This is a genomic window from Anabaena sp. CCY 9613 (genome assembly GCF_963920895.1).
Classification (GTDB): Bacteria; Cyanobacteriota; Cyanobacteriia; order Cyanobacteriales; family Nostocaceae; genus Cyanocohniella.
Window position 1 is genome coordinate 57,672 of sequence record NZ_CAWUDE010000018.1, and the last position, 57,671, is coordinate 115,342.

General features: G+C 41.3%; 48 protein-coding genes and 1 tRNA gene (2 of these 49 cut by a window edge). 22 read left to right on the forward strand and 27 right to left on the reverse strand.

Annotated features, from left to right (window positions below; genetic code table 11):
• Together ACM0OT_RS19325 and ACM0OT_RS19330 are read right to left on the reverse strand one after the other, a co-directional pair.
• Positions 1 to 338: the 5' end (the start) of an alkaline phosphatase D family protein gene (locus ACM0OT_RS19325; protein ID WP_414566027.1), read on the reverse strand. The gene continues 1,234 nt to the left of window position 1, outside the view; the window shows 338 of its 1,572 coding nt (coding positions 1-338); its start codon is at positions 336 to 338; its stop codon lies beyond the left edge, outside the window.
• Positions 339 to 524: 186 nt separating this feature from the next.
• Positions 525 to 2,120: an alkaline phosphatase D family protein gene (locus tag ACM0OT_RS19330; protein WP_414566028.1), complete on the reverse strand. Its 1,596-nt coding sequence runs from the start codon at positions 2,118 to 2,120 to the stop codon at positions 525 to 527.
• Positions 2,121 to 2,562: 442 nt separating this feature from the next.
• On the opposite strand from ACM0OT_RS19330, the gene ACM0OT_RS19335 reads away from it, so the two are divergent.
• From ACM0OT_RS19335 to ACM0OT_RS19350, 4 genes are all read left to right on the forward strand, one after another.
• Positions 2,563 to 4,047, forward strand: coding sequence for an aminotransferase class I/II-fold pyridoxal phosphate-dependent enzyme (locus tag ACM0OT_RS19335; protein ID WP_414566029.1), 1,485 nt, complete (start codon positions 2,563 to 2,565; stop codon positions 4,045 to 4,047).
• Positions 4,048 to 4,176: 129 nt separating this feature from the next.
• Positions 4,177 to 5,181: a sodium:calcium antiporter gene (locus tag ACM0OT_RS19340; protein ID WP_414566030.1), complete on the forward strand. Its 1,005-nt coding sequence runs from the start codon at positions 4,177 to 4,179 to the stop codon at positions 5,179 to 5,181.
• A 478-nt stretch (positions 5,182 to 5,659) separates the two neighbouring features.
• Positions 5,660 to 7,918 (forward strand): GAF domain-containing protein, encoded by a 2,259-nt coding sequence (locus tag ACM0OT_RS19345; protein WP_414566031.1) that lies wholly within the window; start codon positions 5,660 to 5,662, stop codon positions 7,916 to 7,918.
• A gap of 87 nt (positions 7,919 to 8,005) precedes the next feature.
• Positions 8,006 to 8,077, forward strand: a tRNA-Lys gene (locus ACM0OT_RS19350).
• A gap of 194 nt (positions 8,078 to 8,271) precedes the next feature.
• On the opposite strand, the gene ACM0OT_RS19355 is transcribed toward ACM0OT_RS19350, so the two are convergent.
• Together ACM0OT_RS19355 and ACM0OT_RS19360 are read right to left on the reverse strand one after the other, a co-directional pair.
• A complete protein-coding gene (locus tag ACM0OT_RS19355; protein WP_414566032.1) occupies positions 8,272 to 9,852 on the reverse strand; it encodes an NAD(P)H-hydrate dehydratase in 1,581 nt (526 codons plus the stop codon).
• 236 nt (positions 9,853 to 10,088) lie between these two features.
• Entirely contained in the window at positions 10,089 to 10,808 is a 720-nt protein-coding gene (locus tag ACM0OT_RS19360) for a hypothetical protein (RefSeq protein WP_414566033.1), read from the reverse strand.
• A gap of 437 nt (positions 10,809 to 11,245) precedes the next feature.
• Here ACM0OT_RS19360 and mnmA point away from each other — a divergent pair, with 437 nt between their 5' ends.
• Positions 11,246 to 12,292, forward strand: a complete 1,047-nt coding sequence (mnmA, locus tag ACM0OT_RS19365; protein WP_414566034.1) for a tRNA 2-thiouridine(34) synthase MnmA — start codon at positions 11,246 to 11,248, stop codon at positions 12,290 to 12,292.
• Between the two features lie 93 nt (positions 12,293 to 12,385).
• On the forward strand, positions 12,386 to 13,618 hold the full coding sequence (locus ACM0OT_RS19370) for a DUF4336 domain-containing protein (RefSeq protein ID WP_414566035.1): 1,233 nt from the start codon (positions 12,386 to 12,388) through the stop codon (positions 13,616 to 13,618).
• Here the strand turns inward: ACM0OT_RS19370 and nagA are convergent.
• Complete coding sequence (nagA, locus tag ACM0OT_RS19375) at positions 13,615 to 14,775, reverse strand: N-acetylglucosamine-6-phosphate deacetylase (protein ID WP_414566071.1); 1,161 nt, start codon at positions 14,773 to 14,775, stop codon at positions 13,615 to 13,617. The genes ACM0OT_RS19370 and nagA overlap by 4 nt on opposite strands.
• 57 nt (positions 14,776 to 14,832) lie before the next feature.
• On the opposite strand from nagA, the gene purE reads away from it, so the two are divergent.
• From purE to ACM0OT_RS19395, 4 genes are all read left to right on the forward strand, one after another.
• The gene (purE, locus tag ACM0OT_RS19380; protein ID WP_414566036.1) at positions 14,833 to 15,351 is read left to right on the forward strand and encodes a 5-(carboxyamino)imidazole ribonucleotide mutase; all 519 of its coding nucleotides are present in this window, start codon (positions 14,833 to 14,835) and stop codon (positions 15,349 to 15,351) included.
• A 711-nt stretch (positions 15,352 to 16,062) separates the two neighbouring features.
• Positions 16,063 to 17,640 (forward strand): ammonium transporter, encoded by a 1,578-nt coding sequence (locus tag ACM0OT_RS19385; protein WP_414566037.1) that lies wholly within the window; start codon positions 16,063 to 16,065, stop codon positions 17,638 to 17,640.
• A gap of 253 nt (positions 17,641 to 17,893) precedes the next feature.
• Entirely contained in the window at positions 17,894 to 18,625 is a 732-nt protein-coding gene (locus ACM0OT_RS19390; protein ID WP_414566072.1) for an SGNH/GDSL hydrolase family protein, read from the forward strand.
• Between the two features lie 97 nt (positions 18,626 to 18,722).
• Positions 18,723 to 19,934 carry a 4-hydroxy-3-methylbut-2-enyl diphosphate reductase gene (locus tag ACM0OT_RS19395; protein ID WP_414566038.1) on the forward strand — a complete coding sequence of 404 codons (1,212 nt, stop codon included), beginning with the start codon at positions 18,723 to 18,725 and terminating at the stop codon, positions 19,932 to 19,934.
• Positions 19,935 to 20,040: 106 nt separating this feature from the next.
• Here the strand turns inward: ACM0OT_RS19395 and ACM0OT_RS19400 are convergent, their stop codons facing one another.
• The 6 genes from ACM0OT_RS19400 to ACM0OT_RS19425 form a co-directional block, all read right to left on the reverse strand.
• On the reverse strand, positions 20,041 to 20,784 hold the full coding sequence (locus ACM0OT_RS19400) for a hypothetical protein (RefSeq protein WP_414566039.1): 744 nt from the start codon (positions 20,782 to 20,784) through the stop codon (positions 20,041 to 20,043).
• A 383-nt stretch (positions 20,785 to 21,167) separates the two neighbouring features.
• Positions 21,168 to 21,653: an AAA family ATPase gene (locus tag ACM0OT_RS19405; protein ID WP_414566040.1), complete on the reverse strand. Its 486-nt coding sequence runs from the start codon at positions 21,651 to 21,653 to the stop codon at positions 21,168 to 21,170.
• Between the two features lie 2 nt (positions 21,654 to 21,655).
• Positions 21,656 to 22,414: an FHA domain-containing protein gene (locus ACM0OT_RS19410; protein ID WP_414566041.1), complete on the reverse strand. Its 759-nt coding sequence runs from the start codon at positions 22,412 to 22,414 to the stop codon at positions 21,656 to 21,658.
• 139 nt (positions 22,415 to 22,553) lie between these two features.
• Positions 22,554 to 25,283, reverse strand: coding sequence for a PAS domain S-box protein (locus ACM0OT_RS19415; protein ID WP_414566042.1), 2,730 nt, complete (start codon positions 25,281 to 25,283; stop codon positions 22,554 to 22,556).
• A gap of 400 nt (positions 25,284 to 25,683) precedes the next feature.
• Entirely contained in the window at positions 25,684 to 26,859 is a 1,176-nt protein-coding gene (locus tag ACM0OT_RS19420; protein ID WP_414566043.1) for a DNA double-strand break repair nuclease NurA, read from the reverse strand.
• A 136-nt stretch (positions 26,860 to 26,995) separates the two neighbouring features.
• The gene (locus ACM0OT_RS19425) at positions 26,996 to 27,781 is read right to left on the reverse strand and encodes an HAD family hydrolase (RefSeq protein WP_414566044.1); all 786 of its coding nucleotides are present in this window, start codon (positions 27,779 to 27,781) and stop codon (positions 26,996 to 26,998) included.
• A 438-nt stretch (positions 27,782 to 28,219) separates the two neighbouring features.
• Between ACM0OT_RS19425 and ACM0OT_RS19430 the strand changes: the two genes are divergently transcribed.
• Entirely contained in the window at positions 28,220 to 29,152 is a 933-nt protein-coding gene (locus tag ACM0OT_RS19430) for a hypothetical protein (RefSeq protein WP_414566045.1), read from the forward strand.
• A gap of 80 nt (positions 29,153 to 29,232) precedes the next feature.
• Here the strand turns inward: ACM0OT_RS19430 and ACM0OT_RS19435 are convergent, their stop codons facing one another.
• From ACM0OT_RS19435 to patD, 3 genes are all read right to left on the reverse strand, one after another.
• Positions 29,233 to 30,882, reverse strand: a complete 1,650-nt coding sequence (locus ACM0OT_RS19435) for a dipeptide ABC transporter ATP-binding protein (protein WP_414566046.1) — start codon at positions 30,880 to 30,882, stop codon at positions 29,233 to 29,235.
• 107 nt (positions 30,883 to 30,989) lie between these two features.
• Positions 30,990 to 31,763, reverse strand: a complete 774-nt coding sequence (locus tag ACM0OT_RS19440) for an Rpn family recombination-promoting nuclease/putative transposase (protein ID WP_414566047.1) — start codon at positions 31,761 to 31,763, stop codon at positions 30,990 to 30,992.
• A 234-nt stretch (positions 31,764 to 31,997) separates the two neighbouring features.
• Positions 31,998 to 32,345 (reverse strand): heterocyst frequency control protein PatD, encoded by a 348-nt coding sequence (gene patD, locus ACM0OT_RS19445; protein WP_414566048.1) that lies wholly within the window; start codon positions 32,343 to 32,345, stop codon positions 31,998 to 32,000.
• Between the two features lie 289 nt (positions 32,346 to 32,634).
• Here patD and ACM0OT_RS19450 point away from each other — a divergent pair, with 289 nt between their 5' ends.
• Positions 32,635 to 34,905 carry a RelA/SpoT family protein gene (locus tag ACM0OT_RS19450; RefSeq protein WP_414566049.1) on the forward strand — a complete coding sequence of 757 codons (2,271 nt, stop codon included), beginning with the start codon at positions 32,635 to 32,637 and terminating at the stop codon, positions 34,903 to 34,905.
• Positions 34,906 to 35,071: 166 nt separating this feature from the next.
• Here ACM0OT_RS19450 and ACM0OT_RS19455 read toward each other — a convergent pair whose 3' ends face one another.
• The 8 genes from ACM0OT_RS19455 to ACM0OT_RS19490 all read right to left on the reverse strand — a co-directional run bounded on the left by ACM0OT_RS19455 (position 35,072) and on the right by ACM0OT_RS19490 (position 42,409).
• Complete coding sequence (locus ACM0OT_RS19455; protein WP_414566050.1) at positions 35,072 to 36,673, reverse strand: mucoidy inhibitor MuiA family protein; 1,602 nt, start codon at positions 36,671 to 36,673, stop codon at positions 35,072 to 35,074.
• Positions 36,674 to 36,705: 32 nt separating this feature from the next.
• Positions 36,706 to 37,653, reverse strand: coding sequence for a LysR substrate-binding domain-containing protein (locus ACM0OT_RS19460; protein ID WP_414545285.1), 948 nt, complete (start codon positions 37,651 to 37,653; stop codon positions 36,706 to 36,708).
• A gap of 276 nt (positions 37,654 to 37,929) precedes the next feature.
• Entirely contained in the window at positions 37,930 to 38,724 is a 795-nt protein-coding gene (locus ACM0OT_RS19465; RefSeq protein WP_414566051.1) for a BMC domain-containing protein, read from the reverse strand.
• Positions 38,725 to 38,770: 46 nt separating this feature from the next.
• Positions 38,771 to 39,529 (reverse strand): transferase, encoded by a 759-nt coding sequence (locus ACM0OT_RS19470; RefSeq protein WP_414566052.1) that lies wholly within the window; start codon positions 39,527 to 39,529, stop codon positions 38,771 to 38,773.
• Positions 39,530 to 39,623: 94 nt separating this feature from the next.
• Positions 39,624 to 41,291 carry a ribulose bisphosphate carboxylase small subunit gene (locus ACM0OT_RS19475; protein ID WP_414566053.1) on the reverse strand — a complete coding sequence of 556 codons (1,668 nt, stop codon included), beginning with the start codon at positions 41,289 to 41,291 and terminating at the stop codon, positions 39,624 to 39,626.
• Between the two features lie 65 nt (positions 41,292 to 41,356).
• Complete coding sequence (locus tag ACM0OT_RS19480; protein WP_414566054.1) at positions 41,357 to 41,659, reverse strand: EutN/CcmL family microcompartment protein; 303 nt, start codon at positions 41,657 to 41,659, stop codon at positions 41,357 to 41,359.
• A gap of 6 nt (positions 41,660 to 41,665) precedes the next feature.
• Positions 41,666 to 42,010: a carbon dioxide-concentrating mechanism protein CcmK gene (locus tag ACM0OT_RS19485; RefSeq protein ID WP_039748664.1), complete on the reverse strand. Its 345-nt coding sequence runs from the start codon at positions 42,008 to 42,010 to the stop codon at positions 41,666 to 41,668.
• Between the two features lie 90 nt (positions 42,011 to 42,100).
• The gene (locus ACM0OT_RS19490; protein ID WP_006194885.1) at positions 42,101 to 42,409 is read right to left on the reverse strand and encodes a carbon dioxide-concentrating mechanism protein CcmK; all 309 of its coding nucleotides are present in this window, start codon (positions 42,407 to 42,409) and stop codon (positions 42,101 to 42,103) included.
• A 659-nt stretch (positions 42,410 to 43,068) separates the two neighbouring features.
• Between ACM0OT_RS19490 and ACM0OT_RS19495 the strand changes: the two genes are divergently transcribed.
• From ACM0OT_RS19495 to ACM0OT_RS19505, 3 genes are all read left to right on the forward strand, one after another.
• A complete protein-coding gene (locus ACM0OT_RS19495; protein ID WP_414566055.1) occupies positions 43,069 to 44,925 on the forward strand; it encodes an NAD(P)H-quinone oxidoreductase subunit F in 1,857 nt (618 codons plus the stop codon).
• 148 nt (positions 44,926 to 45,073) lie between these two features.
• Positions 45,074 to 46,585: an NADH-quinone oxidoreductase subunit M gene (locus tag ACM0OT_RS19500; protein WP_414566056.1), complete on the forward strand. Its 1,512-nt coding sequence runs from the start codon at positions 45,074 to 45,076 to the stop codon at positions 46,583 to 46,585.
• 82 nt (positions 46,586 to 46,667) lie between these two features.
• The gene (locus ACM0OT_RS19505) at positions 46,668 to 47,801 is read left to right on the forward strand and encodes a CO2 hydration protein (protein WP_414566057.1); all 1,134 of its coding nucleotides are present in this window, start codon (positions 46,668 to 46,670) and stop codon (positions 47,799 to 47,801) included.
• Here ACM0OT_RS19505 and ACM0OT_RS19510 read toward each other — a convergent pair.
• The 4 genes from ACM0OT_RS19510 to ACM0OT_RS19525 form a co-directional block, all read right to left on the reverse strand.
• Positions 47,775 to 47,909 (reverse strand): hypothetical protein, encoded by a 135-nt coding sequence (locus ACM0OT_RS19510; RefSeq protein ID WP_414566058.1) that lies wholly within the window; start codon positions 47,907 to 47,909, stop codon positions 47,775 to 47,777. The two genes, ACM0OT_RS19505 and ACM0OT_RS19510, sit on opposite strands and share 27 nt — an antisense overlap.
• Complete coding sequence (locus ACM0OT_RS19515) at positions 47,893 to 48,267, reverse strand: hypothetical protein (protein WP_414566059.1); 375 nt, start codon at positions 48,265 to 48,267, stop codon at positions 47,893 to 47,895. Before ACM0OT_RS19515 ends, ACM0OT_RS19510 begins: the two co-directional genes overlap by 17 nt.
• Positions 48,268 to 48,618: 351 nt before the next feature.
• A complete protein-coding gene (locus ACM0OT_RS19520) occupies positions 48,619 to 50,115 on the reverse strand; it encodes a pentapeptide repeat-containing protein (RefSeq protein WP_414566060.1) in 1,497 nt (498 codons plus the stop codon).
• 214 nt (positions 50,116 to 50,329) lie between these two features.
• Positions 50,330 to 51,097, reverse strand: coding sequence for a pentapeptide repeat-containing protein (locus ACM0OT_RS19525; protein WP_414566061.1), 768 nt, complete (start codon positions 51,095 to 51,097; stop codon positions 50,330 to 50,332).
• Positions 51,098 to 51,331: 234 nt separating this feature from the next.
• On the opposite strand from ACM0OT_RS19525, the gene ACM0OT_RS19530 reads away from it, so the two are divergent.
• From ACM0OT_RS19530 to ACM0OT_RS19555, 6 genes are all read left to right on the forward strand, one after another.
• Positions 51,332 to 52,546: an FAD-dependent oxidoreductase gene (locus tag ACM0OT_RS19530; protein WP_414566062.1), complete on the forward strand. Its 1,215-nt coding sequence runs from the start codon at positions 51,332 to 51,334 to the stop codon at positions 52,544 to 52,546.
• Positions 52,547 to 52,595: 49 nt separating this feature from the next.
• Positions 52,596 to 53,276, forward strand: a complete 681-nt coding sequence (locus tag ACM0OT_RS19535) for an SAM-dependent methyltransferase (protein ID WP_414566063.1) — start codon at positions 52,596 to 52,598, stop codon at positions 53,274 to 53,276.
• A 165-nt stretch (positions 53,277 to 53,441) separates the two neighbouring features.
• Positions 53,442 to 54,089: a histidine phosphatase family protein gene (locus ACM0OT_RS19540; RefSeq protein ID WP_414566064.1), complete on the forward strand. Its 648-nt coding sequence runs from the start codon at positions 53,442 to 53,444 to the stop codon at positions 54,087 to 54,089.
• Between the two features lie 85 nt (positions 54,090 to 54,174).
• Positions 54,175 to 55,197 (forward strand): glucokinase, encoded by a 1,023-nt coding sequence (locus tag ACM0OT_RS19545; protein WP_414566065.1) that lies wholly within the window; start codon positions 54,175 to 54,177, stop codon positions 55,195 to 55,197.
• 93 nt (positions 55,198 to 55,290) lie between these two features.
• Entirely contained in the window at positions 55,291 to 55,689 is a 399-nt protein-coding gene (locus ACM0OT_RS19550; RefSeq protein ID WP_414566066.1) for a tyrosine-type recombinase/integrase, read from the forward strand.
• Between the two features lie 85 nt (positions 55,690 to 55,774).
• A complete protein-coding gene (locus ACM0OT_RS19555) occupies positions 55,775 to 56,377 on the forward strand; it encodes a hypothetical protein (protein ID WP_414566067.1) in 603 nt (200 codons plus the stop codon).
• 320 nt (positions 56,378 to 56,697) lie between these two features.
• Here the strand turns inward: ACM0OT_RS19555 and ACM0OT_RS19560 are convergent, their stop codons facing one another.
• Positions 56,698 to 57,072 carry a BON domain-containing protein gene (locus tag ACM0OT_RS19560; RefSeq protein WP_414566068.1) on the reverse strand — a complete coding sequence of 125 codons (375 nt, stop codon included), beginning with the start codon at positions 57,070 to 57,072 and terminating at the stop codon, positions 56,698 to 56,700.
• 280 nt (positions 57,073 to 57,352) lie between these two features.
• Between ACM0OT_RS19560 and ilvN the strand changes: the two genes are divergently transcribed.
• Positions 57,353 to 57,671 carry the 5' portion of an acetolactate synthase small subunit gene (gene ilvN / locus ACM0OT_RS19565; protein WP_414546064.1) on the forward strand. It continues 200 nt past the right edge of the window, so the window shows 319 of its 519 coding nt (coding positions 1-319); its start codon is at positions 57,353 to 57,355; its stop codon lies beyond the right edge, outside the window.

Genomic DNA, 57,671 nt, shown 5'->3' on the forward strand with positions numbered 1-57,671 from the left:
TGTGCTAATTCTGGTGTTGCCAAGGTTGTGCCGCGACGCACAATTTTTCTCATGTTTTCGTCTGAGGCCACTCGCCACCGCACAGGAACATTTTGCAGTGCCATTCCCCCACCAAAAAGCGGGTTAGGAGCCAATCTAGTCCAGATGACAACACCATCGGGCAAAGGATCACCAGAGGCGACACCAAGACTAAACGGATAGTCAGAAAATCTGGGGTTAGCCCATACTGGATGCCATTGGCTGGTGATTGACAACCCCGTCAAGAATCCTGCACCCAGCAAAAAATTTCGTCGTCTACACCGATTTGCTAGCAGGCGATCGCAATCTAAAAGTTCCATATTCACCCCTACTGAGATGTTGATACAATTGGCAAACTTCAGAAGATTAAGTGATAAACAGCCTCAAAAAGCATCCTTGCATCTGCTCAGTGTCTTGATTTGACCAGTTTCACACTTGCTTAACCAAACAAAAGCAACCTACCAACCCAGCATCAAGTAGGGATTAAGATTGTGTTAAATTTAAAATTAATTGATAAGTGCGCCCGGTTGTCCATTTTCCACTATAAAAGAAGCCAATGTTTTGATAGAGGCATTCAAGTCAACAATGCTGGAAACAACTCGATAGTCACTTTGCCAACGTTCTCGATTCAGATTGCAGCGGACATATCCCCGAAAGGTAGCGTTAAAAAACTTAGTGTGGGGATTGTTGATCAAAGAAGATCGAACGACTGGAATTAATTGGGGAGGAAAGTCAGAGGAAATTGAGGTACCGACAAATTCAGTGCCTACTGTTGCTGAATTTGGGTTATCAAAATCCAGCTGCAAATCATGCACCCAACTAGAATGAATGTCTCCACTAATAATAACTGGGTTAGAAGGTTGACGCTGGTGAAGAAAATTAAGGAGTCGATGACGTGCAGCCACATAGCCGTCCCACTGATCCTGATTAAATACGTCTAGAAACAGTCCTAAGTCTGGGCTAATTTTAAAATTGTACTCGGCAAACATGGTCTGTTGAGCAATCACATTCCAGCGCGATCGCGATTGGTCTAATCCCTTTAATAACCACTTTTCTTGTTTTGCTCCAGTCATGGTAGCGGAAGAATCAAATGCTTGGGGACAACGGGGTTGAAATCCATCATTACAAGGTTGATTACTCCGATATTGCCTAGTATCTAACACATTAAACTCAGCTAAATCACCAAAGGTGAACCGCCGATATAACTGCATATTCACACCATGAGGTAGTGAAGACAAACGTAGTGGCATGTGTTCGTAGTAGGCTTGGTAAGCATTGGCTCGCCGTTGTGTAAAATCCTCTAGAGTTTGGTTGTTTTGGGACATTAAGTTGGCATAATTATTATTAACTTCGTGATCATCCCAAGTGACTATCCAAGGAAAGGCAGCATGAACAGCTTGGAGATTTGAGTCAGTTTTATACAAAGCGTGGCGGTTGCGGTAGTCTTCCAGGGTAAAAGCTTCTGGACTGTTATGTTGACGTACACCTCCAGATTTTTGCCCACATTCATAAATGTAGTCACCCAGATGCACCACAAAGTCGAGGTCTTCATCAGCCATATGCCTATAGGCTGTATAGTAGCCATTTTGCCAGTCTTGACAAGAGACAAAAGCAAAGTTGAGTTGGGGAATAGAACTATTAATTGCCGGTGCTGTACGAGTTCGTCCTATGGAACTAACTTCTGTGCCAACTTTAAATTGATACCAATACCAACGATCAGGATCTAGCCCCCGGACATCAACATGTACCGAATGCGCTAACTCTGATTTTGCCAGCGTTTTTCCTCGGCGCACAACTTGTCTCATGTTTTCATCTAGAGCAACTTGCCACTGCACAGGGATATCTCTGGATGGCATTCCACCTCCAGCAAGCGGCTGGGGCGCTAGTCTAGTCCATAACACCACACTATCCGGCAAAGGATCACCAGAGGCAACACCCAGACTGAACGGATAGCTAGAAAATCTCAGGTTTGCTAATACTGGTTGCCATTGGCTAGTAATTGTTAACCCTGTGAGGAATCCCGTACCCAGCAAAAAACTACGCCGTCTGCACCGATTTGCTAACAGGCTATACCTGCGGTCAGCTGCGCTAACGTCATTCAAAAATCCCACATTCTCCCCCACCGAGACATTGATACAGTTGGCAAACTTTCACGAGGAGTAGTTGCCAACAGCACCAAAAAACGTCCTTATGTTTGCTCATTCGCTAGATTTGACTTGTTTCCAACTTGCTCAAGCAAACAAAAGCAACTCATTTACCCCGGATTAAATAAATATGACAGTTGTATTAAATTTGACTACTTAATAATACCATTTTGCCGTAATTCATAATTAAAAAGCAATTAAGGAAAGATTAAAAGACGTTATTGTTGATCTACGTTTCCAGGTTTACATCGTTATATTCTGGAGAAATTTTGGAAACTTAGGTGAATATTTAAGGCGATCGCAAGAACTTAGGTAATTGCTTTCATTGAAAAATTTCATCGTCTATGAATATGCCCTAACAGACTTCAAGTTTTATCATTGGCGGTTCTGTGCTGACATAATGCTTAATCAAAACCAAACACCCTTATTAGATGCCTTAAAAGCTTGTATAACTCATGCTCACGCTCCTTTTTACACACCAGGACATAAGCGAGGACAGGGCATTTATCAACCCTTGGCTGACTTACTGGGGACAAAAGTCTTTCGTGCGGACTTAACAGAACTAGCAGATTTAGATAATTTGTTTGCACCCCAAGGTGTAATTCAAAAAGCCCAACAACTAGCAGCCGCAGCATTTGGCGCTTCACAAACATGGTTTCTGGTCAATGGTTCTACTTGTGGGATTGAAGCGGCAATTCTCGCTACCTGTGGCACAGGCGATAAAATTATTATGCCGCGCAATGTGCATTCATCTGCCATCGCCGGGTTAATTCTCTCTGGTGCTATACCGATTTTTCTCAATCCTGAATATGACCCAGTTTTAGATATAGCCCATAGTATTACGCCTGAAGCTGTAGAAGCTGCACTACAAAAGCATCCTGATGCCAAGGCAGTGTTGACAGTGTATCCCACATATTATGGTGTCTGTGGAGATATCCAAGCGATCGCTCACATTACTCATCAGTACAATATCCCATTACTCGTAGATGAAGCACACGGCGCGCACTTTGTCTTTCATCCACAATTACCTACCCCAGCTTTAGCCGCAGGCGCAGATTTAACTGTCCAGTCTATCCATAAGGTTCTTGGTGCTATGACACAGGCATCGATGTTACATGTTCAAGGACAGAGAATAAATATTGACCGAGTAAGTAAGGCTTTACAACTGGTTCAATCTACCAGTCCCAGTTATCTACTTTTAGCTTCCTTAGATGCAGCACGCCAACAAATGGCCTTACAAGGAAACGCCCTCATGTCTCGCACCTTAAAACTTGCAGACACAGCGAGAACGAGAATTAGCCAAATTCCTGGATTATCAGTTTTGCAAATGCCAAATTTAGATCAAACACGGTTAACTGTGACTGTTTCCGGTTTAGGTTGCACTGGATTTGATGCCGAAGAAATTTTAGATGAACAACTAGGTGTGACAGCCGAATTTGCATCATGGCAAAATGTCACCTTTATTATTACTTTAGGTAATACCCCAGAGGATATAGAGAAACTAGTCCAAGGTTTTACTAGATTGGGTATACAGGGTCATGGGCAATGGGGAGGGGAGAATAATAGTCATCCGTCAACAAAAAACGGGTGCATTGTATGGGATGATAAACTAAGACTGTCGCCCCGCGAAGCTTTTTTTGCTGTTAGTGAAACTTTGCCTTTGGAACAAACAAGCGATCGCATCTGCACTGAAATCGTCTGTCCTTATCCCCCAGGGATTCCCGTTTTAATGCCAGGGGAACTGATTGCTCCAACAGCTTTAGAATATCTCCAGCAAATTCAAGCAATGGGTGGATTTATCAGTGGTTGTGCAGATACCAGCCTCAAAACATTAAAAGTAGTCAAAATAATTCGTAATAGAGCCTACGGCACGCTCACGCGGTAAGCGAAGCTATGCCCGCTAGGGCTTTACGTAATTCGTAATTATTTTCGTATTTAGGGTTTTAGGTATTGTATGTAGTGCATTAAATTCTTCCCTATCCCCATTCCCAGAGTTCCCCAGTCCCTAATCCCCATGCTCCTTTTCCTCCAAGTTTTCGTATGTTTTCTCTTAGTGATTGCTGTAGGAATGCAGCTATCGCGGAGTGCTGATGTTGTCGCTGAGAAAACTGGTTTAGGGCGTAGCTGGGTTGGGGCGCTGCTATTATCAGGTGTTACATCTTTACCAGAATTGGCTACAGGGGTGAGTGCTGTAGTGGTATTGAATGCCCCAGATTTGGCTGTGGGGGGCATTTTGGGCAGTTGTATGTTTAATTTACTAATTTTGGGACTACTGGATATTTTTAGTGGGCCGGAACCGTTACTCAAGCGTGCGCCTGTGAGTCATGGATTGGCGGCTAGTCTCGGCTGTGCCATGTTGGGGGTGACGGCGGCGGGGATGTTGTTGACTTCTACAGGAATTAATTTGACTTTGGCTTGGGTGGGTATTCCCAGTTTGTTATTAATTTTGCTCTACTGGGTGAGCGCGCGGACAATTGCTTTGTTTGAAACTAGACGACGGGCGGCTATTTTGGAGGTAGAAGCAGAAGCTTTTCAATACCAGCATGTCGGGAGAAAACGAGCATATCTGAGCTTTGCTTTTTTCTCAGTGGCTACGGTTATTCTCGGTGTCTGGCTGGCGTTTTTGGGCGACGAAGTGGCTACGGTGACTGGTTTGGGGCAAAGTTTTATCGGTGCATTGTTGTTGGCTGGGGCGACATCTCTACCGGAAGTTGTGGTGTCAGTGGAATCTATGCGGATGAATGCCGTAGAAATGGCTGTATCTAACATTTTTGGCTCGAATCTCTGGAATTTGGCAATTCTAGGGATTTATGATTTGGTGTACTTTCAAGGAAATTTGTGGTTGCAGATTAATCCAGTTCACTTGTTCACGGCCATTGTGGCCATGATTATGACTTCAGTGGCCATCGCTGGGTTAATCTATCATGCCGTTAGTCGCTCCCGCATTTATGTCACTTGGGATGGATTAATTCTCATCGCTCTCTACATGGGTGGGATGTATATCATCTACCGCAATTAAGGTCGGATTTTCTGCAATCGCTAAATTTGTTACAAGTAGATGAACTCCTACGTCGAAGGGGTGAAACCCTCCACTTGTGAGTTATCTTGGGGGTGATTAAAAGCCTGAATCCCTACTTAGGAAAAGGTTACTTGTCTTTGGCTACTCCCATTTAGAGAGTAGGCTCTTCGTTAATAAATATTACAATTGATTAATATGTCTTTTGCTTGTACGTAAGTATATGCAAGAATCTAAAAATATTTCTAATAAAAAATAATAGTGAAACTGTAGCAAAATAAGATATTTCTATATTTAAACCCTAGATTAAGTTAATGTTATTATTCTACCGATATTTCCGGCAAGAAATATAAACACATAAAAATCGATATCAAAAGACTAAATAATACTTTGCTTTAGGCGCAAAACAGCAATTTTTAACAGCTAAATTACTAGAAAGCGCCTAGAAAAATAGTCAGTAATAGTAGATAGGGAATCTCTCATGACTATAAATCCAACTGACTTCACCGTAGAGTTGAAAAAAAAATCATCTCCTCATATTCTCTTCGCTACAGAATTTAACGAACACAGTAGTAGTGAACAATTTCTACTGAGTATGTACGATTCTGTGCAGGCATCTATATTTGTTGTAGATGTTTTAGAGGATAGTGATTTTTGTTATGTCGCACTGAACCCTACTCATGAACAATGGGTAGGTATTAGTTCTGAAGACTTAAGGGGCAAAAAACCAGAAGATATTCTTTCGCCAATTGATGCGGCTAAAGTACGTCGGCATTACTCTGATTGCGTGCGCTTTGGTAAAACTATTTCCTATGAACAATGCTTGCAATTTCAAGGAGTTACTACTTGGTGGAGTACGACCTTAACACCAATACGGGATGCTAACTCGAAAATTTACCGACTAATTGGCACTAGTAGTAATATTACTCCTGCCAAACAGGTAAAACAAGCAAGGGGGATGCAGGTAGAACGAGAGAAGTTATTAGAAGCCATCGCCCAACGCGTGAGTGAGTCTGAGGAGTTAGAGATCATTCTTCAGCAGACAGTCAAAGAAATCCGCCAGTGTTTGCATTGCGATCGCGTCCTGATTTATCATATTAAACCTGACAACAGTGGCACAATCATCGCCGAATCTACGGTAGCGCTTGGTGTGAAACTGCGGGGCAAAAACTTCTGCGATCCCGGCTTCAGTACCCAATATAAAAAACGTCACGGACTGGGTTGTATTCAAATTATTGAAGATATTTATGCCGCAGGTTTAGATCCTTGTCAAATAGACTTTTGGAGTTCTTGGCAAGTAAGAGCAAATTTAGTTGTGCCGATTTTGTTACAGCAAAATTTGTGGGGACTATTAATTGCCCAACATTGCTATAAACCCTATGCGTGGCCAGAAATTGAAGTTGACCTAATCAAGCAATTAGCCACCCAAATTGGCATCGCCGTTCACCAAGCCGAACTGCATCAGCAGATACAGCATCTCCAATCACAATTAGCATCTCAGTCCCAGCAGCATCAAGCCCAGTTACAGCAAGTACAAAACTTTCAAACGCTGTTACGCTGCATTACCGAACAAATCCGCGATAATCGCCAAGCAACACAGGTTTTGCAAACAACGACTCAAGAATTAGCCAAATTACTAGAACTTGAGAATTGTTACATTGAACTGTATAGCGATAGCTGCAAATTGGTGAGTATAGCTTACGAAGACAAAGCAAATTTACCCCCCGACAAGGGAGCGACCAAAAAGATTGCAGACTTTCCCGAAGTTTACCCCACACTGTTGCAAAAAGAGCATTGGCAATCTGTGAAAATTGTCCCTGGATGGCATCCCCAGTTACAGCTAGTCACACAGCTAGCTTGTCCCATATTTGATGATCAAGGAATTGTGGGAAATATTTGGCTGATTAGACCTACACAAGAGATGTTTGATGAAAGTCAAATCAGTTTAGTGCAGCAGGTAGCTAGTGAATGTGCGATCGCAATTCGTCAAGGACAACTTTATGAAAGAACTGAAGCACAAATTCAAGAATTAGAACAACGAGAACGTTTAAAAAATGAATTTCTCCGGATTTTATCGCAAGAATTGCGAACACCCATAACCAGCATCAGTCTGGCTGTGCAAACCCTGGAAAGTGTACTGACGCCAGAAGGTGTTTTAGATATCGAAATAGTACCGCAACTCCTACAGATTCTGCATAACGAGTGTGGCAGAGAAAGTAAGTTAATTAACGACTTACGAAAACTTACCTATCTAGAAACCCAACCTGATCCCCCGACTTTAATTGCCATTGATCTCCAGACTTGGCTACCACCCATTGTGGAGTCTTTTCGGGAACTTACCAGTTGTCAGAAACAAGAATTAAATCTGATCATAGAGTCGGGAATGCCACTGTTAGAAACAGACATCACTGATTTAGAGCAGATAATTACCGAACTGTTAAATCATACTTGCAAATACACCCGTGCTGGTCAATCAATCACCTTAGCTGTTAACTTGACAGTAGATACAGTACAACTGACTTTTCTCAATTCTGGATTAGAAATCCCCGCCAATGACCTGTCACGGATTTTCGAGCCGTTTTATCACATTTCCAAAAACGATCCCTGGAAATATAGCGGTACAGGATTGGAACTGGCTTTAGTACAAAAAATGGTGAGAAATCTCGGTGGCTCTATTGATGTAGAGAGTGCAGATGGTCAAACCAGCTTTATCGTGCAATTTCCCCAGGCGTTAATGTAGCTCACCATAGATATGGCTTCTTCAGCAATTTGCCCCAGCATCACTAGTGAATAAGCCAGAAATATGCTATCATCAGTTTCTATGTTCGGGTGACTAGCTCAATGGTAGAGCATCAGACTCTTAATCTGCTGGTTCTGAGTTCGAGTCTCAGGTCACCCACTTTTAAAATCTTGTGATTTTCTCTCAGTAACCCTTTTCTATCACTCTGGAGAGGGGAAAATAAATGTAGGTTGGGGAGCCATTTGCATGGGCGGGTTTCCCGACTTGAGCAAAGTGGCGTTAGAACATAGCGAAACCCAACAATGCCAAGGTCTTTGGGTGTTGGGTTGCCCTGTGCTTAACCCAAACTACGCCTAATTTTTGGAATGACCGAAAAATTTGGGAACGAGTGTAGCAGGTAAATTACTGATAATTTTCATCAGATATTGTGTCAAGGTAAACGCATCTACACCTAGTTCTGTACGTTCTTGGGCTGCTAAAATCGCCGATTGGGAGTGCCACCAAGCCGCTGTGGCGACAATATCTGCTAGAGGAATTTGCTTGGTTGCTGCTTGGGCTAATAATCCCCCAATTAACCCTGTCAAGACATCACCACTACCACCACGAGCCAAAGCTGGGGTACTTTCAGGATTAATCCAAATTGTACCTTGGGAGTTGGCTATAGCTGTTCTTGCCCCTTTTAATAAGACTACAGCCCCACTTTGTACTGCTGCTGTTTGTACTGCTTTTATTCTGTCTTTTTGGGGATCGGCAATATCGGGAAACAAGCGCTGAAATTCACCAGTGTGGGGCGTGATGACTGTTGGTGCTGCACGCTTTTGTAATGTGGGAATTGCGCCCATTTGTGCCAGGATATTTAATCCATCAGCATCGAGGACTAAAGAGCGATCGCTCGCCATTACCTCTTGGACAATGGGGTTAGCATCTAGAGTTAAACCAGGGCCACAGGCGATGGCACTAAAGGAACTCAAATCAGTTTTTTCTGGCAATTGCAAATGAGCGATCGCACCTGATTCTGTCTCCGGACAACCGACAATTAATGCTTCTGGTAAATGTGACACCAAAAGATGTTTTAAAGATTCTGGCACAGCAATTGAAAGCATTCCCACACCGCTGGCGCGCGCACCCAAAGCAGTTAAAATTGCCCCACCCGCATAGCGCCGGGAACCACAAATTAGCAATAAATGACCTTCTTTATATTTATGCGTGACCGATGGACGAGGTAAAGGTAAAGTAGCAAATGCTGTTGCTGGGGTAATGCGTTTAATTTTGGGTGCATCTCCTAACACAGCGCACACATCAGCCAGGGGAATATCAAAATCAATTAATTCAGCTTTGCCGATATATTCTAAAGCGGCATCTTCAAAAAAAGCTAACTTCCATAAACCTAGACAAAACGTGTGAGTAGCGCGAATGGCTGTTCCCAAAACTGCACCTGTATCAGTGTGGATACCTGAAGGGATATCGATACTCACAATCGGCTGATGCCAAGTATTGAATTGATTAATTGCCGAGGCCATAGCATCAGTAATTGGTCTTTCTAAACCAAATCCGAACAACCCATCAATTAAAAAATCACAATTTGGCAATTGCGAAATTTCTTGATAATACGGGATACCTAAACTCTGGGCACATTGTAAATGCTGTGAAGTTAATTCCTTAAATTTAGAAAAAGGAGAATATATCCACACCTGATACCCGCGAAAGTGCAATTCACGGGCCACAACCAAAGCATCCCCCCCATTATGACCAGGGCCAACTAAAACTCCCACACAAGATCCCGCCACTTCCTGAACACGATGGGCAATTAATCCTGCCACCTTTTCCATCAAAGCTGCTACAGGCATTCCGGCGGCAAAGATACGTTCCTCAATATCCCGCATTTGCGCGGCAGTCACCACAACTTGTGAAATTTGTTCTTGCCTATCTTGCATCAGTCTTGAGTCCTACGTGTTGAGTACTGAGTTGGGAATTTTGAGTAGGAAATTAACTACTCCACCTTTACTTTTACCTCTTTAGCAACATGAATTAAATAACATGCAAGTCTATTTTTTGACATCACCCCGTCTTTGATTTGCGTCAAAGTCTCCCCTCTCCTTGGTAAGGGGTTGGGGGTGAAGTTCTATATTTTATTAAATCCACATTCCTTACTCAGTACCCAACACTAAATTTATCTGCCGTAATAAACCCTGGAGTTACCGTAACCTAACTCTCGCAGATATTGATTCCATCTTTCTGCATCTGCCCTTGTGGGAAAAGGCCCTACAGCAACGTGTGGCCCCAGTGGTTGTTGTCTTGCCAGTACAAAGTTATACTGTCCACTCGTGCGCCTAATATTGTCTGCCATTAAAAAGACATCTCCCCTAACCACAGGAATCACGGCATAGTAGGCAGATTCTTGTCTGGTAGGGCTACTTTGGGTGGACTGTCCAGGAGTGGCAAAACCAGTAGAGGATATTTCTCGTCCATCAGTAAAGTTGACTATTCGGGCATTGTTGATACCGTATGACTGGAGTTCTCTGACGCGATTTTGAGCATTAGCTAATTGACTAAAAATTCCTGACTGAATTACAGAACCTCCTTGGTACTGACGGATATAAGCTTCTGGTTCAATCAGACGTACTCGTTGGAGTACTTGGGAATTAGTACTATCAACAACCACTAAATAGCGCTGAAAAGTCTGGCTATACTGGTTAGACTGTATCGGTTGGTAAGGCTGAAAGTTTTGCTCATACTGATAAAATTCCACTGATTGCATGGGTTCGACCTTGGGCAGGGGCGATGGACGATTTTGTGCCTGACTACTGTGGGGTATCAGCGCCAAACAACTTCCCAAGAACAAAGGAATCATCGGCAAGGCGAGCAATTTACCTGGTATTTGACTGTACATAGTAGTAACGAAATTCCTAGATAATTTCTTTCAGCAATTGATAAATGCACTGTGGTCGTAACTATATATTGTTAGCTTAGAATTTAGTATGCCTAAGTGGCAATAAGCACATCAAAAAAAATTTGGCTTTGTTCATTAACTGACTGAAATCGGCGCACACAAAAACGCAGAACAAAGAAACTTTCATCGCCAATGTCTTTGAACAGCAAGGCTTTACGGATATTTGTGCTACAATCGGACAGACCAAAGCTCTGGTTGTATATATATCGGCCTCTAGTTTGAGATAGTTGGCCAAACTAAACCATAAAATAACTAATAATGTTTTCTTGATTGCAGAGAATCTACAAATAAAAATTAGAGTTAAAATTTGGTCATCAGGCTGTTAAAAACAGGTTTTTATGCTTACGTATAGTAGCCAATAGTTAGCAAGAAAGGATATGAAAAAAGTTGTCGTTGGTCTTTCTGGTGGTGTTGACAGTTCTACAGCCGCCGCCATCCTGCACCATCAGGGCTATGAAGTAATTGGTTTGACCCTTTGGCTGATGAAAGGCAAGGGCCAGTGTTGCTCTGAAGGCATGATTGACGCGGCAGATATCTGTGAACAATTGGGTGTTCCCCATGAAGTGGTGGATATTCGAGAAGTCTTTCAAACCCATATTGTTGATTATTTAGTAACTGGTTACAGCGCCGGGATTACACCCCTGCCTTGTTCGCAGTGCAATAAAACGGTGAAGTTTGGGCCAATGGTGCAATATGCCCGGGAACAATTAGGATGCGATCGCATTGCCACGGGTCATTATGCTCAAATTAATTATGATGACGCTACTGGACGTTACCAGTTATTAAGGGCTGTTGACCGCAACAAAGACCAATCTTACTTTTTGTATGATTTATCACAAGATTTACTAGCAGCTACAGTATTTCCTCTAGGGGAACTCCAAAAAGCCGACACTCGCCGCATCGCCGCTGAATACGGATTAAAAACTGCCGATAAGCCAGAAAGTCAAGACCTGTGCTTAGTGGAAAGCAACGGTTCCATGCGGGCATTTCTAGATAAATATGTGGCTCCCAAAGAAGGCGAGATTGTCGATACCACAGGCAAAGTTTTGGGCAAACATGATGGTGTCCATCACTACACCATTGGACAGCGTAAAGGCTTGGGAATAGCCGCAGCTGAACCGCTGTATGTTGTGGAATTAGATGCAGTGAATAATAAAGTAGTAGTAGGCGATCGCACCAAAGTAACCCAGCCAGAATGCACTGTAAATCGGGTAAATTGGGTTTCCATTGCTGAACCCTCTACTCCCATTCGAGCAAAAGTGCAAATTCGTTATCGTTCCCAACCCGAACCAGTAACGGTGATTCCTTTAGAAAACTCTCGCGCACGTTTGGTGTTTGACGAACCCCAATTCAGCATCACCCCCGGACAAGCCGCTGTGTGGTACGACGGTGATAAAGTCTTGGGTGGTGGAATTATTGAATGAAATGCAACTAAATTTTTGATACAAAATAGACTGTTGGCTCAATAGTTTGTTAAACTCCAACTTCGAGCAGCGTCAGTAAAGAGGGGTCTCAAGGTGGCTCATGATGAATATACCGACAATATAGACAAGATTAATCAGCGGGACTTTTCATGGTCTTTCTGGTTTACCTTGCCCATCTACCCTTATAGCCAGCGGCGGACTATCCGTAAAGAAGTGGTGAAAGACACTATCTGGACGTTTGACCAGTTGCAGGGTATTTTTTATGTTGTTGTGCCAATTCGCATGACTGTAGTCAGGCTAGATGATGGTGGTTTATTGGTATATGCACCTGTAGCGCCAACTCCAGAATGTCTGAGGCTGCTAAAAGAGTTAGTTGCAGAATACGGCGATGTTAAGTACATTATTTTGCCAACTGTCTCTGGATTGGAACATAAAGTTTTTGTTGGCCCCTTTGCGAGACGCTTTCCCCATGCACAGGTATTTGTTGCGCCTCATCAGTGGAGTTTTCCGGTAAATTTGCCTCTTAGTTGGCTGGGTTTACCAAGTAAACGGACTCAAGTCTTACCAAAAGATAGTAGTCAAACACCATTTGCTGATGAGTTTGATTATGCGATATTGGGGCCCATTGAGTTGGGGCCGGGAAGGTTTGCGGAAGTTGCTTTTTTTCACAGGCGATCGCACACTTTATTAGTCACAGATTCAGTCATTTCTGTACCAGAAGATCCACCTGCGGTCGTCCAATTAGATCCCTATCCTTTGCTATTCCATGCCAAAGATCAAGCATCTGACATTATTGCAGATAATCAGGCAAATCGGCGTCAGGGATGGCAAAGGATTGTGTTATTTGCTTTGTACTTTCGCCCCAGTGTGTTAAAGATAGCCGGATTAAGTCAAGTACTTGGCAATGCTATTAGAGCCTCCAACCGCTCAAAACAAGATTATTTTGGGTTATTTCCCTTTAAATGGCAATCAGATTGGGAGCGTTCTTTTCAAGTTCTCCAAGGAGACGGGCGTTTATTTGTCGCCCCGATTTTACAAACACTGATTCTCAACCGCGCACCCCAGGAAACCATTGATTGGGCTAATTATGTGGCGAGTTGGGATTTTCAGTGGATAATTCCTTGTCATTTTAGCGCTCCGATTAAAGCTGAACCGCATCAGTTTCGTCAAGCGTTCTCTTTTCTAGAACAGAATCCCATGATAAATGCAGGTTTATTCAGTAGTGATACTTATCCTTTACCAGACGAAGATTTTAAATTACTCAGGTCAATTGATGACAATTTAAAGAAGTTTGGTATTGTACCGCCACCAAAAGCAAAAGTTTAGCCAAATAATCTTTGCCAAGTTAATTTTTGACTATCTTCATCCCAATACCAGCGTAATAAATTGGCGGATGGACTAGAAATAATACCTGGTAAATTAATCGCTTGTCTAGGTGTAATAGTAGCTAAAGCTATGGCACTTGCTACGTCACAAATCCCCCACTTCACCAAATTTTGTACTCCCACTAATAAGGATAAAGTTGTCCCAGATAAAGTACCATCGGCTAATCGTGCAGTGCCGTTGATAACTTCAATTTCTCGACTATCCCAAGGATATACCCCATCGGGTAACCCCAGAGGTGCAAGGGCATCACTGACAAGGAACAGGCCTTGAGCTTGATTGCTGGCCCGGAGTAGAATTTGCAGCATGGTTGGTGTAACGTGTTCACCATCGGCAATAAAACCACACATGACATGAGGATAGGTAATGGCTGCACCCAATAGTCCTGGTTCGCGGTGATGTAATGGTGGCATGGCGTTGAAAGCATGAGTTACCATTGTTGCACCCAGTTCAAAAGCACGTTGGGCTTGGGCTGCTGTTGCCTGAGAATGCCCTAAACTCACGGTGATACCCAAGGAACGCAAATATGGAATGACTGTGCCCGTGGGATCTAACTCTGGTGCTAAGGTGATAACTTTGACAATATGAGCATAATCACCCAAAACTTTTTTGACTTCGCCAATTGTCAGGGGTAGCAAATACTCGGCTGGGTGAGCGCCACGCTTGCCATAATTCAAAAACGGCCCTTCTAAATGTATCCCAAGAATCTTGGCACCTAATTTTTGAGTGGGGAGAATACCAGCAATTACAGCAAGCGATCGCTGTATATTTTCTACTGAGGTGGTAACTATGGTGGGGAGAAATCCATCTACACCAACATCCCATAAAAATTGCGATACTTTTGCAAGTAGATGTGCGTTTTCGTCTCGCAAATCGGGAAACGCCAATCCTAAGGCGCCGTTAATCTGCAAATCGACACCACCCAAAGAAATCCAGTCGCCAGCAACATCTAGTAAAGATTCACAGCCTGAGGATAACTGACTCATAGGCAAAATTTGCTCAATTATTCCCTCATGGTTGACTGAGAGTTGTTGCAAATCTTGATAACCAGGTACTCGCGCATTGATAATATCTACGGGGTTTTTTGTTGCTTTGGTCATCATATTAGTTAGAGAATTAGAAATCTGACGGCTATTCACCTAAAATTTAAAATTAATATGGCTCCTCTTATCGGTATTATCATGGGCAGCGATTCCGATTTGCCCACCATGAAAGATGCGATCGCAGTTTGTGAAGAATTTAGTATAGAACATGAAGTGGCGATCGTTTCCGCCCATCGCACGCCAGAACGCATGGTAGAATATGCCCAACAAGCCCACCAACGCGGTATTAAGGTAATTATTGCCGGAGCCGGTGGTGCAGCCCATCTCCCAGGAATGGTAGCATCTTTAACTCCACTGCCTGTGATTGGCGTTCCCATAGCTACCCGAAACTTACAAGGTGTTGATTCTTTATATTCCATTGTCCAAATGCCTGGGGGTATTCCAGTCGCTACAGTAGCCATAGGTAACGCCAAGAATGCTGGACTGTTAGCAGTGCAAATTATCGCTACCCAGCAACCAGAATTACTGGCAAGGGTACAACAATATCGTCAAACTTTATGCGACTCGGTAACAGCAAAGCAAGCCAAACTAGAACAGGTGGGCTATGAGAAATATTTACAACAAGAACTATGAATTAATTCAAAATTCAAAATTCAAAATTAAAGACAGGCACCCACAAGGGGTGGGGTTTCTACTTACCTTGTGAAATAAAAAATGACTGGGTAGTAACAATTTATTTATCTTTTTTATAAAAATTTAATAATCTTCTTGACTTTGATATTCTTAAGTCAGAAAATACCGACACTGTAAAGGATACAGTTTCTTGCTCTAAATACATTAGTATCAATAGAATCGTCAAAAAAGATAAAAAGTATCTAATAATACAGAATTTGTGGTTGAGTAATATAGAAAATCATTCAAATTTGTTTGCAACTTTACCCAAGTGAGTAAAGGGAAGCACCGTAGTTACGCTCAGTTTTTATAAAGTTCCGAGAAGTAAACTTGCGGTAGTATTTGCCACTGCTTAATGCAATTTTTACGTAAAAATTGACGATTTTGGGCATTCTTCTCCCCAACACATCATTATTTCTACATTAAAGATTAAGTGAAGGAGGCTTGACTGTTTAACAAAATGATAATAGTTTCTTAAGAATATCATCAAAAAATGTTTACAAATGTACCGATAGTTGCCTAAACTCCTACTTGGGTTATGTGAATCTTTGCTTTGCAAACCAGTAGTCTCAACGGGCAATATCGACAACCACTGTGTTTAACTTCGGGCGTTAGTTTTTTCGGCTGAACTTGTTTCTTCTATTCAAGGCTGGAGGATGATTTTTCAAACTTATGTACAAACAGAAATCGAAAATCAAAAGTAGGCGTCTGTCTGCCAGAAACTACGCTAGAAGTCTACAATCCAACTCAAAATTACCGGGATTTAATCTAGCAGCAATTAAAGGGCTTTCACCCAGTTGGCAAGCTTGTTTACCCTTAGCTTGTTTAATTGTTTTGGGTTGGGGGTATGTAGCAGTTGCCCAAACCCCAGAGGCAGGGCCAACCACAGCAGAACTCCAAGTTGCGCTGGATACTCTTTGGGTAGCGATCGCCGCCTTTTTAGTATTCTTTATGAATGCTGGTTTTGGCATGTTAGAAACCGGCTTCTGTCGCCAAAAAAATGCCGTCAATGTACTATCCAAAAACTTGATTGTATTTGCGTTGGCAAGTATTGCCTTTTGGGCAATTGGCTTTGGCATCATGTTTGGCGATGGTAATAACTTCTTGGGAACATCGGGGTTTTTCTTAGGAGGAGCAGATAACAGCCCGGTCACAGGCGATGCTTATCAAGGTGTTTTTAGTTCTCTAAATTGGGCTGGTGTACCTTTAGCCGCCAAGTTTTTATTTCAATTAGCTTTTGCGGGAACTGCGGCCACAATTGTTTCTGGTGCAGTTGCCGAAAGAATCAAATTTGTTGACTTTTTAATCTTCAGTCTCCTACTGGTAGGTATTGCCTATCCCATCACCGGACATTGGATTTGGGGTGGTGGTTGGTTAAGTGAATATGGATTCTGGGATTTTGCCGGTTCCACCGTCGTTCACTCGGTTGGTGGTTGGGCTGCATTAATGGGGGCTGCATTTTTGGGGCCACGTATTGGTAAATATCAAGACCGACAAGTTGTGGCTTTACCTGGTCACAACATGAGTATTGCCACCTTGGGCTGTTTGATTTTGTGGTTAGGTTGGTTTGGTTTTAACCCCGGTTCCACAATGGCTGCTGATGCCAATGCCATCGCTCACATAGCTGTAACAACTAACATGGCGGCGGCGGCGGGTGCCATTGGCGCTACAGGTACAGCTTGGATTTACTTAGGTAAGCCAGACTTGTCAATGATTATCAACGGCGTATTGGCTGGCTTGGTGGCAATTACAGCCCCCTGTGCCTTCGTCAGTATTCCTAGTTCTTTACTCATTGGCTTTATTGGTGGAGTCATAGTAGTGTTTTCCGTGACACTGTTTGACAAAATCCGCATTGATGACCCAGTAGGTGCTACCTCAGTTCACCTTGTTTGTGGTATTTGGGGAACTCTGGCAGTTGGTCTTTGGTCTGTTGGGCCTGGCGTTTACACTTGGTATGGTGAAGGTGCTGGCCCAACTGCGGGTTTATTTGCCGGTGGTGGCTTGGGACAGTTATTAATTCAACTAGTCGGTGTTCTCGCTGTAGGTGGGATGACAGTTCTTCTCAGTAGCATCTTTTGGTTGTTCCTGAAGGCTACTTTAGGTATCCGTGTAACTCGCGAAGAAGAGTTAGAAGGCTTAGATATCAGCGAACACGGTATGGAAGCCTACAGTGGATTTCTCAAAGAAACTAGCCCTGGAGGATTCCCTGAAGGACATGGTTCACCTGGAATATCACCCGATAAATATTAATTTCCGTTTGATTTAATTGCTGAATAAATATCCGCCACTTTCATGAAAGTAGCGGTTTTTTTATGCAAATTTTTTGTATTCCCTATCTCCCCCATCCCCCCATTCTCATTAATTTCCACAGATAGTGTGACGTATTGCCTCTGAGGATTTAAAATCTGAGTCAAATCATAGGTATATTTTGCTATTCGTGTCCACTTCTGTAAAAACCTTTCCCATCTGGGGATTATTCCTGCTAGTAACCAACTGCATCCTCATGTTGGCGGTTATTTTGCTGGTTTGGCAACACCAAAAATTACCTGCGCCGGAACCAAGCTTGCAACCCGAAGCTATCACACCAGAGTTAGGCCCCCGTCATCAACTCACCTACCAACAGTGGGTAGATATTCTCCAGCAAGAAGCCAAAGTTGCTACTGAACAACGTCCTCAGCGTTTAAGTATCTTAGTAGGAGATTCTTTGACTTTATGGTTTCCCGTTGAGTTATTACCGGAAGACAGAAATTGGCTCAATCAAGCAATTTCCGGTGAAACCAGCGAAGGCTTATTCAAAAGATTAAATTTATTTGACAGTACTCAGCCAGAAGTAATTTTTGTGATGATTGGCATTAATGATTTGCTACGGGGGATCAGTGATCAAGTCATTTTAGATAATCAGCGACGTATTATGACTTACCTCCGGAAGACGCACCCCAAGGCGCAAATTGTTGTTCAGTCAATTTTGCCTCATGGGGCGGAGTCAGCAACTTGGGAGGGAAGAGAAAAACTGCTGACTATTCCTAATAGTCGTATTCGTCAGTTAAATCAACAACTGCAAATCACCGCTACTAAAGTTGGGGTCAAATATTTAGATTTGTATCCTTTGTTTACCAATCGAGAAGGAAATCTCCGGAGCGAATTTACTACGGATGGTTTGCACTTAAGTCCTACAGGTTATCTGGTTTGGCGGACTGCGTTACAAATGTATAGCAATATGGAAGTGGGGAGATGAAAGAGATAATTAATTTTTGGTGGGGATTTTTATCTTGCCCATAAAATCGCGTCTGAGCGCGAGAAAATAAGAAATAGTGATTTAAGTTGCAAAACCCATGGATACAAAAGCTTTTAAACGATCGCTCCAACATTCAGAAAATTACAATCGTAAGGGATTTGGTCACCAAGCTGAAGTCACTACCCAGTTGCAATCTGAGTATCAAAGTAGTTTGATTCAAGAAATCCGCGATCGCAACTACATTTTGCAGCGAGGTGATGTTACTATCCGGTTAGCTCAAGCCTTTGGTTTTTGCTGGGGTGTGGAACGTGCTGTAGCAATGGCTTATGAAACCCGTCAGCATTTCCCTACAGAACGCATCTGGATTACTAACGAAATTATTCACAATCCCTCTGTGAATCAGCGAATGCAGGAAATGAACATTGGCTTTATTCCTGTGGAAGCAGGGAAAAAGGATTTTGCAGTGGTTTCATCGGGGGATGTGGTAATATTACCGGCTTTTGGTGCCAGCGTTCAAGAAATGCAAATCCTCCATGAGCAAGGTTGCAAAATTGTCGATACCACTTGTCCTTGGGTCTCTAAAGTTTGGAATACTGTGGAAAAGCACAAAAAAGTTGCTTACACCTCCATTATTCACGGTAAATACAAGCACGAAGAAACTGTTGCTACCAGTTCTTTTGCTGGCAAGTATCTGATTGTGTTGAATTTACAAGAAGCTCAGTATGTCGCCGACTATATTCTCAATGGTGGGAACCGAGAAGAATTTCTGCAAAAATTCGCTAAAGCTTGTTCAGCCGGATTTGATCCAGATCAAGACTTAGAAAGAGTGGGGATTGCTAACCAAACCACAATGCTCAAAGGCGAAACTGAGAAAATTGGTAAGCTGTTTGAGCGGACTATGATGCAGAAGTATGGCACAACTGAGTTAAATCAGCATTTCCAAAGCTTTAATACCATCTGTGACGCTACCCAAGAACGGCAAGATGCCATGTTGGAGTTAGTGCAACAGAATTTAGACTTCATGCTAGTGATTGGTGGATTTAATTCATCGAATACGGCTCAATTGCAACAAATCGCGGCTGAAAGAGGTATTCCTTCTTATCACATTGATTGTGTGGAGCGAATTCAATCAGCAACTGCTATTGAACACCGACAATTAAATGGAGAGTTAGCGATCGCCCAAAACTGGTTACCCGATGGCAAAATTGTTGTAGGAGTAACTTCCGGTGCTTCTACCCCAGATAAGGTAGTGGAAGATGTGATGGAAAAGATTTTTGCATTAAAGACAATGGTACCCACACTTCATTGAGCTTATCCTGATTTTTCATCAGAAAATTGATAAGTAAAAACCCCTGGTTAATTAGTTACATCAGGGGTAATTTAGCAAAATATTCCACAAAATTCGCAGTATTCAATTAATTACAATTAACTGCTGAGGATGAAGTTACTTTTGTTAAATCACCAGAAAACACGGTGGTGTACTTAAAGGGTGATGAACCAGCACAATTCATAATATTTTTATCAGGACGACGGGGAGACCACCACGCATTGCCTTTTACAGTCAAATTGCTGCCATTCCACGACAAGTTGTTCACTTCTAAAGAGTTAGTTCTACCATCACTGGGTCTTTTAGCGGATAAAAATGTGGCCTGGTAAACATTGCCATTGGCGGGATTAATACGGGCGATAACTGCTATTTTGGCACCGCCACCATTGCCATAGCCCGATAGCCAACTATTTTTAGCAAAGCGTCGAAAATCATTACCACTATGGGTACCAGTGGTGGAAAAAACCCCATACAAAGCATTTCCCCCATTCCATAGCAAACCGTAACCTCTGCTATCGTCATTAGTGGTTTCGTAATCACTACGACACCATGTCTTGAAACCATTATCGAAACGGATGATACGGGGGGCTTGGTTTTTAAATGATATTTGCTGATATCCAATGTAGATAGTTGTGGGCCCAAAAGTCACCTTGGGCCCATTTTTAGCTTTGATTTTAGCCTCACTATCATTGCAAGTGAAGGTGACACTTTTCCCGATAGACGACTGTACACTGCTTTGGGCCAAAACTTGAGAGATTACTAGATCAGATCCTGAGACTACGGTTAAGAGTAAGAACGCCAGGTACTTCGGCAAGTTTTGGGTTTTAATCATTAGCTCCGGAGTGTTAAAAATGTGTAAAACGACACCTTAACACAATTTTTACATTGGGCCAATTTTTGGTGCAAGTTCTTGGGTGCTTTTCCTATTAAACATTCTAATGAGTCGGTTATTCGTCAAATAATTACATTTTCTATGTATTAATACTATATATATTGGTGCTAGTTAATAAAGAAATCACTTAAGTGATTAACTTAATAGAAGAATACGCTTTGGTAGTTCCAGAACTACAATTAACCCTGATTGACTGCATATATAAAGAACAGATGAACAAAATATGAAGTGTGAGTATTTTTACCAAAAGATAAGGTTTAAAGCCGAGTGGAATTGTGGGCGATAGCCCCCCTGCTCCCTTGTCCCCCTGTCCCCCTGCTTCTTCACTCGCAGATGTTTTCGGTAATTTCCTGCTTTTTACCGTTAAATTGCTCAAATATGCAGCGATGGGACGAATAACCAAATTCATCATCGCGCTCTTGATATTGTTGAATCCAATTTTGCAGAAACTCAAAAGTTTGTGCTTGCTCTGCGGCGGATTTAAATTTTTGCGGTTCCCAAGGACGATGGCGATTATTTTCCAGACACTGATCAATACTGGGATTGAGGAAGTAGATTTCAGTGGAGAACTCTAGAGCCATATTAATGAGCGTACTGTAGCAACCTTCAATGACCCAAGAAGGATGATTTTCGATAAAATCTCGTAAATCCTTGGCTGAATCTTCGTGAGAACGCCTTATGGCAATTTGATTAGCTTCCCAGACAATGGTGTCCAGGTCGAGAACTGGAATTTCTAAATTTTCACTAAGCCTTTTAGCGAGTGTGCTTTTTCCGGAACTAGAATTACCAAAAATTAAAATTCGAGCCATTGCTATTTTTTGATGACACCTTTAAGCGATCGCCAACTATACCCTAGTATTTGTCCAGTAGTCAAAAGCTGATATCCAGCAAATAATAAGGCAGATGAGATAATCACTATTAATAGATTGGTTGAGGCGAAAATATTACCTGTAAAAATAATTACTGCAATACCAAATGCGATTAAAATCCATCCTAAGTTGCGGTTGATCCGTTTTTGGCAAAGGACAAAAATTCCCGCACCACATAGCAGGATACCTGGAACGCGAAAAAACATACCAACTTGAATATTTGCAGTTAAAATTATAATTCCAGTAATAATCAATACTAAACCTAAGAATTTACTCGTGGTATCTACTGAAGTTACGCTGCTGTTTTCAAAGGCTTGATGCTGAATGGAAGTAGTAACCAGAGAGGATTGGATGTGTGGTTTATTTTGAAAAATAAACGTGACTTTAGCACCTTGTCCCAGGTCTATTTTATCGCCTAAGTTAAGTTGATAAGGTGTTTTCGGCTCTAATCTAATGTCATTAATAAATGTGCCATTAGCACTACCCAAGTCTTCTATAAAGTAATTACCACCTTCTACTCGCACCTGGGCATGAAGGCGTGAAACTACATCAGCATCTGGCAATTTAGAAACATCTATATCTGGTAAACCTTGGTCATGGGGTTTACCAATTAACATCACCCCTAAATGCGATGGTAGAGCAAAACTTGTATTAGTTTGGATATGAAAAAACTCTAAACTCAGCCCTGTGTTGTTGTACATATTCATGTTTTGCATGGCTTGTTTTTGGGAGCAATTTCGCAATTTATCTAGATTGTGATGGCTCTAGACAATATTTGGGTTATCCAGACTTAAATTTTACGCGATCGCAGCTTACTAATGTTTATTTTAGTTGCCAATTTTATACACTATCAGATTTTATCGGAATTTTAATCCAAAACTCTGTACCTTTGCCCAGTTCTGATATACATTTCAAGCTACCACCATGTTTTTCGACAATAATTTGATAGCTAATTGACAGTCCTAATCCTGTACCCCTACCTACGGGTTTTGTGGTAAAAAATGGATCAAATAATCTGGCTATTACTTCTTCTGTCATGCCGATACCATTGTCAGCTATCCGAATTGAGGCATAATTTTCCTCTAAAAGTTCGGTGCAAATCCAAATCTGCGGTTTCTCTGTTGTTTTGCTATTGACAGCTGCAAAATGCCCACTAATCATAGATTCTTCTAAGGCATCAATAGCATTGGTTAAAATATTCATAAATACCTGGTTTAACTGCCCAGGATAACAATCAACTAAAGGTAATTTACCATATTCTTTAATAAAAGATATTCCAATGCCATTACCATTATCTTTCCAGCGGTGATGCAGAATTAGCAATGTATTTTCAATACCTTCGTGAATGTCAACTAATTTTTTATCGGCTTCGTCTAGACGAGAGAAGTTGCGTAAACTCAAGACAATTTCCCGGATACGATTAGTACCCATATTCATAGAACTCAACAGTTTAGTTAAATCAGCAGCGATAAAATCTAAGTCAATTTCTTCAGCAAAAGTTTGAATTTCGGCATCGGGATGAGGATAGTGTTGCTGATAAAGGTGTAATAGTTCGAGTAACTCTTCAATATATTCATTAGCATGGGATAAATTACCATGAATAAAATTCACTGGGTTATTAATTTCATGAGCCACCCCAGCTACTAATTGTCCTAAGCTAGACATTTTTTCATGCTGTATCAGTTGCGATTGAGTTTGCTGTAGCTTATGCAGAGTTTCCGTGAGTTTTTCAGCATGAGTTTGGGCGGTTAAAGTAGCAGTTTGACTTTGGATGTAAAGTTGGGCATGATCGATGGCGATCGCTAGTTGATCTGTAACAGCTTGCAATAGTCCAATTTCACTATTACTCCAAACACGTCCACCATGACAATGGCTGCAAGCGATCGCACCAAATTCTCCAGAATGGCTTTTAACTGGTAGTATTAATTGAGAGGTAATTCCTAACTCAATGAGAAAATTTTGTATATCATCATGGATGTATATTTCACTGTGAATATCGTCGATACAGATTAATTCCTGATTTTTGAGAGTTTGAGTTAAAAAATTATTGTTTGGCAAGGAAATATTGCCTAGCATTGTAGGTAATTGTGGGTTCCGGGCTTCATGGGTAATTGTCAAGCTTGGCTGAGACGAATTAGGCAAGTAACGTAGAAAATAGCAACGGTCAATTTTTAATAAGCTACGAATTTCTGTGACGGCTGTTTCTAAAATAGTATCAAGGTCAAGGGAACTGCGAATTTGACTAGCTAGACCTAATAGTAAAGCTTCCCGACGACTTAATAGTTCTTCTCTAGCCCAGATGCGGTCAATTGCTACAGCAATATTATTCGTAATCCATTTGAGTAAGTTATCGGTGGGTTCGGTAAATAATTGTTTACTAAATAAAGCTATGATCCCAATTAATTGTTTTTCTACAATTAAAGGATAAGCGCAAAATCGTAAAGTTGATAATGCAGAATCTAAAAGTTCTTCTTGATTAATTTTAATTTCTTCATTACAAATAGTTTGATGATTTTGATTGATTAAGCCAATAATATTATTGGCTACAACCATATGATTGGGAAAATCCTGAGTCTCTCTTAAAGCATTACAAGTTGCTTCTGCACAATGAACACCCGCTTGCAATTGCAGTTGTTTTGTTTGTCGCTCAAAAGTCCAAATACAAACAAAAGCAATATCTAAATATTGAGAAATAGTATTTGTACAATTTTGGAGTATTTCTGTAAGTGTACCACTTTGAGATAAAGACAAACTAACTTCTGCACTCAATAAAGACAAGCGCGATCGCTCTAATAAAGCTAACTCTGAAAGTTTTCGCTCTGTAATATCAGTCCGAATTGCTACATATTGTTCTGGCTTTTTCTCTTCATTTAACATTGGCACTATGAGAGTATCTACCCAATAAAAAGTACCGTCTTTTGCTTTATTTTTTACTTCTCCTTTCCAATGTTTACCTTGGGTAATAGTTCTCCATAAATCTGCAAAAAATTCTTGGGAGTGATAACCAGAATTGATGATACGGTGGTCTTGTCCTAACAGTTCTTTTCTTGAATATTTGGAAATATCACAAAACTGGTCATTTGCATAAGTAATAATCCCTTTTTTATCAGTGATAGCAACTAATGAATGGGCATTTAAGGCAATTTTTAAAGCTTCTAATTCTCGAATAGTATTGCGTAATTCATTCTCGTTTTCTTTATTTGAAGTAATGTCACGTGCTACTGCATAAATCAAATTTTCGTCCATGAAAGGAGTTGCATTCCAGGATAACCATTTGTAAGATCCATCCCGACAAAGATAGCGATTTTCAAAGAAAACTGCATCTACAGAATTTGTTAATTTTTGCGCGACTAAAATAGTTGATTCTTGGTCATCAATATGAACAAACTCAAGAAATGGTTTGTCCAATAAATCCTGAGTTGACCAACCGAGAGTTTTTGCCCATACCGGGTTTAAATATTTAAAATAACCGTCAAAACTGGCTATACAAAGTAAATCTAAAGAAAGGGAGAAAAATCGTGAATATTTTTCTTCTAATTCTTGATTATCTAATTGAAATTGTTTACTCATTGTCTAGTTTTCTGATATATTTTATTTCGTCATTGAAAAAAAATAAGCAACAAAAGCACTGGACTTTCCTTGCAGGGGAGAGGAATGGAGAGGGGTTTTTTAGATCAGTCGAACTCCTAAGAAAACGAAAGGTTTTCTTTCGCCCTTCCCGCAGGTGGGCCTTCCTTGGAGACTCACGTTAAATAAATCAGCCTAAACTTTAATTCATACTCTAATGAATATATATTTCCCTTCAGAAACACAAAATCATCGCTGAATTAGCTAATTTAAGATAAGAAGTATTAAGCCAGATTTTTATACGCAAAATTTGACTATATTTCTGTCATGCAAATTAAGTAATTACTCAATATAAATAACATTTAGTAAACTTTAATTTGTGAATATATTTAGGTATAAATAATTAAGCAATACTACCCCGTTTTCTAGCTTCTTTGTAGGAAGTTCCCACATTTCTCAAGCCTGCTTTAATCATTTGTCGTTCCAAAAGAGCGAAGAAACGAGATTTATCGCCACCTCTGACTACCGCCTGGTTATGCGCCTCCGCGATCGCAACGGGGTAACCATAACCTTTTTGCACTTGTGCCAACATTAATCCCAGTGCTTGGTCAAACATAGATGTATTCTCTGCTACCCAGACTGGAATTTCTATGCGGGCAATTTCCGTACCCACGTGGACATAGCAGAAATAAATAGTTTGGTCTGCGTAGAGTTCCAAAATCCGGTTATTACTGCGCCATAGTGGGCCGCGTTGTCCTGGTTGCAGTTGAGTTCCCCACAGGGCGGTATCTCGCAACGGTTCAAAAATTTTACAAGGAACTTTTTCTAACTGATTTGGGCAATGAGTTAGACAGTCGGGGGCGGGATGGGGACAAGCTAACAACCTTAAGAAGTTCATACCTTCGATATTACGAGAGGCGCTAAGATATCCCATTAAGGGAATTTGAGCATCACGCATCTGCTGCCACGCTTCCAGGATAGGGGGTAAAATGCGATCGCGTGCATCAGTGGGTAACTGTTCTAAAAACCAGTAAATTAAGGAACCATCAACCATTGCTAAGGCTGGGGCTGCTGTTTTTACCGTACAAGCCAATTCTGCCAACACCGTGGTTTCGGAAGCGGTACGACAATAACTCATCCAGTCCTCAGTTCTAATTCCCCACTGGCGAGATACATATAAATCTTCCGGGCGATAAAAGACTTCTGGCAAACTATCTAGTAGTGGTTGCAGATTTTGTCCGTAGTGTAAGACGACTCTACCTATATTCAAAAGATAACAGTAAGCAATTTCGTGATGGTTGGGGGCAATTTGAGAACCATCGGTAGCAATGACGGTATGTACTTTGGGCGGAACAGGGATATCAATGCAGGTTTCTAGCGGCTCAATCGGTGTAGCATTAGCAAAGAGGATGCGATCGCGCCATTTCTCCTGACGGTCAATTAAATCTTGTTGACACTCATAAGCATTTTTTAGGTGTTTTTGCGCCAATTCTAAACGCTGGCGACTAGCAGCAGCTTCTGTGGTCAGGTGCTGACTTAAACCCTGCATTTGCCGCGCCAATTTTGTTAAATCAAGCATATAATATCTCGTTGCACTCAAAGATCAGTAGGGAGTGGGGAGTAGGGAGTGGGATTTTTATGGAACGCAACTTAATTGCCGTTAAGTTTAGATGACAGTAATCTTCTCACTAACTTTAATGAACTAGCTAATGTAATTACAGACACCCAGAGAAATTTTTAGCAAACTCAGACAGAGATAATACTTGAATTCGCGGATCATCTTGGGCTGCCTTTCTTTCTGTGTGGGTATTATAGCCCCAGTCTGCCAAGAAGAGTTTCACATTATCGAGGTCTGTTTGCTGTTGGACTAAATGTAATGTCTTGAGTCTGTCTTCTATAAACCATACACTAACTGGTTTTTTCTCTGCCGCCTGAATTAATTCGCGTAGAATTTCGTATTTAGGACGCTTGACTTCTTTGCCAAAAATAGATGTTGGCGGTAGATTTAACCCTTCTCTGTGCAACAATTGTTGGACAAAGCGCCCTTCTTTGGTGGTGATAATGTACAACTTGACTTCACTAGCCAGCATCACTCTAATTTTTTCAATCACCCCTGGATAAAATCGATGCAGACTTAGCCAACCATTTAAATCTGTAGTAATCCATTCATCCCGCAGATTATCGAGTTTTGCACCGACTTCTTTTGCCATTAAGTTGTGGTCTAACAAAATTTGGAGGGTTATGTTTACCCATTCCCGCAGGATTTTTTCCTCAGGAATTTCATCTACCAAAGCCTTGATTAAAATTGGCATTTCCCAACCTGTTTCAATCACAGGTCTGAGACGATAAAATCTCAAAGCTAAATCATCAGGTGGTGTATTGTTAGCAGGCGACCAAATTTGACAGTAGGTGCGCCACGCCACTTCAAAATATTCAATTAATCCATCGCAAATTACTCCATCAAAGTCTAGGGCTAGAATTGTGGGACTACTGGTGGTCATCGTCTTGAGGAATAAACTGCTGTTGTCAGATTAGCTGACAAATCCCAATTATGGAGTAATTTTTGTGAGGATTTCATAATTTATCATAGCGATGGCAGTAGGCGTTGGCAGAAGCGGTATCAGTGTTTTGATCTTAAATATTGCAGCTAGTACCGCAAGGTGGAAGTCAACAGTCATACTAACGGTATAGTTTTCGCCAGAGTAATGCCCCAAAATGTAGAGTTTTGTGCGTGATAAACATTTTTCAAAACACTATATTAGTATACTTTTTGATATTAAAGAATCATTCAATATAGTTACTGTATTTTGTGACCGTAGCTACCAAATTTAATTTTAATTTCCCACCGGAGAAAGTTTTATTGGCACTAAAGGTAGAGGCAGATTTTATTAGCTGTACATAGAATCAAGATAACCGTAAATATTTATTTATCAGATTTTATGTCAAATCATATAGTTAGAAATAATGAAGTTTCTGAAGACCATAGTGATCAAACTTCAACTATAGAATTAGAATTTGCTGTGTTTATTAGTAAGTTCAAAACGGGGATTTGGCTAGTTGGGATTCCATCTTGGATTTTTGGAATAACCGATAGAAGTGTAGATGCATTGGCTGATGGTTATTTATCTGGGGGAGAAATCTTTCAGATGTTTACAACATCCCTGTTTTTTTTAAGTTGGTTGTATTTGAAACCTGAAACTACAGTCAATAATCTGGAAAATAACCACTATTCAGGATGTTTATGCCCAAACCAAGCAAATAAGTTTGCTTTAAAAAGGCGACATATGATTAGCCAGGAGTATATTTTACCTTTTCCCTACCTGTGTCAAATTTATCATCTACTAAACTTAAAACATTTAGAAACTGTTCATGGGTTAAGCTTAAATAATCTAAAAATATTAAATATTAGCCACTTTCAACCAACAAGTATTGGAGGAATCATCAGGTTTCAAACAGTTTTAGATTCTCCAGTCAATGCTCTGAGAATTTGGCGACAACCAATTGTTGAGGTAGATTTAATATTACATACTCCCCATACTATTGAACTGAGTATTCCGGTTTACAATGGCAAAAGAATAGTTGTGATATTTCAAGCCTTCCCTTTAACAGAGAAGGAGCATCAATTATTTATAGATATTTACAGTGATCTAGATTGGCCTAAACCATTACTGCAAATACTCTTACATTTTGCTTCTTGTTTGACACTTTTTGAAGATTTACCCTATCTACGCAACTTGGCTGAAGTAAATATTGAGCGTTTATTTAAATTAAGTAAATTTTCTAATAATGCTAATACTTTACTCTTTAAAAGATTTGTAGAGTTATATGGGACAAGTGATGCAACAACGAAATTAATTGAAGGAAATCATTAATATTAGAGGTTAGAGGTTAGAGAAAAATTTACTTTATTTCCCTTATCCTCCTAATCTCTAATATTTGTCAGTCACTGAGTTTAAGCGCGTGCTAGTAAGGGGGCGGCTGCTAGTAAAGTTTTTGTATAGGAGTGTTGAGGATTGGCAAAAATCTCCTTAGTCGGGCCTGTTTCCACAATTTTGCCGCTGTTCATCACCGCAATGCGATCGCACAAAAATCTAGCTAACCATAAATCATGAGTAATAAATAAATAAGTTAGTTCAAATTCTGTTTTTAATGCCAACATTAAATCTAATACTTGCGACTGGACGCTAGCATCTAACATACTCACAGGCTCATCACAAATCAATAATTTGGGACGAGTAATTAAAGCCCGGGCGATGGCTACTCTTTGCTGCTGTCCTCCAGATAAATCTGATGGGTAACGCTGATAATATAGTTCTGGAGGTGTTAATCCGACTTTCTCCAACATCCACAAAACCTGTTCCTTGGCTTTCTCTGCATTAGCAAGATGATGAATAAATAATGGATCAGCTATACTTTGTCCCACCGTCATCGCTGGATTCAGACAAGCATGGGGGTCTTGAAAGATCATTTGCATTTGTCGGCGTGAGGAACGAATTGCTGGACGCGTCAGGGTTGTTAAATCTTGTCCTAAAAATTCAACTTTGCCAGATGTCGGACGAATAAGTTGCAATATTGTCCGAGACAAGGTGCTTTTACCGCAACCAGACTCACCCACTAAGCCAAAAATTTCCCCCTGATACAGTTTCAGGTTAATTCCATCGACAGCTTTAATTGTTTGTCCTGACCCTTGCAATAATCGTTCTACAAAATTCGGTTCTATTGTGTAGTGTTGCTTTAATTCCGTCACCGTTAATATTGGTTTAGCAACTCCCTCACTTCCAACTACCAACTCCTCACTCCCCTCATCCACTGCTTGAATATGCAAAGCTGCTTTTAATAGCGATCGCGTATATTCATGTTGGGGTTGTTTAAATACAGATTCGGTAGCACCCATTTCTACCATTTTGCCGTTATACATCACACCGATGCGATCGCAATACTCGCCCACCATTGCCAAATCGTGAGAAATCAACAGCAGCGCCATGTTTTCCTCGCTGCATAGTCGCGTTAATTCTTGTAAAATCTGCGCGGAGACGGTGACATCTAAACTGGTGGTGGGTTCATCAGCCACAATTAACTTGGGATTGAGAAGCAAAGCCAAGGCGATGGCTACCCGTTGTCGCATTCCCCCGCTAAACTCATGGGGATACTGAGACCAACGATTTTCGGGAATATTGACTTTTGCTAAAGTGGCGATGGCTTTTACTTTGGCTTCCCGTTTGGATAATTCCGGTGCATGTGCTTGCAATGTTTCAATGCAGTGGTCACCAATGGTCATTAATGGATCAAGCCGTGTCATGGGATCTTGAAAAATCAAGGCCACTGCTTCACCCCGAAATTTCCGCATCGCTTGGGGTGCTAAATCAAACACAGACTGTCCTTGAAATGTTACCCGTCCTGTAACTCGACTAGACGAGGGTAACAAGCGCATCGCAGCCCTTCCTAGAGTGGATTTACCACAGCCAGATTCCCCCACCAATCCCATTCTTTCACCGCGTTGTAAGGTAAAAGACACATCATCAATTGCCCAGTTTATTGCTTCTTCATCGTGTTGAGGATAAGCAACGCGTAAATTTTCGATACAAAATAAGGCTTCACTCATAGTTAGCTATCAGCCCTGAGCCACCATCTGGGATAATTTTAAATCTAAGCTAGTGTATCAGATTTACAAAAGTGGGCGCATATTTCTGGGGCGATCGCAGATTCATCTTACAAAGCCTTTCTGATGACCTCAGTATCCAGTTCTAATAATTCCGCTATCTCCTGAATACTGAGTCCCCTTTGCACTAGCTTAGGTAAAATCTTTAATTTAGTTTCTAGTTCGCCTTCTGCTTTAGCTTCTTGATAAACTTTAGTATCTTTCAGTAAGTTTAGATTTAGCATGGCTTCTACTTCCTCACGGCTTAAATTAGGAAACTTGTAGACGATGATAGTCTCTATAAATTCTATAACTTTTCTTTGGCTAAGAGGATCAGGCAACTCTTCTTGGACTTGATCAATCAGTGTTTTGGCGAATTCTCCGGCTTTGTTTTCATTTTCTACAATCAAGCGGACAATTCCTAATCCTAGAGAATCATTTGGGACATTTTCTAGTTCATCTAAATAAAAGCGGCGTAAATGTGGTTCCAATAAGGAACGATAACGTAGGGGATAGTTACGTTCATTGCTGCGTTTATCATAGATAACTATTGCCAACCAGTCAGGGTTGGGTGGCTGATATTGGGTGAAGTAAAGGAAAATACTGGTAAACAGTCGGTCATAAAATTCTTCATCTTTGTAAAATTGAATTTCCACAAAGTAAAGCGGTTGATTGGGAAACTCCACCAATGGAGAAAATACTCCATCTAAGCGAAAGCTTGTTTGTTTAATTTCTGGTGCAGTAAAGCTATAAATATCGGTGTTAGTTTCAGGTTCACCAATAATTTCAAAAAAAATATGCGGAAATTCCTGAAATATTTCGTAAAAAATCGCATCTGTTTTCATGATTACTTCTTCTAAGTATTTCAAAGTAATCTTGGCATGGAGTGTTTACCAAACTACATCATTTAAATTAAAAATAAGTAAAAATTATCCTAATGAAAAGTTTTTTAAATCAATCAAGCAGCCCCCTACTCCCCACTTTTACTGATTTGCAACTTGTTACCAAAATAACTGTCAATTGCCAGTTAAAAGTGAGATGATGTAATCACCAGAGTAAAAGGTGAATAATTGTTAAGTTTACTCCGCCCCTTCTTGTTGGAGAATAGCTTCACAGTATTGGATGAGAGTTGTCAGGCGATCGCCTATTGTCTGCAATCGTCCTTGAGCTGTCGATACTTGGCGCGATCCTTGAAAAAACATGACATCAATTTCCAACAACCGCAGCTGCTTGCTGATTTCCGTCCGATAAGACTGTACTCGTGAATTACTGTCAGCTAAAGGCACAATCTGCTGCTGAAATACTTGCTGCAAAACAGATACACCCTTTCGCAGATCTGGAACATTTACTTGGGGATCGCTGATATTGCAGCGGAGTTGCTCGAGCAAAGTTGCCAGTTCCTGATATTTTTCCCGATTTGAAGACATCCTGTGCTAGTTAAGATAGTATTAATGTCAAGAAAATTTTCTTTTAAAATTCACTTTCTCAGCTTCTATTAAAACCATTAGCCTCAAAGCATGACTTGAGGCTTTATTTGCAATCAATGGATTCTCCGCCTTATGATTCTTTCACCCCGTTTTGAATCAACTACCACAGGCAATCTGAGAATCATTCTTATTTTTTTCTCCTTTTTGCACACAGCATCTAATGACCACGGTGCTTTTTAGTAACTCTATACTCTCTCTTTATCTACCGATCACCTCTAGTCCCTATTATATGAGCAGCATACTTATCAATTCCACAACCGATCTCGCCCTACCAGAATGGCTCCAGAAATGCTTGAGAGAGTCGTCAGCTCATCGGGGCGATACAGAAGATGACCGCAGGTATAGTGATGCAGTATTGATTGGGAAGGCATTTGAATTTGCCTATCAACTGCACGAAGGTCAGTACCGCAAATCGGGAGAACTGTATATTAGCCATCCTGTTGCTGTAGCTGGATTGCTGCGAGATTTGGGAGGCAGTCCTGCCATGATAGCAGCTGGATTTCTTCATGATGTAGTTGAAGATACAGATGTCACAATTGACGAAATAGGAGAGCGCTTTGGCCCAGAAGTACAGCAATTGGTAGAAGGTGTTACCAAGCTTTCTAAAATTAATTTCAAAAGCAAAACTGAAAGCCAAGCGGAAAACTTCCGGCGGATGTTTTTGGCAATGGCGCAGGATATTCGGGTAATTGTAGTGAAATTGGCAGACCGTTTGCATAATATGCGAACTTTACAATACATGTCCGAGTCCAGCCGTCGTCGTAGCGCCCAAGAAACCCGTGATATTTTTGCCCCTTTAGCAAATCGCTTGGGGATCGGGCGGATGAAATGGGAATTGGAAGATTTGTCTTTTAAATATCTGGAACCCGAAGCCTTCCGTGAAATTCAAGATCATGTTTCCGAAAAACGGGCGGCGCGGGAAGAAAAATTGGCTAAAGCTACAGATATGTTGCGACAGCGTTTGCAGCAAGCGGGTATTCACTGCCATGAGATCAGTGGCCGTCCCAAGCACCTTTATAGCATTTATCAAAAAATGCAAAGGCAGCAAAAAGAATTTCATGAAATTTACGATTTGGCAGCTTTGCGAATTATTGTCCAGACTAATGAGGAGTGCTATCGTGCCTTGGCAGTAGTCCATGATGCTTTTCGCCCAATTCCCGGTAGATTTAAAGACTACATTGGATTGCCCAAGCCTAACCGATACCAATCTTTGCACACTGGCGTTATCGGACTGAGTGGTCGTCCTTTGGAAATCCAAATTCGCACTGTAGAAATGCATCATATTGCCGAATATGGGATTGCAGCCCATTGGAAGTATAAAGAAACAGGCGGTTCCGTTAACCAATTTACAACCGCAGACGAGAAGTTTACTTGGTTACGGCAACTGCTGGAATGGCAAAGTGATCTCAAAGACGCCCAAGAATATCTTGATAGCGTCAAGGATAATCTATTTGAAGATGATGTCTATGTCTTCACCCCTAAGGGGGATGTTATACCTTTAAGCCCTGGTTCTACCTGTATAGATTTTGCTTATCACATTCACACAGAAGTAGGAAATCATTGTGCCGGGGCAGTAGTGAACGATCGCATGGTACCCTTATCAACACGCCTCAATAATGGTGATATTGTCAAGATTATCACCCAAAAGAATAGCCATCCCAGCTTAGATTGGTTGAACTTTGTCAGGACTTCAGCCGCCAAGTATCGCATTAAGCAATGGTACAAGCGATCGCGCCGTGATGAAAATGTCGCGCGAGGACGGGACTTGTTAGAAAAGGAACTGGGTAAAACAGGTTTTGATAACTTGCTAAAATCAGACGCCATGCAAACCGTGGCAGAAAAGTGTAATTACCATAGTGCAGAAGATTTACTAGCAGGTTTGGGTTACGGTGAAATTACCCTCAACCTAGCGCTAAATCGCTGGCGAGAAGTAGCCAAAGGACAACAACCTGCTAACGTTGTCCCTTTATTTCCCGGTAAAGAACTACCGACTACATCAAAAACTGTCCGTGATGCGCCTCCCAGTAGCACACGTTCTTGTGATTCGCCAATTATTGGTGTAGAAGGTTTGGTTTATCATCTAGCTGGGTGTTGTACCCCCATTCCTGGTGAACCGATCATGGGCGTGGTGACGCGGGGTAGGGGAATTTCAGTCCATCGTCAAGGATGTAATAATTTAGAGCATGTAGAATATGAGCGTGTAGTCCCACTAAGCTGGAATTCGGCAATTGAACACAGCAGTCGTCCCCAGACATATCCGATAAATGTGCAAATCGAAGCCCTTGACCGTGTAGGGGTATTAAAGGATATTTTGTCAAGATTAAGTGACCAAGGAATTAACGTGCGTCATGCACAGGTGAAAACTGCTATTGGTCAACCAGCGTTGATAGATTTAGGCATAGATATCCGCGATCGCGCTCAATTAGAACAAGTGTTTACTCAAATCAAGAAAATGAGCGATATCTTAAATATTCGTCGCCTGGGGCAAATTGACGAATAGCAGAGCTAAAAATGCTAACTTGTAAAATCCCCTCTCTAACGAGACGCTGATGCGAGCGATCGCATTGAGTCAGGGGAGGTCAGATATATTTGCCAGTTTCCAGAGCCATAAGCCTAACGGCATAGCTACGCTTACCGCGCAGCGTGCGTTTTACGCAATGGCTGATCTAAATATCCAAACCCACAACTGTTAACTCTGGTGGATGTTCAACTGAGAATTGATAAACGATCTCTCTTGTTCCTGTGGCGGGAATAGTTAACTCCCATGCTAATAGCCCCATTTCTCCTAATGTAATTTGTGGGCTACTACGAGTGAGGCGGACTTTAATTTGTTCGTTACGACTAACTGGCAATTGTTCGGTTAATTTGAAATTTATTTCTTGGTTAATCAAGTTAGTCATCATCAACCGATAACCATAAGTAGTCCGGCGTTGATTACTAATTAATCTTTTGTCTACCTGACGCTCAATTAACTCACGCTCAATTTTCAGACTTTCGTCAATGCCTAAATTAAGTTGAAATTCCTGTCCTGGTGCAATATTACTTAACTCAGTTGTACCGACAAAAACATCGTCGCGGAAAATATTTGCTTTACCTGGTAACAGCGTCGCCCCGTCGGGACTATTTTTCACATTAGCTTGTAAATACGCAAAACTCACCAAGCGTGGTATGGCTACATAATTAAAACTACAAGAATAATCGTCTTGGAAAATCGTTGTTTTGTGAGGTGAGCCATCACTAGGAATGTTACCACCGCCATTGAGTTGAAAAGTAACTACACTGCCTTTTCGGGAAACTTCACTGACAACGGTTTCTGCGGGGATGAAACTTGCTTCGGGAATAGCATCTTGTTCTGACCAATTGGCATTCGGTGCAGGCTCAGACATGACACGCGCAGCTAATGTTCGCGCCATTGGTTGGCTTAGGGTGTCAATATACCAAGGTTGTAGTTGGGGCGGTAGTGTACCTAATCCCGGTTTGGCGGTGGAAAGGCTCAAAGCTACGTCAGTCCAATCTTCGCCGGTGCTTTGGGTGACTTCTGCCAGGTAGCTCAAATACACAATATTGCTGGTACTATTCACCCGCAAGTCATAAAGGGGAGTCCAGTTAGCACGCTGAACGATGTAAGACATCTCTAGCTCAAACTCACCGCCTCCAGCAGATGCAATTGCTATTACCAAACTCAAACTTTCTTGGGTGTGGGGTGTTTGAATTTTTGGCAACGAGGCGCGGAGTACCTGTAATTGCTGATCTAATTGTTGCTGTTGAGTTTTGCATTCTCCCGAGGCGATGGCATATTCGCTGTACTGACTTCCTAAAAAGTTGAGGAAATCTAATGTTTCGCTGAGGCTGAGGTTTCTTCTGGCTAAACTCTGGGCAAAAGGTTCTTCTATTTTCTCACGTAAGCCAGCCATGAAACTAGATTGCAAGGCTAAAGCATCTATTTGCGCTTGTAGGTGGCGTTTTTCTGTTTCTAACTGCTGAATTTGCCTGGTTAACTGTGCCCCTCGTTCAGCCACTGGTTCAGTAGTGTAGATGCTTTTGCTGCTCACTCCCAGCAATTGCACCCCTACCGTACCTTTACCGCTAACCCTGACGGATTCAGTTTCTAAGGTCATCGGTAATGAAGTAATGACTAATTCCCGTTCTTGTCCTGTTAAGGACACCATACCCCTTCTTGTAACTAGGGCTTTGTCGCTATAAACGGTCACAGCTACAATCTGGGTGTGTACGGCTGTTGCCAAAGCAGGTGTTTCCGGGTTAACCACTACTATATTTCCTATATTTTCAGAACAAAATTTCAGATTTCATCCTTGATATCCTCAAGTTTACTGTAAGTAGAAAACCCAGTTTCCTCGGCAAACTTCTTGGCCGCATCGAGTAGATACGCGTAATAAGTACGAGCAACGATAGATAACTGTTTCCCCGCTGGATGCACCATAAACCACGTGCGCTTAATGGGAAAATGTTCTACATCCAAAATGCTGAACTCCGAAGAGTCTGGCATTAAAGTATGACGAGATAAAATAGAAATTCCCAAACCTCCGGCGATCGCTTGTTTGATGGCTTCGTTACTCCCCAACTCCAGTTTAACTTTTACCTTCACCCCATGTTCGTCTAGCAGTTGTTGCACAGAGCGGCGAGTTCCTGAACCTGGTTCCCGCATAATAAAAGGTTCATTCGTCAGGCGTTGAATGGGAATATTTTTCTCTTTGGCTAGGGGATGATTAACAGGCGCAAACACCACTAAAGGGTTATCTAAAAATGGCTCATAATTAATATCAAGATGTTCTGGGACTTGGCTCATGATATACAAGTCATCCATGTTATTCACCATCCGTTCCAAAATGCGTTCATGGTTAGTGACTTGTAGGGAAATCTCAATTCCTGGGTAAAGTTGACAAAATGGCCCTAATAAACGTGGAACAAAATATTTAGCTGTAGTAATTACCGCTAAACGTAATTGCCCTTGTTTTAACCCTTTTAAATCTGCCACAGTCATTTCAAACTGGGCAATAGTTTCAAAAATCTGCCGACAAGTAGCAAATAATTCTCGTCCGGCTTCTGTGAGAAACAGGCGTTTACCCACTTGTTCAAATAATGGCAACCCTACCGATTTTGTCAGTTGTTTAATCTGCATAGAAACGGTGGGTTGGGTGAGAAATAATTCTTCAGCTGCACGCGTAAAGCTACTATGCCGTGCCGCCGCTTCAAATACTTTTAACTGGTGTAGCGTCGCCTGATTCAAGAGTGATTCTCCTCTAAATAGCGATTTAACGATATAACTCTAGTATCACTGAACACCTGCACCTGATACTGAATTGCTCATACAAAGTTTTGACATTTATGATAGACGAAACTCTATTAACGCTATTAAAAGAAAGTTATTTTATTTATGGTAATGGCAAGTTATCATCAAAATAACAAGCAAAGCGTAAGATGCCTTCCAGCCAAATGATGAATGTTGAAGGGTTAAAGATGAAAGAGAATTGCCGTCAATTGCTCATTCATTCTTTGCAATTCATCATTCATCGTTCCATAATTCTTCTGGAACTTTTGCAGGGATATTGGCTAAATCTGGCAACTGTAAAACTTCTATTTCGGCTACCTGTTCTCTTTCTCTAATATTTACAGGGATATTTAATGGTTGTTGTTGTTCAATCCAGCAACTTGCTAAAGGTAAGGTTTGCTCCATGTCATCAAGTGGTCGAGGAATCACCATAACTGCGTTCAATTCCCCAATGCGTTCTGCCTCGAACATCCCTGCTTCCACTGCTACAGCCACATTGGCCACGGTACCGCGAATAATGGCTGTACACAAACCCGCCCCAATTTTTTCATAAGCTGCTAAATGAACTTCAGCAGATTTCAACATGGCATCACAAGCACCTACCATGGCCGGAAATCCCCGTGTTTCCACCAAACCTATAGCTAAGTTACTTAAGCTGCTGGAATTACCTTCCTCCATCAATTTAGTGAAGCGAGTAGTAATTGGTAATACTATTTCCAGGTTAGGGTAAGGACGGGGAATCACCAAGCTAGAAACTAATTGACCAAATTGTTCAGCAGTTTGGACACCAGCTTCCACAGCGAGGCGGACATCCGCAATTCCTCCCCTGACAATTGCTGTACATTGACCACTACCAATTTTTTCGTACCCAATTAAATGTACACCAGACGATTTCAGCATCATATCAGCTGTACCAACTATGGCCGGAAAGCTGCTGGTAGATACTAAGCCCAAAGCAGTATCCTTCATGCTATCTCGACGCCGAGATGCCTGAATGGTGCTAAGAGAATGTTGATTAGAGGTTTCCATGTGAATTCTCCAGGATCTCACGAAACTGACAACTTACAATTAACACTTACTCAGACTGATCGTCAGATATTGGATCTTTTAAGGGTTGCCTATGGGGAAACAAAGTGACTAATAATCTGTTAACACTACCTTGCCCATAAATTTGATTACCGAAAATGTGAGCAGATTCAGTAGGAGGCTGACTCGGTGTTAATTCCTGGGAGGTAGAGTTAGTAGCGTTGGTATTTTCATCGACAGGTGCAGGCTGGCTTTCTGATGTGGGCGAAGACTTAGCAGAGGAAGTTGACTTGTGTTTGAATTGCCAGAAAGCCGATGCTGAGATTTTTGTTGAGGAAGTTACTTTTTCCTCATCTGCTTTTACATTATTTTGCTCTGGCTGACTATTTTCCTCTTCATGACTGGTGATAGCAGCATGATTTGTGGATGGTTCCAGTTGTTCTGTTTGCTCAATTCGCCGACTGTTATCCCCCAAAACTGAACCAGGTGGAATTACTACTCCAGGTTCAATAGAACAGTTAAAAACTGTCGTCGCTGAACCGACACAAGCATTGGCACCAATTTTGCCTTTGCCAACCATCAAAAAACCGGCTCCCAAGTTTGCTCCTGCTTCTACCTCTAGGGTTCCTTCACTCACTTGGAGAATTGACCCCATACCAATACAGACCCCAGGGCCGATAATGATTTTGCTGTTAACAGCCGCTTGGAGTATTACTCCGGGCGCAAGTACTGCACTCGGATGAATAGTCACCTCGCCACTAATGTAAGAGTCAAAGTTATTGCTGAGGCGCAGTGGCGGCACAGACATGGAAATTTTAACCTCAGAAGCCGGAAAAATTTGATTGGTGATTAGTGAGTGGCGAGTGGTGAAATAAAAAGTCCTTACTCCCTACTCCCCTTTGTTATGGACGTTGGATAATTGTTTCCAATACCCGGCGCTTGGCTGTGGCGTCAATCCCAATCAAGCGCACATACTCGCCTGGATATTCAGCCAAGTAACCTTCTAAAGCATCAATTACGCCTCTGTCGGATCTGGCTTCAATGTGACCACAACTAGCCCAAGAACCTGTACGGAAACGTCTTTGGTCTACATGTTCAGCGCTTACTTTGTATCCACCAGCCAATAATTGCCGTACTTGGTCAACGACTTCAGAACCTAATCTAGTGCTGGTAGCAGTGGCAGTACTTGTACCACCACCAGTTGTCCCAGTAAAAGATTTCTTAGTGCTAGATGGAGCTACTTGACCGTGAGGTCTTTGGATAATACTTTCTAAAACCCGGCGTTTAGCTTTGGCATCAATGCCAATCAAGCGTACGTATTCGCCTTGATGGTTTTCTATACATTCTTCCAATGCGGATATCACATCATTGGCGGAAGTGGATTCAATAGGCTTACAGCTCTTCCATGAACCTGTACGGAAACGCCGCTCATCTACGTGTTCTGTACCAATTTTGTAACCGCTTGATAGCAAATTACGAACTTGGTTTATGGTTTCACTACTTAGTGCGCCACTGCTGGCAAAGTGACCATTGCCATTACTCTTGTAACTACTATTACCATTGCTATGACTAGTAGCTTGTGGAAAGCTGCTAAATTTAATCGCACTAACAATACCATCGGGGCGTTGAATAATGGTTTCTAACACGCGCCGTCTACCACTATCAATGCCAAACAGCCGGACATATTCGCCGCTATGATCTCTTAGACAACTTTCGAGAGTTGCGATCGCTTCACCCATTGATCCAGGTTGAATGGGTTGACAACTTTGCCAACAACCAGTACGGAAACGTCTTTCATCTACGTGTTCTGTACCGATCTTATACCCTTGATCTAAAAGATAGCGTACCTGTTCTATGATTTCTGCACCCAAGCTATTGCTCGACACTTCACTACTCCTTTCTAGCTCTAAAACAGTAATACCAGTATTTGTATAAGATTTAGCAGCAATCTCATCCTGAATGAGTGCAATACATTTACTATCCGCAGCACACAGATAACCAGTTCTTAAGGACTGATTAATCCCAACCACATGATGAGCGAACTGCTGATCTGCCACTTCCGCATTTGGCAAACGGTCAGCCTGCTGCTGGCTAGTAATTACCGCGCCTGAAGGAACATACTTACCGGGAGGAATTTCTACATCTTGAATTAAAGCGTGCATCATGACGACGCAACCTGCACCGATTCTGGCGTTAAATACTGTAGAGCGAAAGCCAATGAAGGAATCGTCCCCTACATAAGCCGGCCCATGAATCAGTGCCATGTGGGTAATCGAGGCATTTTTGCCAATCCATACCGAGTATTGATTTTGGTCATCGCCAATTACTCGGCCTTGATCCAATCCATGAATTACTACACCATCTTGAATATTAGTATTTTCACTAATAACAAAAGGTGTACCTTCATCCGCTCTAATCGAGGTTCCTGGAGCAATGATTACATTTGCGCCTATCCGGACATCTCCAATGATGTTGGCAACCGGATGTACAAATGCGCTTTCATGAATTTTTGGCTTGGCTAAATTCCTCGACCACGGGGTTGGGGGCGCCGCCGTGCTGCGGACTACCATCGCGAGATTCCTCCTGAATTAAGCTTTTTGTCATTAGTCTTTTATCATTGACCTCAAACTAATGACTATCGATATTGATCTTTTTTGCTGTAAATGAGGCGATTTTCCACATTAATGGTATCAATAATCGCCACTACTGCTGCATCTAAAGGACGCTGTTCATTACCCAGCACTTGACGAGCGGCACTGCCACGCGTTACAAGCACCCATTCATCTACTCCTGCACCCACAGTATCTGCGGCTACTTCGTAGGTTGGTAGCACATTTCCTTCTTCATCTACTAATTGCAACAACAGTAGTTTGACACCTCGAAGACTTGGATCTTTTTGTGTGCCCACTACTGTGCCACGCACTTTGGCAATTTGCATTACAAATTATGGTCTTCTGCCGAAGGGACGAATCGCGTTCACGTTTTCCCGGAATTGCTCTACATCTTCGGTATAACGAATTGGCAGGACGTATTCCAGGTTTTCATGGGGACGAGCAATAATGTGTGTAGACAACACTTGTCCACCATTTACTCGTTTCACGGATTCTACTCCTGCCCCTACAGACGCTTGGACTTCGGACACGTCACCCCGAACGATGACGGTTACCCGACCACTACCAATTTTTTCATAGCCTACCAACGTGACGCGAGCAGCTTTCACCATTGCGTCAGCGGCTTCCACGACGGCCGGAAAGCCTAGCGTTTCTACCATTCCCACTGCGATTGACATTAGTTTTCATCCTGAATTAAAGTTTTGAAATTTAGAAAAAAGGGCGCTCCAGCAGCTAACCCCATTCCTTTCTTTAGTTTTAATCAGCTTTTAAGTGCGGAACTGTTCCACGGCCTCAGTGTAACGGATCGGCAAGACGTATTCTAGGTTTTCGTGGGGACGGGCAATGATGTGAGTGGACAACACTTCACCACCATTTACTCTTCTGGCCGCTTCAACCCCGGCTGAAACTGAGGCTTGCACCTCAGATACATCTCCCCGCACAATCACGGTGACCCGAGCACTACCAATTTTTTCATATCCTACCAAAGTTACGCGCGCGGCTTTCACCATCGCATCGGCAGCTTCAACTACCGCCGGAAAACCCTTAGTCTCAATCATTCCAACTGCAATTGGCATCGCAGAACTCCTAAAAAATTAATCCAATCAGTACTGTTGTTTGAAATTTTTGATGGGGAAGCCGATCTTGCAGCTACAAAAACACTTCCAAATTAAGCATAGGAAAGCTTGGCGTCCCTGGCAATATAAATTAGTATAATAGTTTATGATAAAATAGTTTTAAAAAACTTAACAAAAATTTATACCGGATTTTGCTCAATCAAAGTTCATCAGTTCTTAGAGCAGCCGCTTATGCTTTATAATTTCTTTATTACATTGACAAAACGACATTCATAGGCACTCCTAACTATGTCTCCTCAGGAAGATCAGATGGCTGTATGATATGCTGTATCTATATTTTTGCAGTTTTACTTTGATAACAAGGACTAGGTAAAAAATACATAATTTTTTTTAATGTATCGTATAAACTTATTTGCTGCAATCAAAAATAAAAATTTATAACTACAGTTGATGTAATAAAAGTAAATGCTTTTAGATATGTAAACTTATATTTAATTATAACCTAATAAGGTAAGCTAAATAAAAAATAAACAGGCAAAATCAAATCAAAAAATAGTTAAAAAAACTATAGTATTTGGGATAAATTATTTTTTTTTGTAAATGATTGTTTTAGGGCTGTTTCAGAAAACATCAAAGGTGAGTCGTCAAGGAAAATTTAAATGAATCAGTTTCTATTTTTAACAAGTTGGTGTGTGCCACTTTATAGCTTAATGGGCGCACTAATAACTTTGCCGTGGGGAATGGGAATCATTCGGCGGACAGGGCCTAGACCGGCGGCATATTTTAACTTGTTGACGACTTTGGTGGGTTTTGTCCATAGCCTGTTGGTATTTAAGCACATCTGGGACAGAGAACCAGAAATTTTAGTGATTAACTGGTTTCAAGCGGCGGATTTTAACTTATCGTTTGCGTTGGAACTGTCCCCAGTCAGTATCGGGGCAATAGTCTTAATTACTGGATTAAGCCTGTTAGCACAAATTTATGCCTTGGGATACATGGAAAAGGACTGGTCATTAGCGCGGTTCTTTGCTTTGGTGGGATTTTTTGAAACGGCGCTAACTGGCTTGGCAATTAGTGATTCCTTGTTCCTGAGTTATGCTCTTTTAGAAGTACTCACCCTTTCTACGTACTTACTAGTCGGCTTCTGGTATGCTCAACCGCTAGTAGTGACAGCAGCACGAGATGCCTTTTTAACCAAGCGGGTAGGAGACTTGTTGCTGCTGATGGGGGTAGTTTCACTTTCGACCCTAGCAGGTAGTTTAAACTTTTCGGATTTATACGAATGGGCCCAAACCGCTGATTTAAACCCAGTGACATCGAGTTTGTTAGGTTTGGCATTGATTGCTGGACCGGCTGGTAAATGTGCCCAATTTCCCTTACATCTGTGGCTAGATGAAGCAATGGAAGGGCCTAATCCTGCTTCAGTGATGCGGAATTCACTGGTGGTAGGTGGTGGTGCATATATATTGTATAAACTGCAACCTATATTAGCTTTATCACCAGTTGCGTTAGATACCTTAGTTGTGCTAGGGACATTGACAGCCGTAGGAGCAACATTAGTATCCCTAGCGCAAATTGATATCAAGCGATCGCTGTCTCATTCCACCAGTGCATATATGGGTTTAGTCTTTTTAGCGGTGGGGTTAGAACAAGGTGGTGTCGCCTTAATGCTGTTATTAACTCATGCGATCGCTAAAGCATTATTATTCATGAGTTCTGGTTCAGTGATTTACACCACTAGCACCCAAGACTTAACAGAAATGGGTGGTCTTTGGTCAAGGATGCCAGCTACTACCACAGCCTTTGTCGTGGGTTCTGCGGGCATGGTAACACTGCTACCACTAGGAAGCTTCTGGGCAATGCTGGCATGGGCTGACGGTTTAGTGCATGTGAGTCCTTGGGTCATTGCCGTTTTAGTACTGGTCAACGGCTTGACAGCCTTGAACTTGACGCGGGTATTTAGATTAATATTTTGGGGTAACCCACAACAAAAGACCCGCCGCGCCCCGGAAGTTGGTTGGCAAATGGCATTGCCAATGGTTTCACTGACTGTGGTGAGTTTATTATTACCCTTGATGCTACAGCAATGGTATCTGCTGCCGAATTGGGAAAGCCTGGATTCATACGTATTGTTTGCCCTTCTGGCTTCTACAGTCATAGGTGTAATTATAGGTTCGACAATGTATTTGCATAAAGCCTGGTCGAGATCCAGAATCTTGGCATGGCGATTTATGCAGGACTTGTTGGGTTATGATTTTTACATTGACAGAATATATATGCTGACAATAGTCAACGCAGTAGCACTGTTATCAAGGATATCGGCTTGGAGCGATCGCTATCTAGTTGACGGTCTAGTGAACTTGGTGGGATTCGCCACAATTTTCAGTGGACAAAGTTTAAAATACAGTATTTCTGGTCAGTCCCAAGGGTACATGTTAACCATCCTAGTGGTAATCAGCGTCTTGGGATTTTTCATTAGTTGGTCATTAGGATTATTAGATAAATTACCGTTTTAAAGAGGCTGAAGCAGGTAGCGAGGTCTTAGCCCATGCTGAGTAAGCATTTAGTGACCTCCAAAAATTAAATTACTCAATTTACACAAATAATATTTGTTTTCTTCCCCCTGCTCCCTCCCCCCTCCCCTCCCTTTACCTAGTTCTGTCTATGCTGAGTGCGTTAATTTTGCTGCCATTGTTGGGTGCAGCTTTAATCGGTTTTTGGCCCTCTAACATTAGTGGTCACCTGGCTCGGAGAGTGGCTTTGCTATTTGCCAGTATTACTTTCTTGTGGACAGTTTTATTAGCCATTAAGTTCACGCCGGGAGAAGTTAGCCAACAGTTTAGTGAATTTATTCCCTGGGTAGATTCCTTGGGCTTAAATTACAATTTAGGAATAGATGGCTTATCTTTACCGTTGTTACTTTTAAATGGATTGTTAACCTGCATTGCCATTTACAGCAGCGATTCATCTCTTCAACGTCCGAGGTTTTATTATTCCCTGGTACTACTGTTAAGTGTGGGTGTTACAGGAGCTTTCCTAGCACAGGATTTACTATTATTTTTCCTGTTTTATGAACTAGAACTGATACCTCTGTATTTGTTGATTGCCATTTGGGGTGGTGAAAAACGGGGTTATGCAGCCACGAAATTTCTCATTTATACTGCCTTTTCCGGCATCTTAATTTTGGCAAGTTTCCTGGGTATGGTGTGGCTGAGTGGTTCTCCTAGCTTTTCCTTAGCCACCTTAAATACCACAACTCTGCCTTTGGCAACACAGCTGTTATTGCTAGCAGGAATTTTAGTAGGTTTTGGCATTAAAATTCCCTTGGTGCCCTTTCATACTTGGTTACCCGATGCCCACGTAGAAGCTTCCACACCCATTTCTGTACTTTTGGCTGGGGTGTTGTTGAAGTTGGGTACTTATGGCTTACTGCGATTTGGTATGAACTTATTGCCGGAAGCTTGGGGTTATTTAGCCCCTTGGTTAGCAACTTGGGCTGTAGTCAGTGTACTATTTGGCTCATCCTGTGCGATCGCCCAAACCGATATGAAAAAAATGGTGGCGTACAGTTCCATTGGACACATGGGTTACGTGCTGTTAGCGGCGGCGGCGGCCACACCTTTAAGTACCTTGGGTGCAGTCATGCAAATGATTAGCCACGGCTTGATTTCGGCGCTGCTATTTTTGCTGGTGGGGGTTGTTTACAAAAAAGCTGGTAGCCGTGATTTAGATGTAATTCAAGGACTACTGAACCCAGAACGAGGTTTACCAGTAATTGGTAGCTTAATGGTTTTAGGCGTAATGGCCAGCGCTGGTATCCCCGGAATGGTCGGGTTTATTTCCGAATTTATCGTGTTTCGCGGCAGTTTCCCCGTATTTCCAGTGCAAACATTGTTATCCATGCTGGGGACAGGCTTAACTGCTGTTTACTTCTTAATTTTGATGAATCGGGCCTTTTTTGGCCGGTTGTCAGCACAAGTCACCAACTTACCCCGTGTCTTTTGGAGCGATCGCCTGCCTGCGATGATATTAGCAGTATTGATTGTAATTTACGGCATCCAACCCGCTTGGTTAGTACGTTGGACTGAACCGACAATTACAGCAATGGTGAATACCCAAAATGTTGTGGTTGCGGTGGCGTTGGATAAAGCAAAGGGGCTAGGGGCTAGGGACTAGGTGCTAGGGAGTGGGGACTAGGAAAAAATTTTTCTATAAATCAATACCCAATCCCAATACCTATAATTTTTGGAGATGTCTAATGGTAACTATGAAGAAAAAAAAACCTGCTAATCACCCTTTAGCTGAATATATTGACAGACTGCTGAATGGTGGTGCATTACTTCCTGATAATCCAGATAACGTACTGGAAGTAGTTGGCATACTAAAAAGCTATGGAGTAGTTTTAGATGCCTATTCTAAAAATCTTATATATATTGCAGAAAATCAATTTTTAGTATTTTTTCCCTTTTTTAAATACTTTAATGGCGAAATAACATTTCCAAAATTATTACGTCACTGGTGGCATGACAGAATCAATTTTGAATATGCCGAATATTGTATGAAAGCCATGATGTGGCACGGTGGCGGCGGTTTAGATAAATATTTAGATACACCAGAATTTCAAGAAAGAGCGCAAGCGGTTATTAAAGCAAAATTTCCAAATAATCCCATGATGATGGGAATGAATCAGCTATTTCCCGACTTTTTAACGGAAATGTTGCGTGTCTCTGCCTACTACACTGGTTTGGGACAATTTTGGCGGGTAATGGCTGATATGTTCCTGAGTTTATCAGACCGCTACGACAAAGGCGAAATTAAAACTATTCCTCAAGTTGTAGATCATATCAAATTAGCTTTGGTGGCAGATGCTTTAAGGCCTATTACTTATAGTGTCAAAATTAAAGATAAAGTATACGATATTATTCCCAAATCAGTGGGCTTGACCTTCCTGGCCGATACAGCAGTACCTTATGTAGAGGCAGTATTCTTTCGCGGAACCCCTTTTCACGGTACAGTTTCATACAATGCCCAAGCATATCAAATTTCCCCAGACCAAGCCCGATTTCAGTATGGCGCACTTTATGCAGATCCTTTGCCTATAGGTGGTGCAGGTATTCCTCCTACCTTGTTAATGCAAGATATGCGTCATTATCTGCCAGATTATTTACATAATGTTTATCGTCGTAGTCTTCGGGGTGAAGATGATTTGCGAGTCCAAATTTGCGTAAGTTTCCAAAAATCTATGTTTTGTGTGACTACAGCAGCGATTTTAGGACTGATGCCTTATCCTATAGACACTCAAGATCAATCTGAAAAAACTGCTAATCGGGTCTATTTACAAAAGTGGATGGATAGGTTGGAAACTTCAAGATTGCAAGAAGTGAATCAATAGCTGAATTTCTCCACAGTTCCACACCGAATAAAAAAGCAAAGGCGATCGCATGGTCAGGCGATCGCTTACACTTTTGCCACAGCCATGATATTTATGCACTGGACGCATCTTCTCCAGAAGCAATTTCATCTATATTGACCATCCAGGGAATACCTTGATTAATGGGAGAACTGATACTAATTTTCGCTTGGTTAGCGAATAGTTTTAACTTGTCGGCTAAATAAGGAACAGTTGTCATAATTCGCTGATAAGTATTAATGTCATGGCACACCATAACTAACATCAGAATGCCACTATTAACTTTGAAATACCAGTGACAACTAGATAATAAAGTCCTTACCCGGCGTTTGCAAGTTAAGAAAAAGCATTTTTTTGTTGCTTCTTCTAGTTGACTCAGCCAGACTCCACTAATTTGCATTGTTTTTTGGGATGGCAAATCATCAGCCGAAAAAGATGGTTGATACATAGGATTTCTTGATTATTCAAAAGAGTAAGAAATTGATGTAGACTGAATTATGTGGTAAATAATCGCGGAAATTTAATTAAGTCCATCAGTTACATCAGACTAAACAAAATGCTAATCTAACTTCCATTCACTCCTTTATAGACTTTATATAATCAGTAGTGAATCCCTTGTCAGTTTCCTTAGATTTCTTTATGAATTAATCAATAAAAGTTTATAGTTATTAAATTCTCTTATAACTAGCTTAAAGAGCATTGTTAATAGAGTATTTCTCACTAAAGTGAGGTACGAGTAAAGAAATAATTGTAAAAACTGGTAAAATGCACCCAAAGAGTTGATTAATAATACATCCCATTATCCAGATTGTCGCCAATCGATGGGAGTTTCTAAATAATCAGGTAGACGAGTTGTGCGATCGCCTAACGCCATCTTAATTTGTTGTAATTCTACATTTTTTGCCCCTGTCAAAATCGCACCTTCTAGTTTGACATCACAAAAGTTAGCATCACACAGGTTAGCCCCCATCAGGTTAGTTCCAGAAAAATTAGCTTGATAGAGATTAGCCCGATGTAAATCTGACCCCATAAGGTTGGCTTTATCTAAGTCAGCTTCAGCAAAACTAGCTTCAGTGAGATTGGCAAAAAAGATTTCTGTTTGTTGAAGTTTAGCAGCATTCAAGTTAGCCCCAGAAAGGTTGGCTCCATTAAGGTTTGCGCCTTGGAGGTTAGCCCCAATTAAACCTGCAAGTTGCAAATTAGCTTTACCAAGTTTTGTCCACTGCAAGTTAGCTAAAAACAATTTGGCTCCAGAGAGATTAGCAACTTTTAATGTTGCTTGTTGCAAATTGGCTTTATAAAGGTTGGCCCCACAGAGGTTAGCTGCACGCAGACTTGCACCTAAAAGATTAGCTCCTCGGAGATTTGCGCTAGAGAGGTTGGCTCGATTTAAATTTGCCCAACATAAGTTGGCTCGATTCAAATTTGCTTTTAGCAAGTTGGCTTCATAAAGAATACAGCCAGCCAAGTTAGCACCATCGAGGTTAGCCCCACACAAAAATGAGGCCCGCAAGTCGGCTCCACACAAATTAGAGCCACGCAGGTCAGCTTTTTCTAAGTTAGCACCCAACAAATCAGCTCGCCGGATGTCTGTATTCCGTAAATCTAGCTTTTGATTGCCCTCTTCTATTAAGGAATTACGCCTACCAATGACAGTCAAAGCAGCTTGAATATCCCGCCGAATTTTGGGTAATGCTTTACGGGTGTCCGATTCTAACTTTTGTTTACGATACACCCCACTTTTGGGCCTATCTAAATTTCTAGGCTGTAGGTATTCCAGTCTTTGTTGCTCATCCTCAGGTTGAATAGGAGCATTTTCTCGCACAAAAGCCGTCAGGATTTCCATAATTGTCCAATGTTCTTTGGGAAAATCCTGGGCGACTCTTTCTAAGATATAAATTGCACCTGTTCGGGTTTCAATCTTGTCATGACCTAACTGGGTAATAGCTCCCATAAAGCATTCGATCAGCATCTTATCTTGAGTAATTTGGGAATTTTGAATGCTGATTTCATTACTTTTTTCAGCAGCCAGTCTCCATTGAAGAATTTCTGCTGAAGCCTTTTTTTGCAGATTATCCGCACGTTTGGCCGCATAATAGGCATTAATTAATATTGCCAACCCCAAAAAAATTATGGCAGTACTAGTTAATAACTGATTTCTATACTGTATTTGTTGAGCAGTTGTTAATTCCTCAAAATAGGACGAAACAAAGGCAATTAAAGTTAGTGATAGTACAAATACAACTGTTATAGCTATCAACCAACGCCAGAATGTGTCTGTCTTATTAGCAGACATAGCAGTAATATTCCTTACTACACAGAGTTATTACTTAGAAAGTAATAACATAACTATACCATTTAGCTGATAGTTTGAATATCCACCATAATATTTAATTTTTGAATATACATCCCAAGACTTAATTAATACTGCTTTTTTCCATAAAATGGCATCAAATATAACATTACTGATTATTTTGAGATCAATCTTGTCAGTTCGCTTTAAAGGGGCTTTATGCATCAAAACTCCTCACATCAGTTAAAGCCAAATTAGCTTCTCGGAGATTTGCTCCTTGGAGCCTGGTATCCCTGAGATTTGCTCCTTGTAGATTTGCTAGATATAAATTTGTCCCCTGAAGATTAGCACCACAGAGGTTAGCCCCAGCCAGATTCGCTGCACTGAGAATCGCCCCCTGAAGATTAGCACCACAGAGGTTAGCTCCAGCCAGATTCGCTGCACTGAGAACTGCTCCAGACAAATTCACCCCAGTCAAATTAGCTTGGGAGAGATCCACGTGATAGAGATTTGTGAGTTGTAAATTTGCTTGATTGAGATTAACCCCCCGCATATTTGTGTAGCTCAAATCCAGCAGTTCGTTTTCTTGGTCTTGCGTCGTATCTCTTCTACCAATAACCGTCAAAGCACCTTGAATCTCTGGAGAAATTTTTGGTGATAAATTGCTATTACACTCAACTTGATTAATGTAAATAGTATGATTTCTGACAAAATTAGTCAGAATTTCCATAATTTGCCAGCAATATTTGGGGCAAGCTAGAGCAATTTCCTCTAAATCATAAATTATCGCTAGCCTGTTATCTGTTTTTTGATGATTTAGAGCTTCTCTAGCTGCAATTAAGCGCTGGTGCCAATCCGGAAATAGAATATTCACCCTTATTTTTTGGTAAGAATCTATCCCTAGCAAGATTTCTGTTAATGATATTTGATGATTTGTTAACTGATTTTTTACAGAGTGATAAGTATTAATAATTGCGGTCAACATAAATGCCAATAATTATGATTATTTTATTGATATATGTTATTGTCTCTAGATTGAGAAATTTAATCATGAGTAAATATAATGATTTTTCCGTTGTGAAGATAGAAAATATAACCCTTATTTTTATGGAGATAAATTATCCTTTTTGAGTGTTAGTATAATTTCATGCATTAACTCTATACATTCTTGAATAAATAGTTATTTATCTCGTGCCAATCTATAGAAAATAATATACATATGCAACAAAACAAATTGTCTCTCAATAAAGATTTAGTGTTAATTGGTGGCGGACACAGCCATGCCATTGTGTTAAAAATGTGGGGGATGAAACAGATCCCCGGAATACGTGTGACTTTGATTACTCCAACTTTAGACACACCTTACTCGGGGATGTTACCAGGACACATCGCAGGATTGTATAGCCATGATGAGTGTCATATTAATTTACAAAAATTGGCTAAATTTGCTCAAGCACAGTTATATCTTGATAGAGCAGTGGGGCTGGATTTAAAACATCGCAAAGTAATTTGTGCTAATCATTCTGCCGTAGATTTTGATGTTTTATCTATTGACATTGGTAGCACTCCAGCCACAATATCAGTATCAGGTGCCAAAGAATATGCAATTGCTGCCAAACCAGTACCACAACTATTAGAACACTGGTATCAGCTATTAGAGAATTTCGCCAAAAACCAGCAAAAACCTCTGAATATTGCAATTGTAGGAGGTGGTGCTGGTGGGGTGGAATTAGCATTGTCGATGCAATCACATTTACAGCAGATTTTGGTACAAAATCAACAACCAATTCATAACATCAAAATTAATTTATTCCAGCGCCATGATGTACTTTTGCCTAATTATCATCAATCAGTACAACGACAATTTCAGAAAATTTTAAGTAATCGCGGGATCAATTTATATTTAGGAGAAAGTGTATGCCAAATTGCACCGCACAAAAATCTTAATCAAACATTAGCAACATTTGATATTAAAAGTGAATCTGGGTTAGTAGTAGAATGCCATAAAATTTTTTGGGTAACACAAGCATCAGCACCGCAATGGTTAAAAAGTACAGGACTAGGTACTGATGAAGCAGGCTTTATTTTGGTAAATGATGCATTACAATCACAAACCCACCCAGAAGTATTTGCTGCGGGGGACATTGCCACAATGGTTAATCATCCTCGTCCCAAAGCTGGGGTATTTGCTGTTCGCCAAGGTAAACCACTGTTTGAGAACTTGCAAAGGGTTGTATTAGGCAAATCCCTTAAACCCTATAGACCACAGCAACAATATTTAAGTTTAATTGGTACTGGCGATCAACGCGCGATCGCCACCAAAGGAATTTTTACTTCACCACCTCACCCATTAGTCTGGTGCTGGAAAGATTGGATTGACCGTCGTTTTATGGAACAATTTGACAAGGGGCTAGAGGCGCTTAGGCTAGAGTAGTGTATTCCATCAATATACAAAGCATTATCAATGATCAAGGTTTATACTCATGGGTTTTAAATTAGAAAGTGTCATTCCCTGGGGACGTTCCATGCAGGAATACATCCAGATGTTTGATTTAACTCCTGAAGAACTCAACTTAAATATTCTTGATTGTGCTGGCGGCCCTGCTAGTTTTAATGTGGAAATGACACTTCAAGGCTATCAAGTTATTTCCTGTGACCCTGTTTATCAATTCACAGCAGATGAAATTTCTCAACGCATTCAAGATACTTATGAAACAGTTATACAAGGTGTCACAGCTAATAAAGAATGCTATGTTTGGCAGAATATTCCATCACCAAAAATGATGGGTGAAATTCGCATGGCGGCGATGAATAAATTTTTGCAAGATTTTCCCTTGGGGATTAATCAAAGGCGTTATTTAACTGATGAATTACCCGTCTTATCTTTTTCATCAAATCAATTTGATTTAGCTTTGTGTTCCCACTTATTATTTACTTATTCTGAGCAATTATCCGTAGACTTTCACTTAGCATCTATTGTAGAGATGTGCCGAGTTGCTAAAGAAGTACGCATATTTCCCTTATTAACATTATCTGGTGAATTATCTCCCTGGCTACAACCAGTGATGAATGAACTACAACAACGGGGATATTCAGTAAAAATTCAGCAAGTTCCTTATGAATTTCAAAAGCATGGTAATCAAATGTTATGTATCAATAAGTAGTTAGGCAAAATTAAATTCTTTCGTGGAGATAGGGAATAGAGAGCAGATAAATTAAAATATTACAATTCATTACACATTTCGTAATATATTAGATTTGCAACCCCGTTTTTCAGTCTAGATATTCTGATGTAGATGCGAATGTAATTCGCCTAAATAATTGAGCTTATGAATCAAATAGTCTGGATCGCAAGACACGCCAACCGCCTCGATTTCGTAAACCCTGATTGGTTTCTCACCGCAAAACGACGTTACGATCCTCCTCTGTCTGAGGATGGCATGGTGCAGGCCCAGCAGTTAGCTCAACGCTTGCAAACAGAAAAAATTTCTCATATTTTTGCTTCGCCATTTCTGCGAACTGTACAAACTGCCAGCGCCGTTGCCGAAGTTCTCGATCTACCCATTCAACTGGAAACAGGTTTAAGTGAGTGGCTAAATCCCGCTTGGATGTCAGAAGAACCAGAAAGATTGTCAATTCCAGCATTAGCAGAATTATTCCCCAGAATAGATCTTAGCTACACATCAAGAATCGCGGCGCAATATCCGGAAACTCATGAAAAAGTACGAGAACGTTCTGCCCAAACTGCGAGATGTTTAGCTACTGAATGCTATCCCCAGAATATCTTGCTAGTAGCACATGGTGCATCTGTACTAGGGGCAGCAATGGGGCTAGTAGGAGAAATTGCTAAAACAGAGGTGAAGGCTTCTTTATGTTCCCTAGTGAAAGTCGTGCGCCAAGGCCCTGAATGGTTGCTAGAACTAAAGGGAGATACTTCTCATTTGACACAGATCGAGGAAGTGATTCGATTTGCTTAAATCCTTAATTGGGATTTTAAATCATGACTGGTAGCATCCTGGGTTTAAGCTACAGAAAAAGTAATTAATTCTCTAATTAAGTTGTATGACCTTGTTACTAGCAGGAGACATCGGCGGTACGAAAACTATTTTGCGCCTGGTGGAAGCCTCAGATTCACTAGAATTACGTACTCTTTATGAAGAAACTTACCGGAGTGGGGATTTTCCTGATTTAGTACCGTTAGTGCAGCAGTTTTTGGTCAAAGCTAATACACCAGTACCACAAAAAGCTTGTTTTGCGATCGCCGGGCCAGTGGTAAATAATACTGCCAAACTCACAAATTTAGCTTGGTATCTAGATACCCAACGTTTGCAACAAGAATTAGGTATTGAAGCCATTTCCCTAATTAATGACTTTGCAGCTGTAGGTTATGGCATTTTCGGGTTAAGTAAACAAGACTTGCTAACTTTGCAACCTGGCAAACACAAACTCGAAGCGCCTATTGCCATTATTGGTGCTGGTACTGGTTTAGGACAAGGATTTTTAATTAAACAGGGCAACTACTATCAAGTTTTTCCCTCCGAAGGTGGACACGCCGATTTCGCCCCCCGTAGTGAGCTGGAATTTCAGCTATTAAAATACCTGCTGGATAAACATGATATTCAGCGTGTTTCGGTGGAAAGAGTAGTTTCGGGACAGGGAGTTGTAGCCATTTACCAATTTTTACGTGACCGCAAAATAGGCGCGGAATCACCAGAAATTGCTCAAGTAGTCAGAACCTGGGAACAAGAAGCCGGACATGAAAAAAGCGTTGATCCTGGTGCAGCCATAGGTAGAGCAGCTATCCAAGGAAGCGATCGCCTATCGGTACAAACTTTGCAATTATTTGTAGACATTTACGGTGCAGAAGCCGGCAATCTCGCCCTAAAATTCTTACCTTATGGCGGCTTATATATTGCTGGTGGCATTGCGCCCAAAATCTTACCACTGCTGCAAAACGGTAGTTTTCTTTTGAACTTTAGCCAAAAAGGTAGGATGCGTCCCCTACTGGAAGAAATACCCGTATATATTATTCTCAATCAACAAGTGGGATTAATTGGTGCGGCCTTATGCGCTACTAGGTTATAGTCCCCAGTGGATTAATTGCCCACAGTGGAATGTTGAGAGTGTTAATCAAATTCTCTCTATTCGTTGTGCCTACCTCAACGGTTTACTTGCTATTTGAGTCTTTCTGCCAAAACTGAATACTCCCTAACCTGGCGCAATGCTTATGACATTCTCAAACGGGCCTGTGAACAAGCTGGTTTTGCTAGTAAGGGAATTAGTACCCACACCTCACGCCGGAGTTTCATTACTAAGCTGCACCGTAACGGGATTGACCCTTACAAAATCAAGAAAATCACCGGGTATCGGGATTTTAAAGCACTTGAGCGTTACATCGATATTGACCCAATTGAGTCGCGCAGTACGCGGCCACAAAGTAAGATCGGCAAAATCTTAGGCGATTACTTAGATACTCAAAAAGCCTTAGATAGACCAGTTCAATTAGTGCGATCGCGCACATCTGTCAAAGCAGTCAAGCTGCTGTTTAATGAGTTAGTACAAGAATTTTGTAAGTAGGTTAGATTGGATTTTCCAGCTGTTTACTCTGCTAGAGTGAACAGCTGACATCATCAGTAATTCTGCATCTGTGATAGCTAAAATTATGACCTTTAGAGACTTGTTACCACTCATTACCGCCACTATGATTTGTGGTGAATCTGTCCTAGTCGAAGCACGTCAACCCCAACGTCCAGTTTCTGCTGCCAAACCAACTGCTACTCAACCCGTACAGCCACAATGGAAATCTTTCACGCCCCCAGACGGGCGCTTTTCTATTTTGATGCCAGGCCAGCCAGAGAGAAATAGTGAAACCCAAAAAACCTACATGGGGGAAATTAATTTAGAAATGTTTGTTGCCCAACCGCCAAAGCAAGAAGTTGCCTATGTGGTTGTCTATAATGACTTTCCTTACAGTTACGGACAAATGACCAATCCCCAAACAATACTCAATAATGCTAGGGATATGGCCTTAAAAACTACGAAAAGTAACTTAATTAGTCAGCGTGACATTCGTAGTTCCAATGGTCATCCTGGTAAAGAAATTGTGTATGTTAACACAGGCGGTAAAATTACCAGAAGCAGGATGTACGTTGCCGAGGGACGTTTGTATCAAGTAATGGCCATTACAAGTAGAAAACAGCAGCAGACTTTGACTAGAACTATTAACGGATATTTAAATTCCTTCCACGTGGTTTTGAAAAAGTAAAACAGGACTTAGGACTTAGGCAAGCCAAAAGGGTTTGCGTAGCGTACCGGAGGCTCTAGCAATCCCAGAGTTTTAGGTGATTACTTCGCTATTGCTCTTAATGACGTAATTACCTAAATTTTGCGTAATTCCTATAAGATCAAGCATTTCTCATTTTATGAGGTACATCTGGTTGAGGCTAGAGGCTAGAGACTAGGTGTACCTCATCTAAATTAAGAAACTGTTAAATACCCAATAACCTCATTCCACCAAGGCTATCTTTTCTCTAGCAGCAACATCCGATTGTCTTCTGGGATGAAGGATTTGGGTAATTGAAGTACTTAACCCACAGTCACCTGGTTAGTATCCACATTTGTAGCGCCATGAACTGAACGCGCCACAGAAATCATCTTGTTGAGAACTGTTTGACTGGGAACTTGTCCTTTTAGAACCACAGTGCTGCTTGTTTGAGCAACCCAAAGAGTACTAATATCATCCAGTTGTGGATCTTCATCAAAAGCTAATGCTACTCGCTTGGCTAAACCACTTTGGTCGTATTCTCCATTCAATCCTAAACGCTCTGGTGGAATTGATTGCGTAGCAGCAGGTGCAGCACTAGTACTAGTAGTAGAAGCTTGTGGTACTGGCTGCGGTTGAGGATTAACTTGTGCATTTTTGGGTTTGTTTAATCCAAATAGTCTTTTTAACCAACTCATACTAACTTTTCTCCTAGTTTCATGAAATACTCATCACATCTGTAGAATAAAAGCTTTAGAAATAACGCGCATCTGTCGACGAAAAGATATGCACTCACACAGACTTATACTTTCAGTATGATTTGTTCATAACTTTTCTTGAAAGTTTGTAATGAATGCAGGTATTAAGTTTAAAATGGAAACTTAGACCATAATTTAGCAATTTAGAGCAGTACGTGTAAGGCAGTGATTTACTAGTTTTTATATTAGTAACATACTACCTGAGCCTGTTTTGGCGAAGATGAAACATACCCTTTCAGTTCTAGTAGAAGATGAGGCGGGTGTTCTATCCCGCATTTCTAGTTTATTTGCGCGTCGCGGCTTCAATATAGAAAGCCTTGCTGTTGGCCCAGCCGAACAAGGCGGAGTTTCTCGAATTACGATGATTGTACCTGGTGATGATCGCGTGATTGAGCAACTTACCAAGCAACTATACAAATTGGTCAATGTCCTTAAGGTACAGGATATTACCGAAACTCCATGCGTAGAGCGAGAATTGATGCTGCTGAAGGTGAATGCTACTAGTAGCAACCGCTCAGAAGTGGTCGAATTAGCTCAGA

Coding starts and splice junctions, on each gene's coding strand:
- ACM0OT_RS19340 (WP_414566030.1), top strand. CDS start 4,177: ATGCTCCTTTTCCTCCAAGTTTTCGTATGTTTTCTCTTAGTGATTGCT.
- ACM0OT_RS19485 (WP_039748664.1), bottom strand. CDS start 42,010: ATGTCAATCGCAGTGGGAATGGTAGAAACGCTAGGCTTTCCGGCCGTC.
- ACM0OT_RS19355 (WP_414566032.1), bottom strand. CDS start 9,852: ATGCAAGATAGGCAAGAACAAATTTCACAAGTTGTGGTGACTGCCGCG.
- ACM0OT_RS19510 (WP_414566058.1), bottom strand. CDS start 47,909: ATGCGTCCAGTGCATAAATATCATGGCTGTGGCAAAAGTGTAAGCGAT.
- patD (WP_414566048.1), bottom strand. CDS start 32,345: ATGTCTTCAAATCGGGAAAAATATCAGGAACTGGCAACTTTGCTCGAG.
- ACM0OT_RS19525 (WP_414566061.1), bottom strand. CDS start 51,097: ATGTTGACCGCAATTATTAATACTTATCACTCTGTAAAAAATCAGTTA.
- ACM0OT_RS19405 (WP_414566040.1), bottom strand. CDS start 21,653: ATGGCTCGAATTTTAATTTTTGGTAATTCTAGTTCCGGAAAAAGCACA.
- ACM0OT_RS19535 (WP_414566063.1), top strand. CDS start 52,596: ATGGGTTTTAAATTAGAAAGTGTCATTCCCTGGGGACGTTCCATGCAG.
- ACM0OT_RS19505 (WP_414566057.1), top strand. CDS start 46,668: ATGGTAACTATGAAGAAAAAAAAACCTGCTAATCACCCTTTAGCTGAA.
- ACM0OT_RS19500 (WP_414566056.1), top strand. CDS start 45,074: ATGCTGAGTGCGTTAATTTTGCTGCCATTGTTGGGTGCAGCTTTAATC.
- ACM0OT_RS19335 (WP_414566029.1), top strand. CDS start 2,563: ATGCTTAATCAAAACCAAACACCCTTATTAGATGCCTTAAAAGCTTGT.
- ACM0OT_RS19390 (WP_414566072.1), top strand. CDS start 17,894: ATGTTGGCGGTTATTTTGCTGGTTTGGCAACACCAAAAATTACCTGCG.
- ACM0OT_RS19560 (WP_414566068.1), bottom strand. CDS start 57,072: ATGAGTTGGTTAAAAAGACTATTTGGATTAAACAAACCCAAAAATGCA.
- ACM0OT_RS19520 (WP_414566060.1), bottom strand. CDS start 50,115: ATGTCTGCTAATAAGACAGACACATTCTGGCGTTGGTTGATAGCTATA.
- ACM0OT_RS19495 (WP_414566055.1), top strand. CDS start 43,069: ATGAATCAGTTTCTATTTTTAACAAGTTGGTGTGTGCCACTTTATAGC.
- ACM0OT_RS19435 (WP_414566046.1), bottom strand. CDS start 30,882: ATGAGTGAAGCCTTATTTTGTATCGAAAATTTACGCGTTGCTTATCCT.
- ACM0OT_RS19515 (WP_414566059.1), bottom strand. CDS start 48,267: ATGTATCAACCATCTTTTTCGGCTGATGATTTGCCATCCCAAAAAACA.
- ACM0OT_RS19470 (WP_414566052.1), bottom strand. CDS start 39,529: ATGTCTGTGCCGCCACTGCGCCTCAGCAATAACTTTGACTCTTACATT.
- ACM0OT_RS19425 (WP_414566044.1), bottom strand. CDS start 27,781: ATGACCACCAGTAGTCCCACAATTCTAGCCCTAGACTTTGATGGAGTA.
- ACM0OT_RS19480 (WP_414566054.1), bottom strand. CDS start 41,659: ATGCAAATTGCCAAAGTGCGTGGCACAGTAGTGGGCACACAAAAAGAT.
- ACM0OT_RS19555 (WP_414566067.1), top strand. CDS start 55,775: ATGACCTTTAGAGACTTGTTACCACTCATTACCGCCACTATGATTTGT.
- nagA (WP_414566071.1), bottom strand. CDS start 14,775: ATGACCAAAGCAACAAAAAACCCCGTAGATATTATCAATGCGCGAGTA.
- ACM0OT_RS19545 (WP_414566065.1), top strand. CDS start 54,175: ATGACCTTGTTACTAGCAGGAGACATCGGCGGTACGAAAACTATTTTG.
- ACM0OT_RS19430 (WP_414566045.1), top strand. CDS start 28,220: ATGTCAAATCATATAGTTAGAAATAATGAAGTTTCTGAAGACCATAGT.
- ACM0OT_RS19475 (WP_414566053.1), bottom strand. CDS start 41,291: ATGGTAGTCCGCAGCACGGCGGCGCCCCCAACCCCGTGGTCGAGGAAT.
- ACM0OT_RS19450 (WP_414566049.1), top strand. CDS start 32,635: ATGAGCAGCATACTTATCAATTCCACAACCGATCTCGCCCTACCAGAA.
- ACM0OT_RS19360 (WP_414566033.1), bottom strand. CDS start 10,808: ATGTACAGTCAAATACCAGGTAAATTGCTCGCCTTGCCGATGATTCCT.
- ACM0OT_RS19530 (WP_414566062.1), top strand. CDS start 51,332: ATGCAACAAAACAAATTGTCTCTCAATAAAGATTTAGTGTTAATTGGT.
- ACM0OT_RS19440 (WP_414566047.1), bottom strand. CDS start 31,763: ATGAAAACAGATGCGATTTTTTACGAAATATTTCAGGAATTTCCGCAT.
- ACM0OT_RS19410 (WP_414566041.1), bottom strand. CDS start 22,414: ATGTACAACAACACAGGGCTGAGTTTAGAGTTTTTTCATATCCAAACT.
- purE (WP_414566036.1), top strand. CDS start 14,833: ATGGCTCCTCTTATCGGTATTATCATGGGCAGCGATTCCGATTTGCCC.
- ACM0OT_RS19490 (WP_006194885.1), bottom strand. CDS start 42,409: ATGCCAATTGCAGTTGGAATGATTGAGACTAAGGGTTTTCCGGCGGTA.
- ACM0OT_RS19465 (WP_414566051.1), bottom strand. CDS start 38,724: ATGGAAACCTCTAATCAACATTCTCTTAGCACCATTCAGGCATCTCGG.
- ACM0OT_RS19420 (WP_414566043.1), bottom strand. CDS start 26,859: ATGCTTGATTTAACAAAATTGGCGCGGCAAATGCAGGGTTTAAGTCAG.
- ACM0OT_RS19345 (WP_414566031.1), top strand. CDS start 5,660: ATGACTATAAATCCAACTGACTTCACCGTAGAGTTGAAAAAAAAATCA.
- ACM0OT_RS19385 (WP_414566037.1), top strand. CDS start 16,063: ATGTACAAACAGAAATCGAAAATCAAAAGTAGGCGTCTGTCTGCCAGA.
- mnmA (WP_414566034.1), top strand. CDS start 11,246: ATGAAAAAAGTTGTCGTTGGTCTTTCTGGTGGTGTTGACAGTTCTACA.
- ACM0OT_RS19540 (WP_414566064.1), top strand. CDS start 53,442: ATGAATCAAATAGTCTGGATCGCAAGACACGCCAACCGCCTCGATTTC.
- ACM0OT_RS19415 (WP_414566042.1), bottom strand. CDS start 25,283: ATGAGTAAACAATTTCAATTAGATAATCAAGAATTAGAAGAAAAATAT.
- ACM0OT_RS19395 (WP_414566038.1), top strand. CDS start 18,723: ATGGATACAAAAGCTTTTAAACGATCGCTCCAACATTCAGAAAATTAC.
- ACM0OT_RS19400 (WP_414566039.1), bottom strand. CDS start 20,784: ATGATTAAAACCCAAAACTTGCCGAAGTACCTGGCGTTCTTACTCTTA.